Origin of the sequence: Streptomyces sp. NPDC101227 (assembly GCF_044767545.1) — a bacterium.
Taxonomy (GTDB): domain Bacteria; phylum Actinomycetota; class Actinomycetes; order Streptomycetales; family Streptomycetaceae; genus Streptomyces.
The window spans coordinates 112113-168913 of sequence record NZ_JBIWOD010000012.1; the positions used below are offsets into that span (position 1 = coordinate 112113).

47 protein-coding genes and 9 pseudogenes (1 of these 56 only partly in view) are annotated in these 56801 nt (G+C 67.7%); 34 read left to right on the top strand and 22 right to left on the bottom strand.

What is annotated here, in order from left to right; genetic code table 11:
• Window positions 1-274: 274 nt before the first annotated feature.
• On the bottom strand, window positions 275-826 hold the full coding sequence (locus ACIRPT_RS26545; RefSeq protein WP_403831303.1) for an SMI1/KNR4 family protein: 552 nt from the start codon (window positions 824-826) through the stop codon (window positions 275-277).
• A gap of 510 nt (window positions 827-1336) precedes the next feature.
• Between ACIRPT_RS26545 and ACIRPT_RS26550 the strand changes: the two genes are divergently transcribed.
• Both ACIRPT_RS26550 and ACIRPT_RS26555 read left to right on the top strand, forming a co-directional pair.
• On the top strand, window positions 1337-1858 hold the full coding sequence (locus ACIRPT_RS26550) for a DUF4232 domain-containing protein (protein WP_403831306.1): 522 nt from the start codon (window positions 1337-1339) through the stop codon (window positions 1856-1858).
• A 328-nt stretch (window positions 1859-2186) separates the two neighbouring features.
• Window positions 2187-2408, top strand: coding sequence for a hypothetical protein (locus tag ACIRPT_RS26555; RefSeq protein ID WP_403831309.1), 222 nt, complete (start codon window positions 2187-2189; stop codon window positions 2406-2408).
• Window positions 2409-2610: 202 nt separating this feature from the next.
• On the opposite strand, the gene ACIRPT_RS26560 is transcribed toward ACIRPT_RS26555, so the two are convergent.
• Window positions 2611-3045: a winged helix-turn-helix transcriptional regulator gene (locus ACIRPT_RS26560; protein WP_403831311.1), complete on the bottom strand. Its 435-nt coding sequence runs from the start codon at window positions 3043-3045 to the stop codon at window positions 2611-2613.
• A gap of 65 nt (window positions 3046-3110) precedes the next feature.
• On the opposite strand from ACIRPT_RS26560, the gene ACIRPT_RS26565 reads away from it, so the two are divergent.
• Window positions 3111-3806 carry an NAD(P)-binding domain-containing protein gene (locus tag ACIRPT_RS26565; protein WP_403831314.1) on the top strand — a complete coding sequence of 232 codons (696 nt, stop codon included), beginning with the start codon at window positions 3111-3113 and terminating at the stop codon, window positions 3804-3806.
• Window positions 3807-4069: 263 nt separating this feature from the next.
• Here ACIRPT_RS26565 and ACIRPT_RS26570 read toward each other — a convergent pair whose 3' ends face one another.
• Together ACIRPT_RS26570 and ACIRPT_RS26575 are read right to left on the bottom strand one after the other, a co-directional pair.
• Complete coding sequence (locus ACIRPT_RS26570; RefSeq protein ID WP_403831317.1) at window positions 4070-5542, bottom strand: family 43 glycosylhydrolase; 1473 nt, start codon at window positions 5540-5542, stop codon at window positions 4070-4072.
• Window positions 5543-5717: 175 nt separating this feature from the next.
• Window positions 5718-6685: pseudogene (locus tag ACIRPT_RS26575) on the bottom strand (alpha/beta fold hydrolase).
• Window positions 6686-6980: 295 nt separating this feature from the next.
• Here ACIRPT_RS26575 and ACIRPT_RS26580 point away from each other — a divergent pair.
• Both ACIRPT_RS26580 and ACIRPT_RS26585 read left to right on the top strand, forming a co-directional pair.
• Window positions 6981-8021, top strand: a complete 1041-nt coding sequence (locus ACIRPT_RS26580) for a VWA domain-containing protein (RefSeq protein ID WP_403831320.1) — start codon at window positions 6981-6983, stop codon at window positions 8019-8021.
• 521 nt (window positions 8022-8542) lie between these two features.
• On the top strand, window positions 8543-8731 hold the full coding sequence (locus ACIRPT_RS26585) for a transposase (RefSeq protein ID WP_403831323.1): 189 nt from the start codon (window positions 8543-8545) through the stop codon (window positions 8729-8731).
• Between the two features lie 318 nt (window positions 8732-9049).
• On the opposite strand, the gene ACIRPT_RS26590 is transcribed toward ACIRPT_RS26585, so the two are convergent.
• Window positions 9050-10627: an ABC transporter substrate-binding protein gene (locus tag ACIRPT_RS26590; RefSeq protein WP_403831325.1), complete on the bottom strand. Its 1578-nt coding sequence runs from the start codon at window positions 10625-10627 to the stop codon at window positions 9050-9052.
• 236 nt (window positions 10628-10863) lie between these two features.
• Here ACIRPT_RS26590 and ACIRPT_RS26595 point away from each other — a divergent pair, with 236 nt between their 5' ends.
• Window positions 10864-11691 (top strand): M55 family metallopeptidase, encoded by an 828-nt coding sequence (locus ACIRPT_RS26595; RefSeq protein ID WP_403831327.1) that lies wholly within the window; start codon window positions 10864-10866, stop codon window positions 11689-11691.
• 44 nt (window positions 11692-11735) lie between these two features.
• Here ACIRPT_RS26595 and ACIRPT_RS26600 read toward each other — a convergent pair whose 3' ends face one another.
• Entirely contained in the window at window positions 11736-12095 is a 360-nt protein-coding gene (locus tag ACIRPT_RS26600; RefSeq protein ID WP_403831330.1) for a hypothetical protein, read from the bottom strand.
• A 186-nt stretch (window positions 12096-12281) separates the two neighbouring features.
• Here ACIRPT_RS26600 and ACIRPT_RS26605 point away from each other — a divergent pair.
• Window positions 12282-12487: pseudogene (locus tag ACIRPT_RS26605) on the top strand (transposase); the annotation flags it as partial.
• A 91-nt stretch (window positions 12488-12578) separates the two neighbouring features.
• Here the strand turns inward: ACIRPT_RS26605 and ACIRPT_RS26610 are convergent.
• Window positions 12579-13517, bottom strand: coding sequence for a MerR family transcriptional regulator (locus tag ACIRPT_RS26610; RefSeq protein ID WP_403831332.1), 939 nt, complete (start codon window positions 13515-13517; stop codon window positions 12579-12581).
• Window positions 13518-13912: 395 nt separating this feature from the next.
• A complete protein-coding gene (locus tag ACIRPT_RS26615) occupies window positions 13913-14788 on the bottom strand; it encodes a sigma-70 family RNA polymerase sigma factor (RefSeq protein WP_403831334.1) in 876 nt (291 codons plus the stop codon).
• 86 nt (window positions 14789-14874) lie between these two features.
• Between ACIRPT_RS26615 and ACIRPT_RS26620 the strand changes: the two genes are divergently transcribed.
• The 3 genes from ACIRPT_RS26620 (at window position 14875) to ACIRPT_RS26630 (ending at window position 17703) form a co-directional block, all read left to right on the top strand.
• On the top strand, window positions 14875-15333 hold the full coding sequence (locus tag ACIRPT_RS26620; protein ID WP_403831336.1) for a carboxymuconolactone decarboxylase family protein: 459 nt from the start codon (window positions 14875-14877) through the stop codon (window positions 15331-15333).
• Window positions 15334-16231: 898 nt separating this feature from the next.
• Window positions 16232-17428, top strand: coding sequence for an alpha/beta fold hydrolase (locus ACIRPT_RS26625; protein ID WP_403831338.1), 1197 nt, complete (start codon window positions 16232-16234; stop codon window positions 17426-17428).
• On the top strand, window positions 17425-17703 hold the full coding sequence (locus ACIRPT_RS26630; protein WP_403831340.1) for a hypothetical protein: 279 nt from the start codon (window positions 17425-17427) through the stop codon (window positions 17701-17703). Before ACIRPT_RS26625 ends, ACIRPT_RS26630 begins: the two co-directional genes overlap by 4 nt.
• Before the next feature lie 216 nt (window positions 17704-17919).
• On the opposite strand, the gene ACIRPT_RS26635 is transcribed toward ACIRPT_RS26630, so the two are convergent.
• From ACIRPT_RS26635 to ACIRPT_RS26645, 3 genes and pseudogenes are all read right to left on the bottom strand, one after another.
• Window positions 17920-18522, bottom strand: coding sequence for an alpha/beta hydrolase (locus ACIRPT_RS26635; RefSeq protein ID WP_403831669.1), 603 nt, complete (start codon window positions 18520-18522; stop codon window positions 17920-17922).
• Between the two features lie 12 nt (window positions 18523-18534).
• Window positions 18535-18789, bottom strand: a pseudogene (locus ACIRPT_RS26640) (IS5/IS1182 family transposase); the annotation flags it as partial.
• A gap of 383 nt (window positions 18790-19172) precedes the next feature.
• The gene (locus ACIRPT_RS26645) at window positions 19173-19718 is read right to left on the bottom strand and encodes a DinB family protein (RefSeq protein ID WP_403831343.1); all 546 of its coding nucleotides are present in this window, start codon (window positions 19716-19718) and stop codon (window positions 19173-19175) included.
• 121 nt (window positions 19719-19839) lie between these two features.
• Here ACIRPT_RS26645 and ACIRPT_RS26650 point away from each other — a divergent pair.
• Window positions 19840-20388: pseudogene (locus tag ACIRPT_RS26650) on the top strand (transposase); the annotation flags it as partial.
• A gap of 8 nt (window positions 20389-20396) precedes the next feature.
• Here the strand turns inward: ACIRPT_RS26650 and ACIRPT_RS26655 are convergent.
• Entirely contained in the window at window positions 20397-20771 is a 375-nt protein-coding gene (locus ACIRPT_RS26655) for a hypothetical protein (RefSeq protein WP_403831345.1), read from the bottom strand.
• A 101-nt stretch (window positions 20772-20872) separates the two neighbouring features.
• Here ACIRPT_RS26655 and sigJ point away from each other — a divergent pair, with 101 nt between their 5' ends.
• Entirely contained in the window at window positions 20873-21790 is a 918-nt protein-coding gene (gene sigJ / locus ACIRPT_RS26660; protein ID WP_403831348.1) for an RNA polymerase sigma factor SigJ, read from the top strand.
• A gap of 177 nt (window positions 21791-21967) precedes the next feature.
• Here the strand turns inward: sigJ and ACIRPT_RS26665 are convergent.
• Window positions 21968-22242 (bottom strand): annotated as a pseudogene (locus tag ACIRPT_RS26665) (hypothetical protein); the annotation flags it as partial.
• 48 nt (window positions 22243-22290) lie between these two features.
• Entirely contained in the window at window positions 22291-23364 is a 1074-nt protein-coding gene (locus ACIRPT_RS26670; RefSeq protein WP_403831350.1) for a zinc-dependent alcohol dehydrogenase family protein, read from the bottom strand.
• A 580-nt stretch (window positions 23365-23944) separates the two neighbouring features.
• Between ACIRPT_RS26670 and ACIRPT_RS26675 the strand changes: the two genes are divergently transcribed.
• Complete coding sequence (locus ACIRPT_RS26675) at window positions 23945-24874, top strand: immunity 49 family protein (RefSeq protein ID WP_403831352.1); 930 nt, start codon at window positions 23945-23947, stop codon at window positions 24872-24874.
• Window positions 24875-25205: 331 nt separating this feature from the next.
• Window positions 25206-25700: a carboxymuconolactone decarboxylase family protein gene (locus tag ACIRPT_RS26680; RefSeq protein WP_403831354.1), complete on the top strand. Its 495-nt coding sequence runs from the start codon at window positions 25206-25208 to the stop codon at window positions 25698-25700.
• Window positions 25701-25874: 174 nt separating this feature from the next.
• On the opposite strand, the gene ACIRPT_RS26685 is transcribed toward ACIRPT_RS26680, so the two are convergent.
• A complete protein-coding gene (locus ACIRPT_RS26685) occupies window positions 25875-27029 on the bottom strand; it encodes an ABC transporter substrate-binding protein (protein ID WP_403831357.1) in 1155 nt (384 codons plus the stop codon).
• Between the two features lie 267 nt (window positions 27030-27296).
• Here ACIRPT_RS26685 and ACIRPT_RS26690 point away from each other — a divergent pair.
• Both ACIRPT_RS26690 and ACIRPT_RS26695 read left to right on the top strand, forming a co-directional pair.
• Window positions 27297-27530: pseudogene (locus tag ACIRPT_RS26690) on the top strand (GntR family transcriptional regulator); the annotation flags it as partial.
• A gap of 1327 nt (window positions 27531-28857) precedes the next feature.
• Window positions 28858-29379, top strand: coding sequence for a DM13 domain-containing protein (locus ACIRPT_RS26695; RefSeq protein WP_403831360.1), 522 nt, complete (start codon window positions 28858-28860; stop codon window positions 29377-29379).
• A gap of 318 nt (window positions 29380-29697) precedes the next feature.
• Here the strand turns inward: ACIRPT_RS26695 and ACIRPT_RS26700 are convergent, their stop codons facing one another.
• Window positions 29698-30174, bottom strand: a complete 477-nt coding sequence (locus ACIRPT_RS26700; protein ID WP_403831363.1) for an anthrone oxygenase family protein — start codon at window positions 30172-30174, stop codon at window positions 29698-29700.
• Window positions 30175-30500: 326 nt separating this feature from the next.
• Between ACIRPT_RS26700 and ACIRPT_RS26705 the strand changes: the two genes are divergently transcribed.
• The 3 genes and pseudogenes from ACIRPT_RS26705 (at window position 30501) to ACIRPT_RS26715 (ending at window position 31868) form a co-directional block, all read left to right on the top strand.
• Complete coding sequence (locus ACIRPT_RS26705) at window positions 30501-31145, top strand: LysE family translocator (protein WP_403831365.1); 645 nt, start codon at window positions 30501-30503, stop codon at window positions 31143-31145.
• Window positions 31146-31236: 91 nt separating this feature from the next.
• Window positions 31237-31326: pseudogene (locus ACIRPT_RS26710) on the top strand (transposase); the annotation flags it as partial.
• A 146-nt stretch (window positions 31327-31472) separates the two neighbouring features.
• The gene (locus tag ACIRPT_RS26715; protein ID WP_403831368.1) at window positions 31473-31868 is read left to right on the top strand and encodes a hypothetical protein; all 396 of its coding nucleotides are present in this window, start codon (window positions 31473-31475) and stop codon (window positions 31866-31868) included.
• A 458-nt stretch (window positions 31869-32326) separates the two neighbouring features.
• On the opposite strand, the gene ACIRPT_RS26720 is transcribed toward ACIRPT_RS26715, so the two are convergent.
• Complete coding sequence (locus ACIRPT_RS26720) at window positions 32327-33049, bottom strand: DUF4232 domain-containing protein (RefSeq protein WP_403831370.1); 723 nt, start codon at window positions 33047-33049, stop codon at window positions 32327-32329.
• A gap of 179 nt (window positions 33050-33228) precedes the next feature.
• On the opposite strand from ACIRPT_RS26720, the pseudogene ACIRPT_RS26725 reads away from it, so the two are divergent.
• The 3 genes and pseudogenes from ACIRPT_RS26725 to ACIRPT_RS26735 all read left to right on the top strand — a co-directional run bounded on the left by ACIRPT_RS26725 (window position 33229) and on the right by ACIRPT_RS26735 (window position 38420).
• Window positions 33229-33987 (top strand): annotated as a pseudogene (locus ACIRPT_RS26725) (IS5 family transposase).
• A 297-nt stretch (window positions 33988-34284) separates the two neighbouring features.
• On the top strand, window positions 34285-37170 hold the full coding sequence (locus ACIRPT_RS26730; protein ID WP_403831372.1) for a hypothetical protein: 2886 nt from the start codon (window positions 34285-34287) through the stop codon (window positions 37168-37170).
• Window positions 37171-37403: 233 nt separating this feature from the next.
• Entirely contained in the window at window positions 37404-38420 is a 1017-nt protein-coding gene (locus ACIRPT_RS26735) for a hypothetical protein (protein WP_403831375.1), read from the top strand.
• Window positions 38421-39294: 874 nt separating this feature from the next.
• Here ACIRPT_RS26735 and ACIRPT_RS26740 read toward each other — a convergent pair.
• Entirely contained in the window at window positions 39295-40059 is a 765-nt protein-coding gene (locus tag ACIRPT_RS26740) for an alpha/beta fold hydrolase (protein WP_403831378.1), read from the bottom strand.
• A 512-nt stretch (window positions 40060-40571) separates the two neighbouring features.
• On the opposite strand from ACIRPT_RS26740, the gene ACIRPT_RS26745 reads away from it, so the two are divergent.
• Window positions 40572-40883, top strand: coding sequence for a hypothetical protein (locus ACIRPT_RS26745; RefSeq protein ID WP_403831380.1), 312 nt, complete (start codon window positions 40572-40574; stop codon window positions 40881-40883).
• 42 nt (window positions 40884-40925) lie between these two features.
• The gene (locus ACIRPT_RS26750) at window positions 40926-41051 is read left to right on the top strand and encodes a hypothetical protein (RefSeq protein WP_403831382.1); all 126 of its coding nucleotides are present in this window, start codon (window positions 40926-40928) and stop codon (window positions 41049-41051) included.
• A 496-nt stretch (window positions 41052-41547) separates the two neighbouring features.
• Here the strand turns inward: ACIRPT_RS26750 and ACIRPT_RS26755 are convergent.
• Both ACIRPT_RS26755 and ACIRPT_RS26760 read right to left on the bottom strand, forming a co-directional pair.
• Window positions 41548-42189 (bottom strand): annotated as a pseudogene (locus ACIRPT_RS26755) (transposase family protein); the annotation flags it as partial.
• 53 nt (window positions 42190-42242) lie between these two features.
• Window positions 42243-42911, bottom strand: a complete 669-nt coding sequence (locus tag ACIRPT_RS26760) for an HAD family hydrolase (RefSeq protein WP_403831385.1) — start codon at window positions 42909-42911, stop codon at window positions 42243-42245.
• 650 nt (window positions 42912-43561) lie between these two features.
• On the opposite strand from ACIRPT_RS26760, the gene ACIRPT_RS26765 reads away from it, so the two are divergent.
• The 4 genes from ACIRPT_RS26765 to ACIRPT_RS26780 all read left to right on the top strand — a co-directional run bounded on the left by ACIRPT_RS26765 (window position 43562) and on the right by ACIRPT_RS26780 (window position 47236).
• Entirely contained in the window at window positions 43562-44749 is a 1188-nt protein-coding gene (locus ACIRPT_RS26765) for a hypothetical protein (RefSeq protein ID WP_403831388.1), read from the top strand.
• A gap of 334 nt (window positions 44750-45083) precedes the next feature.
• Window positions 45084-45869: a hypothetical protein gene (locus ACIRPT_RS26770; RefSeq protein ID WP_403831391.1), complete on the top strand. Its 786-nt coding sequence runs from the start codon at window positions 45084-45086 to the stop codon at window positions 45867-45869.
• A gap of 527 nt (window positions 45870-46396) precedes the next feature.
• Entirely contained in the window at window positions 46397-46918 is a 522-nt protein-coding gene (locus ACIRPT_RS26775; protein WP_403831394.1) for an SMI1/KNR4 family protein, read from the top strand.
• 105 nt (window positions 46919-47023) lie between these two features.
• Window positions 47024-47236 carry a LexA family protein gene (locus ACIRPT_RS26780; RefSeq protein ID WP_403831396.1) on the top strand — a complete coding sequence of 71 codons (213 nt, stop codon included), beginning with the start codon at window positions 47024-47026 and terminating at the stop codon, window positions 47234-47236.
• Window positions 47237-48237: 1001 nt separating this feature from the next.
• Here ACIRPT_RS26780 and ACIRPT_RS26785 read toward each other — a convergent pair.
• Window positions 48238-49082 (bottom strand): IS5 family transposase gene (locus tag ACIRPT_RS26785; RefSeq protein WP_403831398.1). Its coding sequence is split into 2 segments (ribosomal slippage): window positions 48238-48740 and window positions 48740-49082, totalling 846 coding nucleotides; the frame shifts between segments, so codons are not numbered across the junction.
• A 241-nt stretch (window positions 49083-49323) separates the two neighbouring features.
• Here ACIRPT_RS26785 and ACIRPT_RS26790 point away from each other — a divergent pair.
• Window positions 49324-50184 (top strand): alpha/beta fold hydrolase, encoded by an 861-nt coding sequence (locus ACIRPT_RS26790; protein WP_403831400.1) that lies wholly within the window; start codon window positions 49324-49326, stop codon window positions 50182-50184.
• A gap of 349 nt (window positions 50185-50533) precedes the next feature.
• Here the strand turns inward: ACIRPT_RS26790 and ACIRPT_RS26795 are convergent, their stop codons facing one another.
• A complete protein-coding gene (locus tag ACIRPT_RS26795; protein WP_403831402.1) occupies window positions 50534-51508 on the bottom strand; it encodes a hypothetical protein in 975 nt (324 codons plus the stop codon).
• 1033 nt (window positions 51509-52541) lie between these two features.
• Here ACIRPT_RS26795 and ACIRPT_RS26800 point away from each other — a divergent pair.
• The 5 genes from ACIRPT_RS26800 to ACIRPT_RS26820 all read left to right on the top strand — a co-directional run.
• Window positions 52542-52943: an SgcJ/EcaC family oxidoreductase gene (locus tag ACIRPT_RS26800; protein ID WP_403831404.1), complete on the top strand. Its 402-nt coding sequence runs from the start codon at window positions 52542-52544 to the stop codon at window positions 52941-52943.
• A 680-nt stretch (window positions 52944-53623) separates the two neighbouring features.
• The gene (locus ACIRPT_RS26805; RefSeq protein WP_403831406.1) at window positions 53624-54016 is read left to right on the top strand and encodes a hypothetical protein; all 393 of its coding nucleotides are present in this window, start codon (window positions 53624-53626) and stop codon (window positions 54014-54016) included.
• The gene (locus tag ACIRPT_RS26810) at window positions 54013-55476 is read left to right on the top strand and encodes a PrsW family glutamic-type intramembrane protease (protein WP_403831408.1); all 1464 of its coding nucleotides are present in this window, start codon (window positions 54013-54015) and stop codon (window positions 55474-55476) included. The genes ACIRPT_RS26805 and ACIRPT_RS26810 overlap by 4 nt, the downstream gene beginning before the upstream one ends.
• Entirely contained in the window at window positions 55473-55910 is a 438-nt protein-coding gene (locus tag ACIRPT_RS26815; protein WP_403831410.1) for a hypothetical protein, read from the top strand. The genes ACIRPT_RS26810 and ACIRPT_RS26815 overlap by 4 nt, the downstream gene beginning before the upstream one ends.
• A protein-coding gene (locus ACIRPT_RS26820; RefSeq protein ID WP_403831412.1) for a hypothetical protein crosses the window boundary here: on the top strand, window positions 55891-56801 show its beginning. Its footprint extends 1228 nt past the window's final position; 911 of the gene's 2139 nt are visible here — the first part of the coding sequence; it begins with the start codon at window positions 55891-55893; its stop codon lies off the right edge, out of view. The genes ACIRPT_RS26815 and ACIRPT_RS26820 overlap by 20 nt, the downstream gene beginning before the upstream one ends.

Below are 56801 nucleotides of genomic sequence, written 5' to 3' on the forward strand. Positions count from 1 at the left end.
CGGGATGCCCTTGCGACACGGCGAGCACCTGTTGCGACGTCGGACCGGCCCGCACGTGACGGCACGGGTACGTACCCGTGCCCTATGGGGACAGGAGGAGCATGACGATGTCCGATGCGCGCATACCTGCCTCCCTGAGGAGGGCGGCGAGGAGTGGTCTCGCCTGTTGGTTGTCCCATACTGCGGGAATGGCAGTTGTCAGGCGAGTCCTGCCCTGCGTGGCGCTAACGAATGCCGGAGGCTTGGTTCGGATGTCGTGCGTCGGGCGGTGTCTTCACGGGCACTGCAGCCACTCGGTGTACCAGGCGCGAAAACCGGGGCTCGCCGGGACGAAGCCGCCCCAGTCCGGGTCGATCCGCCAGACCTCGCCTGCTCGCGGACCGTTCAGGACCAGTCGGACGTAGATGCCGCATCCCTCATCGGCCAGCATGAGTGTGCCTCGGGTCAGCTCATCGGCCGGTGCGCCGATCCGGCCGGGCAGGGGTTGGGTAAGGGGGAACGGCTCGGCGAGTCGGCCCGGAAGCCGGTCTGCTGCCCACTCGTCGTCCACCGCCCACTCTTCGACGGCCTCCTTGCGGGCGACGGTCAACGGCATCAGCCCATGACCGGGACCGGCGGGGCCGTTGCCAACCTGCGCGACGAAGGTCCGGTACTCCGTCGGCAGATCGATGTCGTGGGCCTCCTCGAACGTCCGGATCTCCGCCTCCGGGAGCGCGGGGGCCAGCTCGTACCGGTGGGTGTCCGCCCCGAAGCGCGCCAGCTCCGGGTCCCGTGCTGCCAGTTCCCGTATACGCTCGCGTACGCCGCCCTCGTCCCAGCTCGTCATCCCGAGACCGTAACAACGATCTCGGCGCCCGGTCCGCCGCGCCTTCTACAACCCGGACCTCATGGACCTGCGGATCGGCCACTCGAACCTGAGCCCGTCGCCACCTGCTGAGCCACCGGCGTCAGCGACCGACAAGAGGTAACGCGCACTCCTGGGTGGTCGCCGGCCACCACCGGTCTGGAACGCCGCTCCGCCCACACCGAACAGGAGCGGCCTCACCGCAGGACACCCGTCCCGAGAAGAAGCCTCCGCGTCCCGGTACACCGGGTACGTGCGTGGTGGCCTGCTTCTGCCCGCTGGCGGACCCGGGCCCGGATCGCCGCGGGCGCCGGCGCACGGCGCGCCATTGCATCGGGCTGCTCGCGCGGACCTTCTGGCCGGGGGCGGGCGGTTGGTTGGCAGTTGTGACGGTCTTATGACATTTGTCGATACGACTTCTGGGGAGAAACCGGCTTAATCGGGATTCTCGCGGAAGGCCGCGGAACGCCGACGAAGAACGGAGTGTTCGCGATGCGCACCACCCAGAAGATCGCCGTGACGGCTGCCGCCGCTGTACTGGTAGGCGCGGCGGGAGGTGGAGCGGCGGCGTCGCCGTCACCGACCGCCGCGACCACAGCGAAGGGGAATGCGGCGCCCTCCTCATGCCGTCCGGCGAACCACACCGCGAAGGTCACCGCGGGGCCCGCCACCGCGGGGCACCACCACTACCGGGTCACCTTGATCGCGGCGCCTGGATACGCACCGTGCCGGCTGGCCGGATCACCGACCGACGTGCGGTTCTACCACCACGGCGTACCGACCGGCGTCACCGCCCTTCGATACGGCTCGCAGCACACGGTGGTGAACTTCGGTCCAGGTCATCCGGTCCACTTCGACATCCAGGTCCCCCACAGCGCGGCGGGCGCTCCCGCCGACGAGACAGCCTTCACGCTCAATACTCCGGACGGCGTGATCCCCGGTGAGTCCACCGCCTACGGCCGACTCACGGTCGACGCCGGGACGGCAATCGGCCCGGTCCGGCCCGGAGCCTGACCTGCAACGGACCTGGTCCGTCACTCACTCGACGGCTGCGCTCCTTCCGGCACGTATCGGAAGGAGCGTGAGGGCCAGGCCCCGGTCCTCGTGCCCAGGACGCAAGCCGACCGGGCAAACCCCCTACAACGCCGGCCAAGCCGCTGCCGCCCAATGGACGGCAAGAGTGGTAACTCCTCGGCGCATCGACGACGGTCCGGTGCTTCTCGGTGAAGTCCGCTCGGCCGGCCCCGCCGAGGGCTACGGTGCGCCGCCAAACGGTGCTCCACCAGAGGCAACCACGGCGTGCCACGCGCAAGATGCACGCCCATCCGTTACGCCAAGAGCCATGGACCCCACAACCCTGGTGAAGAACACCCACGACATCGACCACAAGCGTCCCGCCGCGGGAGCATCCATGCAGCGCCGTCGCGTATTTCCCTTCATCACGGCCGCCCTGATGGCCATCGCGCTCTCGCTCGGAGCAGCCTCCACCGCATCCGCAGACACCGGCCCCAATGCCGCCGGCGACGAAACAAACCTCGGCGCCCTGGTCGGACTCGGCATCTGAAGGGCCTCTCGCCGGGCCCGGGCGGGCGAACGGTCGACGCCCTGCGGGCCCGCGTCCGTACATGGTCCGCCACGGCCGTCGGGGTGGGGGAGGGGCAGGGGCGGGCGCAGGATGCGTCGCTGTCCGCCTCGGTCCGGCTTTGCCGGTCGAGGAGGCCGAGATCGGTGACCTGCTGGCGCTGCGCGGCTTGCACGGAAGCGCTCTAAGGCGTGTCCGACGGGTCGTCATCCGCCGGTCCGCCCGTTACGCGTTGGCGTCGGTGGAAGCGGTCCTGTGCCGCCAGCACGTCGTCTCCGTAGGCCGCCGCCCAGGCGCCCAGGGCGCGGATCGGGGTGAGCAGGGCGGTGCCGGGCCCGGTCAGGGCGTAGTCGACGCGGGGTGGGGCCTCGGCGTAACGACGGCGCCGCACCAGGCCGTTGTACTCGAGCCGCCGCAGCGCCTCGTTGAGCACCTTGGGGCTGATCCCGCCGATCCGGGCCAGCAGCTCGCGCGGCCGCATCGGGCCCGACTCGCCGAGTACGTAGATGACCACGCTGTCCCAGCGGTTGGCCAGCACCTCGACGGCGATACGTGCCCGGCAGTCCGCCGCGTACGGTTCCCCGCCCAGGTCATCCACGTCCCCATCCACCTGTCCCATGCGCACATCCTGCCCCGGCCGATGCCTACCGGACGGTGTGCATCGACTCGCCTAGCGTCCGGGGCATGACATTCCACGACGCGAACGGGAGCAGGACGATGCGCATCGGCATTATCGGCACGGGTGCCATGGCGGCAGCATTGGGCGGGGCCTGGGTACAGGCCGGACACGAGGTCATGGTGGGCGGACGCAACGCCGCTTCCGCCGCCGCCACGGCCGCCCGCATCGGGGCCGCCGCGCACGGAGGCCCCGCCGAGACGGCGCGGAACAGCGAGGCGATCCTGCTCGCCGTCCCCGCCGACGCCGCACCGCACCTGGCCGGGGAACTGGCAGCGGACCTCGCCGGACGCACCGTCCTCGACTGCACGGTGCCGATGCGGTCCTCCAGCGACCACGGCCCGGTCCTGTCCACTGCTGGAAGTACGGACTCGGTCGCCCTGCGCATCGCCGCGGCCGCGCCCTACGCCCATGTCGCCAAGGTGTTCGGCATCTGCCACGAGAGCATCTGGACCCTGCCGCAACCGGCTTTCGAGGGTGCTCCGCTGGCGGTGCCCTTCTGCACGGACGCTCCGCCGGCCGACGCTGTGACGAGGGAGTTGATCACGTCGATGGGCTGCACCCCGCTGCCGTGCGGCGGTCTGGAGAGGGCGGCGCTACTGGAGGCCGCAGCGGTCTTCGCCGTCGGCGTGTGGTGGTCCGGCAGCGAAGTCCGCCATGCCTTCCCCGCCCCGGCCCTGGCCCCCGGCGCCGTCGATGACTGAGCATGTCCGACGGGTCGCGTGAACGAGTGGTGTAACCACCTCGCTGCGCCAGTCCTGCAGCGTCTGCGCCACCAGAGCCAGCGACGACGTCAGTACGGCCACGGTGCCGGGCGCGGGCAGCGCGCCGATCCGACTCCGTGGACCGTCGGGCGGCGGCTTCCCCAGTCGCCGTGAGGTGTTCTCGGAACCTGGTGCGGGCCCGCAGGGGCATCCGGCGCCCGACCACCGGACACACCACAGCAGTCAGGCCGTCCGGGGCGGTCTCAATCGGTGTACACCTCGGCCCGGTCCACGCTCACGAAGGATGCGGTGGACGGTGCGCTGTGTTCCCCGGTGACCCGAACGCGCAGGGTGTGCCTGCCGGAGGGCAGCCGCGGGCTGAGGTACTGGAGCGCCTCGCCCGTCCGGGGCGACCCGTAGAAGTCGACGCGCTTTTCGGGGCCTCCGTCGACGCTGATGGCCGCGATGCCGTTGCCGGTGTCCTGCACGGACAGCAGCGCGATGCGGGTGCCGGTGAAAGTGAAGGCCGCAGTGGCCCCGGCCCGGTCGCTCCAGTGGTCGTCGCCCCAGAAGCACTGGGTCGCGCACCCCGTCCCCGCGTTCCAGGCACCCTGGTAGGAGACCTGGCCGGCTCCATTGGATCGGCCGTTATCGTTGATCCAGTAATTGCCGTTGCCCGGGTCACCGGCAGGCAGGTCCTGCGTCGCGCCCAGGGCGAACGGTCGGCCCAGGTCAGGGCTGCCGTCCGCGTGCCAGCTGATGGGCTGGGCCCGGGTCGTGCGGTTGCTGTAGGTGTAACCCGCGGTCGTCTTGGCGTGGTAGACGATCCAGTCCTGGGTGCCGTCGGGTGACCGGAAGAAGGCGTGGTGGCCGGGGCCGTAGACGCCCTTGGAGTCGTTGCGGCTGAAGACCGGGCCGGGGTGCTGTTGCCAGTTGCCGGGCGTCAGGGGGTCGGCGTTGTCCGGCAGGGACAGCATCCACAGCTGGTAGTCGGGCTTGCCGGTGTCGCAGGTCGAGTACGTCAGCCATGTATGGCCGTTGCGGTTGAGGAACTCGGGTGCCTCGCGGACCTCCGGGCAGCCCCCGTCGGCCTTGAGAGCCACCGCGTCTCCGGAGACGGTGTAGGGGTTCGACATCGGGGCGATGTTCAGACCGTTGTGCTGGTAGGGGTTGAGCCCCGAATACGCCAGGTAGAGCTTGCCGTCGTGCCGGAAGACGCTGGGGTCGATGGCGAAATCGTTCGCGTGGTTGGGCGGAGTCAGCTTCGCCTTGAAGTGGTACGGCCCGGCGGGGTCATCGGTGTCCGACTCCAGGACGTACAGCCGGTGATGGCCGTCCACACCGTCGTCTGCCGTGTAGTACATGTACCAGCGGTCCCCGAAGCGGTAGAACTCTGCCGCCCAGATGTGCTGGTTGCGTGCGGGGTCGGTGTCCCGCCACACGGTCACCGGGTCCGCGTCGAACAGCGTGCCGAGCGAGGGCGAACTCCACATCTTGATGCTGTCGCCCTGGGTGGTGGTGAGGTGGTAGGCCCCTTTCGCATACGTCATGAAGGGGTCCGGTTCCGTGTTCAGCGGATTCCGGAACGTCCCCGCGGCTTTGACCGCCGATATCTGCCCGTGCCCCGCCCTCGCTCCCGGCTGCGGATTGCCCGCCTGAACCTGTGCGGCACAGAACAGGCCGAGGAGCAGGGCGAGTAGGGCTGCTAACAGGGCGCTTTTCCGCTGACGAGGCATCAGCGACTCTCCTTACCGTGGCGGAATTGTTGGGGCTTCGGGCTCTCATCCGGAAGGATGTCGCCAGACACCCATGCCATCACAGCCCTCCCACCGGGGGGCGCAAACCGGCCCCGCCGCAAGATCGCGCGCCGCGGACCGGTGCTGGTGGACCGGCAATGCCCATGGACCGGCCTCAGTCCCGCAACTCCGTCAGGAACTCGACCAGCGCGATGTTCACCTCCCGCGGCCGCTCCTGCTGGGTCCAGTGTCCGCGGCCCGGCAGCATGACCGGCGCACGGCGGAGAGCGGGCAGCAACGTGGGCAGCTGCGCGATGAGTTCCGGCGTGCCCGGGAACGTCGCGACCAGATCCCGGTCGCCATACACATACAGCGCGGGGGTGGTGATGACGGCGCCCTGCCAGGGGGCGGTCAGCTCCCAGTTGCGGTGCAGGTTGCGGTACCAGTTCAGTGCACCGGTGAAACCCGCGGCGTAGCCGGCGGTGAGCTCGTCCAGGTCCTCCTCGGTCAGCCAGTCCGGCAGCACCTCGGGGTCGGTCATGTCCGCGAGCCAGCCCCGGGCCGGGTCGGACACCAGGCCTGGTCGGGGCGCCCGGCGCCGGGGGCGTCACCGGAGCCGGAGTAGAGCAGCGTGCGCAGGGCGGCGCGGGGATCCCCGGCGAACTCGGCGTCGGCGAGGCCGGGCCGGTTGAAGTAATTCCAGTAGCACCGCCCGTCGAACCGCTCCTGCATCGCCGCGAGCGGCGGGCGCTCCCCGCGGAACGGCGGGGGTACGCTCACCCCGCCACTCCGCGCACCACATCGGGCCGCAGCAACGCGGTGTGCCAGGCCACCGGCGCGCCCCAGTCGTGCCCGACGACGAACGCCTCCCGTTCGCCCAGGGCGTGGATCAGGCCGATCACGTCCCCGACGAGGTGGAGGATGTCGTACGCATCCACGTCCTGCGGGTGGTCGCTGCGGCCGTATCCGCTCTGGTCTGGGGCGACGACCCGGAAGCCGGCGACGGACAGCGGGCCGAACTGGTGGCGCCAGGAGTGCCAGGACTCGGGGAAGCCGTGCCAGCAGCACGACCAGCGGTCCCTCGCCCTCCTCCGCGATGTGCAGCCGGATCCCGTTCACGTCGATCATGCGGTGCTCAACCATGCGGCGAACGTATTCCTGTGCGGAGAGCACATGACCGCGCCATCGATCCCGATCGGGAACCACGGCTCACCCTCCGCTCGTGCGGCGACACGCGTGGTGGTGCTCGAGCGGGACAGCCGGGCGACGTCCTCGTGGCGGATCTCGTGGCCCTCGGCGCGGAGCCGACGGCCGGGCGTCGAGGGAGCGGGTTGTCAGCCGATGGCGGCCTTCGTGTCTGCGTCCAACTCGGCTCCAAGATCGATTGTCAGTGGTGGGTGAGACGGTAGGTGCATCGAATCGACGAGGGGGAGCGGTCATGTCCGGAAGCCAGAACTACATCAACCACGTTGCTCTTGTGCTGGATGCCAGTTCGTCCATGTCACACCTGAGCCGCAAGGTCGTCGAAGTCGCCGATCAGCAGATTGCCTATCTGGCCCGCCGCTCGAAGGAACTGGACCAGGAAACCCGCGTCACGGTGTACGTCTTCGCTGACAAGGTGGAGTGCGTCATCTACGACAAGGACGTGCTGCGGATGCCGTCCCTGAAGCAGTTGTACCGGGTCGGTGGGATGACGGCTCTGCTGGCGGCCACGCTGAAGTCGCAGCAGGAGCTGGCGCAGACCGCTCAGCTTTACGGTGACCACAGCTTCCTGACGTTCGTACTGACCGACGGGCAGGAAAACGCAAGTCACCGATGCCAGGACGCCCCTAGCAGGGATCCGCGTGAACTGGTGCAGGCAGTGGCCAAGCGGATCGAGACGCAGGAGGACAACTGGACGCTGGCCGTGCTTGTGCCGGACCAGATGGGCAAGCGCGAGGCCATGCAGTGCGGCTTCCCGAAGGACAACATCGCCGTCTGGGACGCCACGAGCACACGGGGCCTGGAGGAGGCCGGACAGGTCATCCAGCAGGCAACCGAGAAGTTCATGGTGGGCCGCACCCAGGGCATCCGAGGGTCACGCGCGGTGTTCTCCATGGGTGCCGAGGCTGTCAACAAGGACACAATAAAGGCAGCCGGGCTCACCCCGGTGGATCCGTCCGAGTACCAGCTGATTCCCGTGACTCGCGAAGCGGGGATCCGGGAATGGGTCATCGAATGCGGGCACACGTTCCGTACGGGTTGTGCGTTCTACCAACTGAGTAAGTCGGAGAAGATCCAGGCGCGGAAGCAGATTGCGGTGCTGGAGAAGAAGACGGACCGGGTGTACGCGGGGCCGGAGGCTCGAGCCCTGCTCGGCCTGCCGGACGCCGAAGTTCGCGTCAAGCCGGACCACAACGATGACTTCACGATTTTTGTGCAGAGCACCAGCGTGAACCGGAAGCTGGTACCGAACACCCGGCTACTGTTCAGGGCCTGACACCTTACGAACTCGTGCATGGTGTTTTGACGGTGAGACCTCGGTGAGTTGATCGTTGACCGTGGTCGTGTAGTGGGGGACGCGACAGGTTCAGCGATCATCGGCGACCGAAAGATCACAGGTCTTTCGGCCGGTGGAATCGCTGAACTCGTCACCGAGGTAGGTCTGTTGCGGTATGAACGTCCCCAGCCCAGGTCCGCGTCCCAGCCACGGAAGCAGGCCGTAGGCGCCGGCGCGAAGCACCGCTGGTTGTCGCGCCTGACAACACCGGCCACCGGCCACCGGCCCCCGGCCCAGTCCCGTAGCCGGTGCCAGGCCGTCACCCCACTGCAGCCAACCTGTTCAGCCGGAACATCCTGCCAGCTCACGCTCTTGCACACGACGTACACGATGCCGCGCAATGAACGTCGTTCTGAAACGATCAGTTAGGCGGTCTTACTGGCTCTGGCAACAGCGGTTGATCAGGGGCCTGCTGGCTTGTCTGCTCGTTGGTGTGGTCATGGGGAGCGTTAGCCGTGGTCGTGGATGGGCCCGATGAACCGTGGTCACTGAGCGAGCTGTTGCTGCCTGGACCGGCACTGCAGCTGGTAGGGGGACGGCCGGGAGTGCCGGACCAGCTGGCCCTATGCGGGATCCTGTTCGTGCTGCACAGCGGCATCCAATGGGACTACCTGCCGCAGGAGTTGGGCTTCGGCTCGGGTGTGCCCTGATGGTGTCGGCTGGCCGCCTGGGAATGAGGCGGGTGTGCGGGACCCACTGCATCAGGTGCTGCTCAAGAAGTTGCGGTCCCGGAACGGGTCCGCATGCCGAGCGCACTCGAGCAATGCACTACCGCACCTACGTGGCAATGCGTGAAGGCTGCGCTGCCTCGGGGCGCCGGTCGGGCAGGTACAGGCCGAGGGGATCCGTGGTCACCACCTCGGGCGGCACCTCGCCCACACCAGGCGGCCGGTGGCAGCGTCGACGGTTGCGGGCCCGAGTGTGTCGAAGGCTGCGACGAGACCCGCCGGTATCCGGAACGTCCAGGGTCATCTGCGGCCTCCCGTCATGCGGATCGTGGTCGGCGAGAACATCCCCAAGGAGATCCGGAAGGTAGCGCCGTAGGCGGCCACGGTCTGCGTCTTGTCCACGACCGGGATCATGTCGGCGTTGTCGAACAGGGCAGTCTCGGCCTTGTTCCACAGCGGGCAGCCGGCCGCACCCGGAAGGGTGGCGGCCTTCGCCGTCAGGCGCTTGTAAGCCTTGTTCCTGAGGTGGGCGAAGTTGTTGCCGTCGGGCGTGAAGGGACCGGAGATCAGACCGGTCAGCTGCGAGGGCAGGGTGACCCCGAGCGGGGACCAGTTCAGATCCCAGTCTTGCTCGACGTCCTCGACCTGGAAGTAGGCGGCGTCGGAGACGGCACGCAGCCGCACGTCCACACCGACCTGCTTCCAGGCGTGGGCCAGGTACTCAGCCGCGGCAGCCATCGCCTCGCCCCCGGAGGACGGGTAGATGAAGCGGATCGTCAGCTTCCTTCCGTCCTTGACCCGTATCGCACCCGGCGAGGGCCGGGTCCAGCCGGCTGCGTCGAGCTGTTGGACGGCCGCGCGCGGGGCGTAACCGGGCAGGTGGCCGGTGACGGTGTCGCCGCGGCAGGGCCGGGGTCGGGTGACCAGCCCGGTGGGCGGCCGACCGGTGCCGCTAGTCACCACCGCGCCCAGATCGGTCAGGTTGACCGCTGCGAGTAGGGCCTTGCGCACGGCAGGGTCGCTGCCCGGGTGGCCGGGGCCCTCGTGGAAGAAGAACTCGTGGGTGCCGTCTTGCTGGTCGGTGGCGGTCAGGCCCCGCACGTTCGTGACGCGCGCCCGGTCCGAGCCCGCCAGCCGGGCGCCGTTGAGCTGGTGGGAGAGCAACTCGTTGACCATCGTGCCCTCGTTGGGCAGGACCTGGAGCACGACCTTGCCGGGTCGGTCCGCGGCGGGGGCCCCTGCTACGCCCCAGGTGTAGTTGTTGCGCCGGGTGTAGGTGTAGCTCTGGTTCGGTTTGGCTGAGGTGAGCTGGAACGGCCCGGAGCCGGAGGTGCCCTTGGCGAGGAGCCGCCGGTCCTTCAGGCCCGCTCCGCAGACGATGAAGAGGTACCGGGTGGACTGCAGGATGAATGGGAACGGATGCGGGGTGGAAAGTGTCACGGTTCCCGCCGCATCGTCGGGCGTCGCGGTCATGTCCGGGGGGAGAATGATGCCGTAGGCCGGGGAGTGGTTCTTCGGGTTGGTGACGTAGCGGACGTTCGCGGCGATGGTGTCCGGGGTGACCGCGGTGCCGTCGGCACATGTGGCGCCCTTGTGGAGGGCGAAGGTGACCGAGGACGGCCGGACCTTCCAGGTGTCGGCGAGACCGGGGACGACTCTGCCGCTCGCGTCGATGCTGACCAGTGTGTCGTAGGCCAGGGATACGGCGGTGTAGCTGGTGCTGGTCTGGGCCTGCGCGGGGTCGAGCAGCCCGGGGTCGGTCTTGATTCCAAAAAGGAAGGTGTCTCCACCCTTGGTACCGGCTGAGGTGGTGGCGCAGCCGGAAGCCAGGAGTGTCGATGCCGCGATGCACGCGACGACCACTCTGGTTCTTCTCATCGAGGGCTCCAGGGCTCAGGAAGGTTGCCCCACAGTGGCCCGTAGTCGGCCAGGAACATTCAGCGGGAACGACGAAACGGCGTCCGGTGATTGGTGGCTCGATCCAAAACCCGGGGAACGTTGGCATCCAGCAGCGTCTGTTGCACTGGTTGCGGCGGCACTTGGCGAGAGACGTGCTCGTGGGTGTTCGCGAGCAATAGCTACAGCGGCGGCGTCCTGTGTAAGCTCCGTGACCCATGAAGGTGCTGATCTCCGTCGACATGGAGGGCATCTCGGGGGTCGTGCATCCCACCGAGACGAATCCGGATCGCTACGACTACGAGCGCGCTCGCGCATTGATGACGGCCGAAACGAACAGCGCGATAGCCGGCGTCCTGGACGCCGAACCCACTGCCGCAGTGTGGGTCGCCGACGCGCATGGGCCGTTCCGTAACTTGCTGCCGGAGCAACTTGACCGACGGGCACGCCTGGTCCGTGGCAAGCCGCGCCCACTGGGCATGCTTGGTGGGCTCGACGAGGACACCGACGCGGTTGTGCTCGTCGGCTATCACGCCCGTGCCGGTCGAGGCCCGGCCGTCCTGGCACACACCATGAACGACGGGATCCTCGACGTGCGTGTGGCCGGACGTTCCATGGGTGAGATCGGCCTCAACGCCGCCATGGCCGGACATCTGAACGTGTCGGTCGTGCTGCTCAGCGGCGACGACAGAGCCTGTGCCGAACTGCATGACCTGGTCCCCTCCGCAGTCACCGTCGCGGTCAAGCAAGCCCTCGGTCAGGGTGCTGCGGTCGCCCTGCACCCCGAAGAAGCGCGGGAACGGCTGCGCCGTGCGGCCGCCGAAGCGATCACGCGGCGTGCTCAGGTTGCGCCGCTGGCCCTTGCCGGACCGCTTGAGGTCGAGGTCGACCTTTCTGCGCCCTTCATGGTTGACCTGGCGGTACTTGTACCAGGTGTCTCTCGCGCTGAAGGTGGACGGACAGTCGCCTTCAGCGCGACCGACTTCGCCGAGGCCTACCGGCTGGTCCTGCTGCTCGCACAGCTCGCGACCATCAAACCCGGCTAACTGATCGTTTCGGAATGAGAGTCGGGGAGGTTCGTCAGGCGGAGTCAGTCGTCGAGCCGGTTGAGGACCTGGGTGAACTCGCCGTTGTCGACCAGACCCGCGAGTATCTCGACCATGTTGCTGATTCCGGCATCACGGATGATGAGGCCGTCCGGGCACCAGTAGTAACGCCCTCCGAGAGCCTCCCCGCTCGTCGCCCACCGCTCCATCAGCGTCTCAACGCGGCCAACCGTGCAGATGGTTGCGCTCCACCGAGAGCCGTCCCGGAGTCGTACCTCGACGTCAATGTCGTTCACAGCGTCCAGGTCCTCGTCAGCGTCAAGCAAGAACATCGCCTCGAACTGTTCTGTGTGGACTCGGTACCAGGGGCCGTCCCAACCGCTTGGCTGTGCGCTCTGGCTCATCGGCCGAGTGTGCCGGTTCGGAAACGCCCACATCAACCGCGTTGTTCCGGCACGCTGCCACGGGTGAACGGCGATCTTGTGCCCGACGATCTGTGGATGCGAGTGGCTCCCCTACTTCCGTCCTGTCCAGTGCGAAGACACCGGTGCACGGGACGGCGCCGGATACCGGATTGCGTCGCGCTGGAGGGCATCCCCCCGAAGATCGCCCGCCGAGGTGCTCCGCATGGCTCCGGCCTGGGCAAGACCCGCTGGGTGGTAGAGCGAAGTTTCGCCTGGCTCCACCATTCAAGCGACTGCGCATCCGCTACGAGATACGCACCGACCTTCACCGAGACCTCCTCGAACTCGCCTGCAGCATCATCTGCTTGAGACGACTACGTACCGCATTCTGAAACGGTCAGTAAGACGCTCAGTCACCCCCGTGTGGGCAACCCGCCCCGCGATCCCACCGGCGGCCGCGCGTGAGGACACCCGCTGCGGTAACTATGCGTCATGGTCGTTTCGCAGGGCCTGGATGAGCCAGGGGTAGACCGGAATCAGGTTCGGTACTACCTGCCAGCCGTTCACGATCCACACCAGCTGCCAGTACCGGTCCACCCTGGGATCGTGCCCCTCGTCGAACTGCCGGGCCATCCAGTCGCGGAATTCGGTGTCAGGGGTGCGCGCGAACACCTCGGCGAAGCGGTGCACAAGGTCGTCGATGACGGGTACGGCCCCGTTGCTGAGCGGGTCGATGCCCGACTCCATGGCCTCGGTCACCTTCTGGCGGGTGAATTCCATCAGTTCCTCGCCGGCCTCGCTCTCGATGTGGAGCGTGTGCCCGGCGGCCTGGCGCATGGCCATCCGGCGCATCCGGGCCCGGAAGTCCTCGTCGCCGACCAGCTCGGCGAGCTCCACCCACGCGGCGACCTGCTCGCTGGACGGATCATCGGGGAGGTCGGGAGTGGCGGCGCGAACCATTGCCACCGCGGCCGGGTCGGCATCCACGGTGCCGAAGGTGCCATCGATGAAGTCGTCGATGAAGCGTCGGCGTTCCTCGCCGGACAACTGCGTGAGCCTGTGCATGAGCTTGATCTCCTCGGGATCGGACCCGCCTCTGGCCACTACTCGCAGAACGCTCCGACGCAGTTGCAGCACCCGGATCTGAACGTCCATGGCGTCGGCGTGCGCCGCGGCGACTTCCGCCACCGAGAGCTCGCGGTCCAGTACCCGTTGGATCGTGGCCAGGTCCATGCCCAGCTCGCGCAGTGTGCGCAGGAGTTCCAGACGAAGCAGTGCGTCGAGGTCGTAGAGCCGATAGCCGGCGGGACTTCTGGTGGTCGGCGCTACCAACCCCGCATCGGAGTAGAACCGGATGGTCCTCACGGGCAATCCGGTCCGCCGGGAAAGCTCCCCGATCGAGCAGAGGGTTGTCGCGTCCATGTCCCCCACTCTGCTGTCTCCAGTCACTGGAGACTCAAGGCTATCCTCCAGCTCGGCCCCGACGGAGACGTCCTCCGAGTTGCTGACCATGCGTCATGTGGTTTCCACTGACCGCCAGGACGACGGACACGCCGTGCACGCGCCGGGCGAGCGAGGGCAGCGACATGTGTGCCACCACTCGCCGGCGGCCTATGGCTACGCGCCCCCTGCACGGCACCGTCCCATGACTGCTGCTGCTGTGCGGCCCACACCCTAATTTCTCAGGTGGCGGGCCTGGTGTGAGGGTGTGAGGCGAGTCCTGCGGCGACGTATCGTCGCATCCGAGGGCAACGTGCACGAATTCTCCACCGAGGCTGCGGGCGACGGGATCCACCGTGTCCACCTGCTCAACGGAGTCACACCGGGTCCGGCAGGTCCATGAGCGCGAGTTTGGCCGGGTCGATCACGGCGGTGATCTCGGTGATGTGGCCGTCGGCGACGGTGAAGGTGAGGAGGGAGAGTGGGGTGCCGTCTGCGCTCCAGGAGATGACGCCGGGGTGGCCGTTGACGGACGCCGCATGTCCTCGTGCCGCGCCGCCGGCCACTCGCGCGCGGGTGGCGACTTCGGTGGCTCCGAGCGTGACGAACGTGCCGTTCGGGGTGTGGACGGTGAACTTCACTTCGGGGTGAAGGACTTGCAGCAGCTGCTCGAACTGACCGTCGCGGGCTGCGGCCAGGAAGGCTTGGACCACCTCGCGTTGTTGTCGTCCGGCGCTCGCCGGATGCTGGGCGGCTCGTACTTTCCTGCGGGCGCGGCTGGCGAGCATTTTGGTCGCGTCGGCGGACTTGCCGAGAATGGTGCCGATCTCCGCGAAGGGCACGGCGAACACGTCGTGCAGCACGAACGCCAGTCGCTCGTCCGGACGCAGCGAGTCGAGGACCGTGAGAAGCGCGAGGCCGACGGAGTCCCCGAGTGCCACAAGCTCTTCCGGAGCAGGAGCGTCGTCGAGCCTCACGGCGAACGCCGATGGCTCGTCGTCGAAGGAGACTTCCGGGCGCGTCCGGCCCGAGCGCAGGACATCGAGGCTGATGCGGCCGACCACGGTGGTCAGCCAGCCACCGAGGTTGTCGATGGTGGCAGTGTCCTGGCGGGAGAGGCGCAGCCACGCCTCTTGGACCACGTCTTCCGCGTCGGCGTGGGATCCGAGTATGCGGTAGGCGACGGCTCGGAGCCGGTCACGGTGGGACTCGAAGGCATCGACGATCGGGTCCGTGGGATGGGTGCCGGGCATGTTGTTACCTCCCTGGAAGCTGCTCCGTCATAGGGGTGACGGGCGAAAGCCCCGCAACGTAACCCGATGAAGGAGAGCACTCGCACATGGAAAACCGGCTCAAGAACAAGAACACGAACAACCCCGATGTGTGGACCGCGGTCAAGCACCTCCACAAGGCGATCGCGGCCGGGGGCGTCGACCCGAAACTGCTCGCGCTGGTCCACCTGCGCGCCAGTCAGATCAACAGCTGCTCGGCGTGTGTCTACGCCGGTGTCGCCGTGGGGAAGAAGGCCGGTGACACCGACGAGCGGCTGCACAACGTAGCGGCGTGGCGTGAGGCGCCCTTCTACACCGATGCGGAGCGTGCGGCACTGGCGCTGGCCGAGGCCGCCACCCGGTTGCAGGATGGCGCGCAGGGCGTCACCGACGAGATCTGGGAAGAGGCCAACGCCCATTTCACCGAGGAGCAGATCGGCGCGATCAACCTGGAGATCGCGCTGACCAACTTCTTCAACCGAATCAACCGCACCATCAAGGAACCGGCCGGCCAGACCTGGGGCTGAGCCCAGCGTGGCTCTCACCCGCTGACCGCGCAGTGGTGACTGAGCTGATCAACTGAGGCTCGATCGGCTCGAGTGCCTCTACCTCCCACTGCACCGGCTGGCCGAGGGCGAGCCCGCGTTGGTCGGCGAACGCGGGCCAACGCGGGCCGCCGGCCTTCCCCACAGCCGCGGGTAACTCGTGCTCGTGCACCTGGCCGTGGGGGAGCACGACGCGTTCCACATGCCCCCAGCAGTCCGTACGGACGACCCAGTCGGGTTCTATGCCGGCGCCGGAAGCGTCGAAGTCGCCCACGTTTCTCCGGGGCGCCGCGAGGGTGCGGTACGACTTCCCGCAGCTCAGTGTCTCCGGCCAGGCGGCTGGGGTGCGCTGGTAGTGGAGGTGGTGTGTCGAGTCTCCCGTCGGTCGGTGTGGCTGCGGGTTTGACGATGTCGCGCGGTTGGGCAGGTGCGGAAGAAGGCGCAGTGGGGTTCAAGGCAGCGGGTTGGCGGCGGAGCGACTGTGGGGGATGCAAGCTCGTGCCTCAGGATGTGGTATTTGCCCTTCCGTGGCCGCTCATGGCCAGTCCGCACGTCAGCCTGGCCCCGCGAGCATTCGCTAGGGTGGCTGAAGGCGTACGGGCTGCTGGACGCCCAGGGGGCAGTCAGCCCCATTGCCCAACAGGTAGATACCGATGAGTAGCGCTACGGTCGAGAAGAGGGACGCCGATGGGGGAGTGACCACCATGAAGCGTGCTGTAGTCACGATCGGGGTCAGCCGATCCGGAAGCCTTCCCCGCTGCAGGTCACTGTCCATGCGCCCCGCCGCCCCGGCTCCCCCTACCGCCCGGCTGCGGAGGTGCTGACCACCCCTGGGAACAACGTCCTCAGGGAACAGCCATTGGAGGCGACCATGTCGCAGATGAATCCCGTTGACCACCGGGTCAAGCACACATCGACCATCCCGGCGAATGCCGGCGAGGAGATCGAGCTCTTCGTACGGGAATACAAGAGCACCGGATCCGGCGGCACCCCCAAGCCGGTCCTCATGCTCCACGGCAGGAGCGTTCCGGCCCTCCCCGGCTTCGACCTCGTGCGCCCTCCGCAAGGCAGCTCCCCGCACCCGGACACCAGCTACAGCTGGGCGCAGGACCTGGCCGGCCAGCACTACGACGTGTACATCATGGACCTCCAGGGATCCGGGCGTTCCCCCCGCCCGAAGATGGATGACCCGTGCAACACCAACCTGGCCCAGCGGGACCTCCTGAAGACCAATCCCGGTACGGGGAACTGCCCTCCGACGGCGGCCAACTACCCGCACCAACTGGGCAACTCCAAGAGCGAATGGGACGAGCTGAGCACGGTCGTCAAGTTCATCAGGGCGCGGTGCAACAACGAGAAGGTCGCCTTCATCGGCTGGTCCGCGGCCGCGTTCGTCATGGGTCCCTACACGCTGCAGAATCCCGGGGACGTGGCGAGCTTGTTCCTCCTCGCGCCCATCTTTCCCCCGAACGGCCGCTGGTCGACGAACACCACCGCACCCTTCGCTCCGCCTCCCGGAACGCCTCTGCCCACGCAGCCCGAGTCCAAGCCACCCGCGGCCTTCGGCTTCCCGATGAACCTGACCAGCAAGGCGGGACTCCAAGCCACCATCAGTGACAAGAAGCTGGCCGACGACGTGTGGCAGGCCATCATGGACAGCGACAGCACCGGCCAGAAGTGGGGCGGCCCGACCGCGGGGGCGCCCGAGGGCGTCATGCGGTGGCGCAACTCCTACTGGTGGGGCTGGAACACGAGCACCGCGCCGCACGGCTCCACGCTCGGCAACGCCGTGCCGGTGTGCATCGTCTACGGGGACCAGGACAGAACGGCCAACACGCCGGAGGAGATGGGGCCGGTGCTGCACTTCTCCGTACCGAAGCTCTACAAGGCGATCCAGGGCGCCAACAAGCTGATGTTCCGTGTCGAGGGCTGGGACCACAACCCGGTCTGGGAAGGGAAGGCCGCCAAGGACCTGCAGCACATGTCCTGGAAGTGGCTCAAAGATAAGAAGGTGTACGGCGCCGAGACCGGAAGCTGGGTCATGGACACGGACGGCGTGCTGACGGAAGTGGAGTGAGGCCTCGGGCCGCGGGCGACACGCGGACGAGCTGGGGGCCGTCCGACACCGGGCCCCACTTCTTCATCGCCGCGAACCGGGCGGCCGCCACCAAGGTCCTGATCACCGAGGTCATCCGAACCACCGAGGCCACCGAGCCTCGCTACGACCCCCGCGGGATGCTGAACGCGGCGATGCGTACCTACTGCCGGCTGCTGGCCACCAGCGCCCGGCCCGGCCCGGGCGCTGGTGGTCGATTCCGTCGCCTGCTTGGCGATCCGTTAGGTACGGGCTGAGTGCCTCACGGCGTGTGCCCAGCTGATGGCGGGGCTGGTGGCCGAGCGCCGCCCCGACCGGCCGGTACCGCCGCTGGCCGGGACCGTCGCGATCGGGGCGGTTGTGCATCTGTCGGCCGCCGCCATCGAGGAGGGCCGGAAGCTGTCCTCGATGTGCGGTGTCCTAGCCAGCACCGCCTATCGTCTACCGGTTGCTGCCGGCCTGACGGCCTGGCCTCACTTCAGGTGCCGGCCAAAGAACCGGTCACCGTCCGCCACCTCGAACCACGGGGTGTCGGTGTGCCCGCCCAGCTTGGCGTGCAGCGTCTTCTCCTTGCTGCCGAAGGCGTCGAACAGGTCCAGGGCCCGTTGCCGGGGGTTGCCTTCGTCGTCCCACTGCGGCAGGAACAGCAGCGGAACGGTGACCTGCCGGGCCTCCTCGCGCTGGGCACGGGGCACGTAACCCCCGGCGAAGAACCCGGCGGCCGCGATGCGCGGCTCGACCACCGCAAGGCGAATGCCGACGGCGGTCCACCCTGAGTACGCGACCGGGCCGCCGATCTCGGGCAGCGAGAGGAGGGCGTCGAGGGTGGTCCGCCATTCCGGAACCGCGTTTTCGACCAGCGGGGCGATGAAGGACTCGAAGATCTCGTCGACCGGCTCGCCGGCTTGCATCGCCCGGCGGAGGTCGGCGCGGGCCTGCTCGTCGGCGGCGGAATGGGGCCGCTCACCGCATCCGGCGGCGTCGATGGTGGCCACCGCGTAGCCTTGCGCCGCGGAGTACCGGGCCCGGGCCACCAGCCGGGGTTGCGCCTTGGGCAGACCGTTGTTGTGGGCCATCAGGATCAGCGACGTTTTGCGTTGCCTCAAGCAGATGATGTTGCAGGCGAGTTGGAGGAGGCCGAGGTGGAGGTCGGCGCGTATCTCGTGGCGGATGCGGAGTCGTGTGAACTGGTGGAGCCAGGCGAAGGTGCCCTAGACCACCCATCGTGTCTTGCCCAGGCCGGAACCATGTGAGGCTCCGTGGCGGGCGATCTTGGGTGTGATGCCGCGAGTCCGGGTGAGGCGGCGGTACTTGCCGAGGTCGGCGAACAGCCGCCGGGCCCGGTAGACCGATGACGGTCCGGATGACTCGGGGCCCGGTGTCGCGGGCTGTTTCGGCCAGCTGCTTGAGAGCTTGGAGAACTACGTCGGGGGCGATGCCCTGCTGGTAGGCCCTGTCCAGCAGGAGCAGGAGCAGGAGCAGGAGCAGGAGCAGGAGCAGGAGCAGGAGCAGGACAGGGAAAGCCCACTTCTCGTCGAGGTCTCTTCGAGGAAGAGGGTGGCGTAGCTGAGCCGCAGCCGGACGACGAAGCCGCCTGGCCGGCCGCATTCGATGGCGCCACCCTTCCGTGGTCTAGGGCTTGTACGGAGTCGTGATCATTGAGCGGGTCGGCGGCTGCGGATCCAGTGATCGAGCCATAGAGCCGGGCCGGCGCAGCCGCTCTCGATCACACCCCGACCGCTCCGTCGATCTGTTCGCGGATCAAGTCGGCGTGTCCGTTGTGACGGGCGTACTCCTCGATCATGTGGATGAGCACCCAGCGCAGGGAGACCGTGCCCCGCCAGGAGTCGTGGCCCTCGACGTCGAGATGTGAAGCCTCGGCGACGAATGTTTCCGCGAAGGCGACTTCGGAATGCCAGGCTGCCCAGGATGCGGCGATGGCCTCGGGGGCGGCGCCGTCGAAGTCACCCTCGGGGACGTCCTTAGAAGAGAAGCGCAGCTCGACGTCGTGTCCGGCGAGTACGGCTCGGAACCAGCGGCGTTCCACGTCGGCGAGGTGCCGGACGAGGCCGAGCAGGGAAAGCGAGGACGGGGCCACGGACCGCAGGGCCAACTCCGGTCCAAGGCCCGAGCACTTCAGCTTCAGGGTGGCGCGCTGGGCATCCAGCATGGACGCAAGCATGCTTCGCTCGTCACCGGTCGCGGGGCCGCTGAATCGGTGCTCGCTGCCGGTGCCGGTGAACAGTTCGATCCGTCGGTCGGGAATCTTCATGCCTGCATCATGGGCTCCGGGTGGCCGTTCCCGGAACCCATGGTGGGGTTCGGGGACTTGTGCGCGGGCCGGCATGACTGGACCTGCGCGGAGTCGCGATCATCCGCATGCCCGCCGCGACGAGCGGCGGAGCCTGCGCCGCAGGCGCCGCGCACGGCTGAAGGCGGCCTGCCTGGGCCGCTCGCGCGGCGGGCTGACCAGCACAAGGTCCACGCGGCCGCCGATCGACGCCGCCGGCCACTGGCCTTCACTCGCACGCCCGGACAAGCCGCCGATAGCCACCGGTTCGTCCCCGTCCTGGCCAAGGTCCGGGTGCGCGACCCGGAGGGCCGACCGCGCACCCGCCCCGACGCGGTCGCTGGAGACAAGGCGTACTCCTGGCGGGCGCCAACCGGGCCCACCTGCGTAAACGCGGTATCAATGCCGTCACCCCCGAGAAGAAGGGCCAAGCCGCGAACCGTCGGGAGAAGGGCCGCAGAGGCGGGCGGCCCGCCAGCCACGATGCCGAGCTGCACAAGGACCGCAACACCGTGTAACGCCTAATCAACACGCTCACGCTCAGGCTCAGGCTCAAAGCGTGGCGCGGCGTAGCCAGCCGCTACGACAAGACACCCGAAGCTACCTCGCCACACTCCACCTGCGCGGCACCGTCATCTGGCTCCGAACCCTAGGACAGGCTCAGCGCCGGGCCAGCGCCAGCACGCTCAGACCGAACATCAGCACCCCCAGAGGGAGATGGACCGACGGAACGTGAGCGATACCGAGCACGACCTGGACCGAGGCGAGTACGAGGAAGCCGGATGCGTACCAGACAGGCCGGGGCGAGCCGCCGCCCCGCCTCCACGCCAGCACCGTCGCGACCACGTACAGCATGGACGCCCCGTACATCACACGGGCTCCGGCACTGTGCAGCGTCTCACCGTAGGACGAGGTCAGCAGCAGTCCGGCCGAGACCGCCTGAAGGAAGATGGTCACGGTCTGCAGGGCGATCGCGATCTGCAGGAACGAGGAGCTGCGCTGTGCGTTCGCCGTCGCCGTCATCTGAGTGGCCATGTCACGGTCCCCTTTTCCGCCCTCGGGCAGTGGCTCGATAAGGTCTCACCGGCCCGACGACGCGGGCCTGCGAAAGGTAAGGCGAGGGGGCTGCCGGAAGCATGGGGACTGTCGGGACCAGCACGGATGGGATAGCCGGCGAGCGGCGCCAACTGATCAATATCGCTTACCGGTTGCTCGGTTCGGTGACCGAGGCTGAGGACGCCGTACAGGATGCCTACGCACGCTGGTTCAGCCTGCCGCGAAGCCGGCAGGAGGAGATCGCGTCCCCCGGCGCCTGGCTGACGACGGTGACCAGCCGCATTTGCCTGGACCTGCTTGGTTCGGCGCGGGCCCGCCGTGAACGCTATGTCGGGGCGTGGCTGCCCGAGCCGCTGCCCGACCGCACCGAGTGGGGCCACGCGGGCGGCGCCGGTCCCGCCGGCGTTGCGGACCCCGCCGACCAGATCGTCCTGGACGAGTCGGTGGCCATGGCCTTCCTCGTCGTCCTGGAGTCGATGACGCCGGCAGAGCGGGTGGCGTTCGTCCTGCACGACGTCTTCCGATACCCCTTCGCCGAGATCGCCGACGTTCTCGGTCGCACGCCCGCGGCCAGCAAGCAGCTGGCGGCCTCCGCCCGGCGGCGGGTGAGCGTCGCGCGCGCTCCTGTGACGGCGACCGGTCAGGCTGACGTGGTGAGACACGTCAAAGAGGCATGGGAGGCCAAGGACATCGCGGCCCTCGTCGGCCTCCTCAACCCGGCCGCCGTGATGACCGCCGACGGCGGCGGCATGGTCGGCACCGTCCTGCGTCCGGTCGCGGGCGGTGCGCGCATCGCCCAGTACATGGCCGCCATTGCCGATAAGGCTCCGGGGCTCGAAATCCTGGGGCGGTCGGTCAATGGTGGGCCGGGCCTGGTGGCCCAGCGTGCCGGCGTCGTCGTGACCGTAGCCTCGTTCGACGTCTCCGACGGGCGCGTCACCCGGATCTGGGCTGTCCGCAACCCGGAGAAGTTGCGGCCGTGGGCGCGGGAGGGCTAGCTCGGGCCTGTCTCCCCGGTCATGACAGACGAGCGGGTGCGCGTCAGCGCTGGCGGGAAGCCCCGACCGCTCTCGGCGAAGCCGAGGAGGAACGCGACGAGTTGACGGCCCGGCAGCGGCGGTGCGTGCAGAAGCGGTAGCCGCGGCGCAGTCAAGGAAGCGCCGCATGCCCTCGAGTTACTCGCGGGTCCTGAAGCGGCGGAAGAGGTTTTGGGCCGCGTACACCCCCCGGCCACCGAAGCCGACGAGGTCGACGCGCCCGTCACCGGTGATGTCGGCGACGAAGCGGGGGTGGCGGTCGACCCGCCAGGCGCCCGCGTCGTCGTTGTACCCGATCCCGCGGCACACCAGCCGGGCCCGCTCGAACTGGCCGCCGCCGCGCGCCCGCGTGACACGACGACGCCCTGCGGGCCGAACCCGACCACGTCCACTGCTTCGCCATCGGCGGTGATCGGCATCGTCCGACTCTGCGCCACAGACTGCACCGGCAGGGCCGCTCGCTACCTGTCGTCTCCGTCCCGGCCGTCGTCGAAGACGAACAGCGGTTTGGTGCCATGTGCGGGTGTTTCGGCGAGCGAGATGGCTTGAGTGAAGCGTTCGAGCGGGAATGGCTGGCCTTGGGGGATGGTCAGCACTTCATCAACGACGAGACTGCGAACCTGAGATAGCGCGCGCAGCGCATCCTCAGGTGAGGTAGTGCCGAACCAGCGGTTCAGCCAGAAACCACGGACTGCTTTGGTCTCGTAGATAACCGAGCGTGCCTGCAGCGGGATCGTCAGCGCTGCCGGGTCGGTCTGCCGATGCGTGGAGAGCGCGCCGTAGACCACGACCTCGCCTCCCGGAGCCAATGCCTGGGACACCTGTGCGCCTACGTGGCCCGCGACACAGTCGACGGCCTTCCGGACGCCGGCCGGTCCTGCTGTCTCTGCCACACGCTGCAACAGGTCCTCGTCTTCAGTGCAAATGACCTCGTCGCCACCAAGAGCTTTGATCTCCTCAACGGCATTGCGTCGCCGCACGACATTGATCGTGCGTATACCGAGATGTCTGGACAGCTGAATGACGAGCCGGCCGACGGTGGAGCCAGCGGCCGTTTGCAACAACCATTCACCCGGCTGCACGTCGAGTTCGTGAGTCACGAGTAGCAGCGCGGTCAATGGGTTGACGGCGAGCTGACAGGCGCTGGAGTCGCTCATGTCGCCGGGGACCGGCAGGAGCCTTCGTGTATCGGAAACAAGGTATTCCTGCCAAGTGCCGTCCACCCTGGGCGGCCCGGGTACCGCCGGGACTGTAATGGCCACCACGCGCTGGCCGACTTCTAGTCCCTCGGTATCCGGGCCCAGGGTCTCAATATGGCCCACGCATTCCATGTGGCCCCCAACAGTGGGAAACGCGGGGGAGAATCCGTAGCGGCCGCGCAGTACGTGCAGATCACTGGCGTGAATCGGAGTCGCCTTCACACGGATCAACGCCTGACCGGCTTTTGGCGTGGGAACAGGACGGGATTCCAGCCGCAGGACATCGGCAGGCTCGCCGACCTTTCCGGCTACGAGCGCGCGCATGGAATGAGGCATGAGTGACCTTTCGTCTCCCAGCGCCCGGCAAACTCGGCGGGCATTCTGGACGAGAACGATGCTGGTGCCGACATCCTCGTGGGCGCCCGAGCTCCGGACCTTTCCTACTCAAGGGAACCGGGCCGTGCACAGAGTGTTATCGGCGTCGGGCCCTCTGGGCCTTGACCGACTCGCTCAGTATGATCATGTAAGTGTGCTGGGTTCGCGGTTTCCTGGGGCCCGTGATCAGGACCGCTCGCCGCGGGCACTAATCTGAGTTCAGATGATGAAGCAGACGCTGTCATTTCACGCTACGCCCGGCCCTGGAAAGATTCCCGGCGGCGGATAATGCCGCGTGGCGCGAATGCCCGCTGCGCTGGTCCAGGGCTCAAGAGAATGCCGACCGGTATACGCGGAGGCCGTCGGTCGAGTCGCGGTGCCTTTTCCCGCCCCCGCCGCCCCTCGCGTGCCCGCCGGCCCCGTTCGTACGCCGCACCGAGGCGTCCGGCCCCGTAGAGCTGCTCGTTGCGACTACGAGCCCGCTCGGGGTAGTCACGGCTGGGTACCTGCGGTGTCAGTGGCGGCTGCCAAGATAAGGCTCATGACGATCATCAAGGATGTCGCCCGGCACGATGTGAGTGAGCAGCGGATCGAGCGGGCGCTGGAGGGCATCGAGAGGCGGGCCTTCCACCGCTGGCACACGATGGAATACGACTGCTACTCCGACGAGCGGCTGCGGGGGATGCGCGACGAACTCCTCGACCACGTAGCCGCCCGCACGGCGGCAGGCGCCCAGCCCGGCACCGCCTCGACACGCGTCGTTCTGCGCACAGCGGCCGAGTGCGCCCTGGGACTGTTGAGCCTGGGCTGCTGCCCCAACGGCGACCAAGAGATCTCCTTCACCCTCGTCAACGAGAAGCTCAGCAGCGAAAACACGGACTTCGGCTCCGTGGTGCAGCAGGCGGCCACCGCGGCGATATGGCTGGACACATTCGCTCTGTCCGTGATCAGCGGCATCGTCTGGGAACGGGACCTGGTCATCGGGCTGCTGCTGCGCAGCGACTATGCGCCCGACATCCATAAGGGATTGCCGCACTCGAAGCTGGAATCGAAGTCGGACCCGGGTGAACTGGCGGAGATGGACGCCTTGTGCGCCTATCTCACCCAGGCCGAAGGGCATCTGCCCCGGCATTGGCCGTCGGTAACGCTGTGCAAGCCGACGGCCGACGAACGCGCTGAGGCAGCGCGGCAGCTGGATGCCCTCGATGCGCCGACGCCAGATCAGCGCCTGCTGCGTGTGCTCTTGGAGGACGACCAGTCGGCTTTTGAACAGGCCCTGGAGCATCACCTCGTGCAGTACCGGGAGAGCGCACCCTCCGATGCCGCGCCGCGCAGCCTCTTGCCTCAGAAGACCATCGCATTGGCCGCGCTGGCAGTCCAAGTACACGGCTGGGAGTTGCGTATCCAATCTGCCTACCTGCCACAGGCCTTGCTGAGTGCCCCGGAAGGTGCGCCGTCGGTCAGTGGCTGAGCGGAACCGATCACCGGTGCCCTCACCACATGGGAACGGTCGCTGAGCCGGCATTGGCGACCTGGCACCCGAAGTCATCGGCAAGCGGCCTGCACGAGCGACGTGCCCGAGCGCGGTGTTGACAGCCTTCGTCTTCGTCTTCGTCTCCGTCTTCGGCTTGGGCCCGCGCCCGGGCCTCGACCGGCTTCTTCCCGGCGTTTTCATGAGGTGGGGAGGGCGACTCAGGTTGGCAGTGCGACGGGAAGTGATTTCCGGGCTCCGGTCACATCTTGGTGGCGCGGTCCGTCAGTGCTGTGGAAGCGCCGACAGGCCGATGTGAAGGAGTGCACTCATGACGAACACGGTCACCTCGATCTCCCGGATGCCGAACCCGGGCGAGTTCGTACCCGAGTTGAGCGACATCAGCGCCGCCCTGTTCAAGGCCACGGGCAATCGCTCGGTGCCGCGCGTCACGATGAACTTGGTCCACCTGCGCGCCGGGCAGATCGTCGGCAACACCTACCTGACGATCCTGAACACCGGCTTCCTGCGGAAGGCCGGGGTGGCCGAGGAGCGCATCACCGCCGTGTCCTCCTGGCAGGACGCCCCGTACTTCAGCGACGCCGAGCGCGCCGCGCTGGCCTTGGTGGAGGCCACGCTCCAGCCCGCTCCGCACGGCAAGGAGCGGGTCAGTGACGACCTGTACGCGGAGGTGGCGAAGCACTACGACGAAAAGGCGCTGGCCACTCTCACCATCGCGATCGGCCAGATCGGCTTCTTCATCGCCCTGGCCGTCATCGGCAAGCCCCAGCCGGTCAGCTCTCTTGCCGACGAGCAGTGGGACTGACCTGACCTGACCTGACCCGTCCCACCCCGGGTGCATCTCCGGGGTGGGCTCCGTCGCCGTGGTGGTGTCAGGCCACCGCCCATTCAAGTCCGAGGCCGGCGAGTCAGCCGACGGCGCGGTGCCGCCGCTGGGAGGAAGCGGCGGGCACCACGTCGGCCCTGGAACGGGTCGCGGTCATCCGGAGACGTCATCGCCCCAGTACTGGGTGATGACATCCTTGGCACCGGTCTGCTGGGACTCGCTCGGGAAGCTCGGCGTGCCGGAGACCTTGGGCAGCTTCGCCGCTGCGGTCTTGTCAAGCGTGCCGGCCTTCTTCATGGCGGTCATCAGAGCCGGGCGGGCGTAGCCTTTGAGTCTGAGGTTCTGGCCCTCGGCGCTGTAAAGGTACTCCTGCCACAGGCGCGCGGCTGCGGGGTGCGGCGCATAGTTGTTGATGGCCTGCGAGTAGTACTGGGAGAACTTGCCGTCCGAGGGGATCACGACCGTCCAGTCGAGGCCCTTGGACTTGAACTTGTCGGTGTACCCGGCGTTGAGGTAGTCCCAGTCGATGCTGATCGGAGTCTCGCCCTTCTCGATGGTGGCCGGGGTGGATTCGACGGCCGTGAAGTTGCCGTTCTTCTTCAGCTTGGCGAAGAAGTCCAGGCCGGGCCGGATGTCGTCGAAGGAGCCGCCGTTGGCGAGAGCGGCCGCGTACACGGCGCCGAAGGCCGAACCCGACTTGGTGGGGCTGCCGTTGAGCGCGACCTGCCCCTTGTACTGCGGCTTGAGCAGATCCTTGAAACTGGTCGGGCACGTCTGCACACGCTTGGCATCGCAGCCGAAGGATATGTAGCCGCCGTAATCGTTTGCCCAGCGGGCGATCGAGTCCTTCTGGGTATTGGGGATGTCAGCGAAACCGGCCACCATGTACGGCGCGAACAGCCCCTGCTGGGCGGCGCTCTGCGCGAAGGAACTGCCGAGGTCCAGGACGTCGAGCGCGCGGTCCTGGTCCTTGCGCGAGGTAAGGGCGTTGATCTCGTCCTGGCTGGCGCCGTTCGGGTTCTCCACCTTGACCTTGATGCCGTACTTCTTCTCGAAGCCGTCGATCAGGGCGCCGTAGTTGGCCCAGTCGCGGGGCAGCGCCATCGCATGCAGCGTGCCCTCCTTCTTGGCCGCCTCGGCCAGGGCGCCGATGCCGCCGACGGCCTCGGCCGTGGTCGCGGTGGCCGCGCTCTTGCCGTTCGGGCTGTTCGACGCGTCGGAGGACGCGCCACAGGCGCTGAGGGCGAGGGCGGCGGCGCCGGTGAGGACGCCGGTGAGGACGGCGGTCCTCGGCGGGAACACGGTCACGGTCTCTCCAGGGGGACGCACAGAGGGGTTGAGGGGATACATGCGGGGCCACACAGGGGATGCACGTGGGGGGTGAGCACTTGTCCGGCGACTTGTCTGAACAAGTTGGGCCTCAGTAGGCCCACTGATGGTGTCCATTAGGTGAACACTGAATAAACGAGTGACTCCGATTCCCTCACAATCGCAGCTCGCAGGGGTTATCGCGGCGCCTCGTACAGGCCGGCCGCGCTGCACACTTTGCGCACAACTCCGCGCGAGAGAGGAAGCATGGCGGCACGACACGAGGAGATCGCCGAAGAGCTGAGGCGGGCGATCGACCGTGAGGACTGCACCGTGGGCAGTCCGCTTCCCGCGGAGACCGAACCCGCGGGCTACAGCGGCGTCGCGCGTGGCACGGTCCGCCAGGCCGTCGCGGCCCTGACCGCCGAGGGACTCATCGGGTCACGCCAGGGCGCCCGCCGTGTGGTCCTGGCCGGCCGCCACAGCCAGAGCTCCGCCGAGCGGAAGCTGGATGCTCGGTGTCGGTTGTCGGCCAAGTGTCCGGGGCCGGGCCTTGTGGTCAGGGTTTGGTGCGCTGAGCTGGCCTGTGCTGACATGGGTTGATCATTTTGGTGCACGCTCGCAGTCTTGGGTACTTGGTTGGGGGAGAAGGGTCGCTTCTCCGCGCGGTCAGCGCTGTGAGCTGCAGGTTTGCCGCTTCTCGGGTGGGCTGATCAGTCCTGGTCGCCTGCGGCGCGCGTGGTCATCTTTGGTGGTTGCCTGCGGCTGCTGCCCTCATGCCGGCAGGGCCCGCTCGACGCGGTACCCGACCGATGAGCGCCTCGGAAACGACAGCGTCGTCTCGACGCTGAACGGCACCATACGGATGGCCCCGGCCTGCTGCCTGCCCGCGCTCGTGTATCCGCGGACAGGAAGTAAACCAGCGGACAATCCGCTGGGCGCCTGCATAGCACTCTCGGCACGTCCTACCAAAACCCCACATACCAGCACGTCGCGCCGCCCATGGGATTCCGAGGCCGGCGAGGGCCTGGTGGCCAGACGTGTCAGTTACTGGCGGAGCGTTGCGGGCGGCGCGGACCGCGGGCTCTCGCCATGTGCCGAACTGCGGGCAGCCGGCCACGCACACCCCTGGACCACGGAGCAGGCACACAACGCAGCGCCCCTGCGTTCGGCTTGCATGAGACGGCCGGACTCGATTCAACGAACGCAGTCGCCGCGAAACAGGCAAGCCCGAATGGGCTCGTCGGCCTGGCCGACCAGGTCGTACATCGCACCCGGGCAGTCCGGTTCCAGTAGCCAGAGCACCCCCGCGAAGAGCCCACCGCCGTACGTCTGAACGTGTCGCGTGTAGTCGCTGTGTACGGTGCCTTCGTCCCCGGCCGACGGTGGCCAGCGCTCTCTCCTCCGGTGAAAAGGCCAGGGTGCTCACCGATCGGCCGTTCTCGGGGGTAATTTCAGCGAACGGAGAGAGTTGGCCCAGACGCCGGCGGCCTTCTGCGTCCCCAAGCTGATCCGATCGGGGACAGCCGCTCCACGCGATCCGGCTGCAGGCGGCCGTCCCGGCTCCTGCGGGCCACGTGCATCTGGTCCCTCTCGTCCATCTGGTCGGTGATGGCTGGGCCCGGGTGCGGTCGCTCGCCCCCGGCTTGCTCGGCCCGTCCGATGGTCCGGTCGGGCCGGTAGGGCTGGGTCGGGCCGTGGTGGGCTGGTTACCGGTGTCTTACAGGAGGCCAGCACCGGCACCCGGCGGGGCGGGGCGCGTGTTTGCTGGATCCATGACGGTTGGCCGATCGCAGCCACCGCCCCTTCCCCTTTTCAGGAGGTCTTGGTGTCCCGCGTGTCCCGCCGTACGGTCGTGCCCGTTCTTGTGGTGCTGGTGGCCGCCGCCGGCATCGGGCTCTATCTCTTCCAACCCTGGAAGGCGTTCACCGACACCACGGTGAACGAAGCCCTGCCGACCGCCTCCAGGTCCGCGGCCGGGCCGGCGACGAAGGACCCCAAGCCGAAAGACCTCGCCGAGGGCCGCTTCGTCACCCACGAACACGACACCAGCGGCACAGCCCGCACCGTCCGGCTCGCGGGCGGCGGCCAGGTGCTGCGGCTGGAGGACCTCATGACAAGCGAAGGGCCGGACGTACGGGTCTACCTTTCCCCCAGAAACGCCCACGCGGTGAAGGCCGGACTCGGAGACGGTGCGGTCGAGCTCGGGAAGCTCAAAGGCAACCTGGGCAACCAGAACTACGCCGTCCCGGCCGGGACAGACCTGTCCACGTTCCATAGCGCCGTGATCTGGTGCAAGCGATTCTCCGTCTCCTTCGGCGCCGCCGACCTGGCCCAGGTGAAGGGCTGACCCGTTGATCCCCGCCCGGCCTCCGGCTACGACCCCGCCGGCCCTGCCGCACCTCGAGGACATCCGCGCCGCACGTCGGGACGTCCCGTCCGCCCGTCGAGGACATCACCGGTCACACCGTCCGGGGTGATACTCGGCCCGGCCGAAGCAGACGCTGCGGTGGAGGTCTTACGGATCAGGCCGGACCGGGGTGTCGAGCCCGGGACCTCAGCGTCGTGGAGGCGGCGATGCCAGCCAGCGAGGCTCGCGCCGACCGGGCCTGCAACCCGGCCCGGGAGACGTCGTACAGGGCCATCTAGGACCTGTACGCCCGATCATCTACGGAACGGCCGGTCGCCCCTCCCGTCCGCCCACGGCAAGCACGATCAGCAGAACGAAGGCGACGAAGGCGGTGAGCGTCCGCATGTTGTTGAACAGCTCCCAGCGCTGCAGGATCTCCGCGTGATCGGCCGGGGCCGAGGTGAGCGCCCACTGTTTGATCCGTCCATTGATCGGCACATTGCCGAACCGGGTTATCAGGAAGGACGCCAGGGTCAGCAGACCTGCCGCACCCGCGAGCAGCCGGGTGCGGCCCGCTGCCAGGACGGCGAGCGTCAGGGAACTCAGGATCGACGCGCCCATCGCCGCCTGCATGGTGATGCCGTTCATCTTCATCAGCTCGGCGTGGAAGGACAGCCGCATCTCCAGCGGTACGGCGTTGAAGGTGGGCACGAGATTCGCCGCGCCGTAGCCGAACGCGCCGGCGAGGAGGCCGGTGGAAAGCAGGGCGAATCCGTGGACAAGTCTGATGCGCACGTTCGTCGGCTCCGGTGTATTGATTTGGGGTGGTTGAGTGGCTCGTGAGGTCGGCCCCGACAGGCGATGACCCGGGAGCCGGGGCCGGCTATCAAGCCTGGCCGGGCATCCGCCAGAAGTCCAAGATCCTCTACTTCTGGCACTCAGAACCACCTGTTCTCAACCATCGGCGGCTGTGCCGCAACACGCCACACCTCCAGCCGGCGGGCGGCAGGCTCTCTGTGCATTCGCCGCCGATCTTCGCACCAGCCACCGCATGGGGTGGTTCGGATGCGCGGCCATCTGCTTGTATGCCCCTGGGCAACGTTCCAGGAGGTGACGGGCACATGGTGTCCACGGAGAGCATCCTCGCGTTCGCGGCGATGTCGCTACTGGTGATCGTGATTCCGGGGCCGAGTGTGCTGTTCGTGATCGGCAGGGCCCTCGCGCACGGCCGTCGCACAGCGCTCGCAACGGTCCTCGGTAACCTGATCGGCTCGTACGCCCTGGTGATCGCGGTGGCGTGGGGACTCGGGGCGCTGGTGGAGACCTCGGCGGCGGTCTTCATGGGCGTGAAGCTGGCGGGAGCGGCGTATCTCGTCTACCTCGGCGTGCAGGCGTTCCGGCACCGCAAGGAGATGCGCGCGGCGGACATGCAGGCACCGGCGGGTGAGCCGCGCGGCGATCTGCGGACGATCCTGGACGGTGCTTTCGTAGGCGTCACCAACCCGAAGGGCATTGTCTTCTTCGCGGCGGTGCTACCGCAGTTCGTGAACCACTCCGCGGGCCATGTTCCCCTCCAGATGATGGCGTTGGGCCTGGTCCCGGTCACCATCGGCATGATCACCGACACCCTGTGGGGCCTGGGCGCCTCGGCGGCCCGTTCCTGGTTTGCCCGCTCGGACCGTCGCCTTTCGATGGTCGGCGGGGCGGGCGGCTTCGCGATGATCGGCCTGGGCGTGACGGTGGCGGCGACGGGCCGCGCCGACTAGGAGTTGTCCGGACGATCACGTGACCCCCCTGTGGCCGGGTCGTTGGCGCGGGCGCGGGACGGGGTGATCTGACGGCCGCGGGGTGGGAACGGCCGTGGCCGATGCCGCAGGCGGGATCGACTCGGACGTCGCGGTGGATTCCACGATCGTGCGCGCGCATCAGCACGCCGCCGGCGCCCGCACCGACCCGCCGCCGGCTCGTGCGCCAAAGGGGGGACGAAGCCGCGGAACTCCAGGGCGAAACGCGACACCGTCACCGTGGCAGCCCTGGTCATCTGGTTCCGCACATGATCTTCCGGACAAGCCTTAGGGTGCGATCCTGCACGTATGAACCATCTCGGCGACGCGCGTCTGCGCACCTGGACGCTGCGATTTATGGCCCTCCTCGCAGCCGACACCCAGGATCAGCTTGCCTGGCTGGGCGAGCGTGAGTTGGAGACGGACTCCGTCATTGAAGAGGCGGAGCTCCTCTGCCGCATCTCCGAAGGACTCACGGAGCGCGGAGCCTTCGAACCCAAGAATCTGCGCGATCTTCAGGCCATCGGCCGTCGCCTCGGCGAGATCGATGCCGCCTGCCGCACCAGCCTCTGGGCCAACGCCCTGGCCACAGATCCCGCGTGGGACGAAATACGTTCTCTCGCCCGCCAGTTTCTCCTCCCGGTGCTGGGCGACTGGCGTCAGCCACTGCCACGCCCCGTGCGCCTGCACACCGGCGACCACTGAGCACGTCCAGGCCGCCTGTGCGAATCGAAGGGGTCGCCGGAGCCGGGCTTGAACGTCGTGCCGAGGTGGTACTGCGCGATGCCGAAAGGTTGAAAATCGGCATCAACAAGGACCCGGTAGAGGAACTCCGAGGTGGACATGTCGTACCGGTGCCATCCGCCGCCGTGATCGGACCGTGCAAGGAGGGGTGCTCGCCCGGCCGCTCGGCATCGATCAACTGTTGGTCAACTCCTCGTCGCTCACGCCAAGATCAGCAGCTGTCACACTCAGCCGACATGGAGGGTTCCTCAGCCTGGGGCTTGACGATGAGCTTGCCGGGCGCGAGGTACTGCAGCTTGCCGACGGGCCTGAGCTCGTTGCCTGCCTGGGCGGATCCGCCCCCTCCGGTGGCGGCGTTCAGATGGAGCAGCTGCGCCGCGTCCCACGCCCGCGGCGAGCTCCGCTCCTCGACTGCGGGCTCAGTTGGCGATGCCGACCGGGTGGACCTGGATCTTGTCGTCGTACGGGCCGGCCAGTTTCAGTGCCTCCGCGGGCCACTTCAGGGAGACGCTGTGGGTCTCGTTCGGCGGCGTCACGATGATGTGGGTCGGGGAGGCGATGCTGTCGCCGCTGAAGTCGACCTTGTACGAGATGCTGAAGGTGGCGGTGTCACCGGGCTTCAGGTCGGTGATGCGGGGCACCTCACGGCCGCGGTGGACAGGGGCGGAGGTGCCGTCGATGTCCTTCAGGTCAGCGCCCGCGAAACCCGCCGCCGAGCAGGTCCTTGCGCCCTTGTTCGTCATCCGAACGGTGACGTCGCCCGTCTTCGAGTCGGGCGAGCTGTCCACGGCCTTCATGATCAGTTCGTTCGTGCGGCAGAACTTGCTCTTGCCTCCGCCCTTCGCCGCACCGTCCCCGGAGCCGGCACGGGACGAAGCGCTGCCGGAGCCCGACTTCGTGTGGTCTGGCTGGGCATCGGCGCCCTGCGCCCGGGTAGAGGAGCCCGCGCTGCTGGGCTCGGGGGAGCCCACGCCGCCGGTCTCGGGGGCGGCGCCCGTGTCCGACTGGTCCGCGGGCTTGGAGGTGGCGGTGTCCGAGCCGGAGCAGGCGGTCAGGGACAACGCGGCGGCCGCGGTCAGGGCCGCGGCCGCAACGCGCAGGCTGCGGTGGCGAACAGTGCGGGCAGTGGTGCTGGAGCTCATTTCGGGTCCCCCGGGGAGTCGGCGTCGGTCTCTCTTCCGTACGTCACCCACCCTGACCGGGGCCACTAGCGCTGCGCTGCCGCGCCACTAACACCTGGCTAAGACCGGGTCCTATGTGGTGATGCGGACGTTGGACCAGTCATGGGCGGGGTAAGTGGAGTTGGACTCTTCCGGACGGGCTGTGGGAGATCGCGAAGTCGTAGATTCCGCCGTCGATGGTGCGGCCGCAGGGCGGTGGCGGAAAGCAGGACGCGCCTGATGAGACGCTGTTCGCGGTGATTATCTACGTGTTGGTCAGGGGGTGTGCCTAACGAGCGTTACCGCCGTGCTTCGGGATATCGAAGTCGACCGCGCATCGTCGGTTCGTCATCTGGTCGCGTGCCGGGGTATGGGGCTGGCTGCACGAGGAGATCCTGCACCGCCTCGAGGACGCCAGCTTGCTCGACTCTGCCCGCGTGAGGGCAAAGAGGGGCGAATAAACAGGTCCGAGCCCCGTGGACCGAGGCAAGCCGGGTTCCAAGATGCACGTCCTGTCGGACGCGAACGGACTACCCCTCGTCGTCGGCGTCTCCGCGGCCAACGTCCACGACAGCGAAAGGCTGAAGCCGATGGTGGCCGGTCACCAAACGAGACACGACGCGCACCGCGGCTGGTATTTCAAGCCTCAGCGGCTGCACGCCGACAACGCGTATGACCGGGCCGACCTGCGGAAATGGCTACGCGGCAAGCGCATCGGCGTCCGCAACGCCCGCAAGGGAATCGAGTCCAGCGAACGGCTGGGCCGCCGGTGATGGGTGATCGAGCGCATCATTACGTGGCTGTCCAACTACCGCCGCCTGAGCCCACGTTACGAGCGTCATTCCAGCAACTACCTGGCATTTCTCGGCCTCGCCGCCGCCCTGCACTGCTACAAGCGACTCATCTGCCTCGCCACATAGGAAACGGTCCAAGGAATCTCGGCCGGTGGCCCTGCTGCCTCGGGTTACGGGCACGAGAGGAGGTTCGCGACGTTCCCTCTGCCGCCGGCAGGGGACGCGAAGCAGACGGCCTCGGCTGGGCCAAACGGCGCCTCCGGCCCCGTTCCTCGCAATGGCTGAAGATGCTGATGGCATACCTGCGTGGCAGACTGACAACTGGAGTATCGCGCAGGGTGCGAATTCGCGAGACGTAGGTGGGTCAGGCCCTGCGTCGTCCCACAGCATTTCACGCTCAGCGCCACGGGAGGGCGGTTTACGATGCCCACCGAGTACATCACCTCCGAGAACGTATACCGCGACCGGGATGCGCATGACGCAGTACGGGCACTGGCGCACTTCGGTGCACCATTCATCTCCACCGCCCGTACCCCGCAGCTGGTCGCGGCTGAGTACCTGCAGCGGTACGCCGATCTGTTGGAGGTTCCGGCGTCTTCCCTTGAGCACCTGTCATTAAGGGCAGATCCTGAACCAACCGACGCTTCAATGGAATTCCGTTTTCTCGGCGAAAAGCACCAGGACGACTCGGCGACCGTCGCGTTCCAGCAGACGGTTCTCGGGTTGCCAGTGTGGCAGGCCGGACTCGCTGTGCAGATGGGGACGGATCCGCCACGTGTGCTGTCCTCGCAGTCGACCGCGCATCACAGGATCGAGGTCGTCACGCCGGACGCCGACGTGCTCGCCAGGGCGAAGGAGATCGGCGAGGCCGAATTGGCCAGGTCGCTCGGTCTTACCGGGGGCGCGGAGGAACGAGGTAGTGAACGCGAGTCCCTGAAGATCGAGCGCAGAGAGCTGGTGGTCTTTCGGTTTGAACGCGGCAGTGTCCAACGAGACGATTCAAGCGCTGAGAGTGAGGGCGCTCCGGGCGAGGCCCAGGTTAGCGATGGACAGAACACGCTACCGCGGCTACCGCTTCCCCCGGTACCCGAGGCGATCGCCGATGGTCGACATTTTGTTTGCCTCAAGGTCGATTTCAGGTTGCAGACACCGGGGTTCGGCCCGTTGAACTGGGTGGCGGTGCTAGAAGTCGCCAGCCTTGCTGTGCTCTACCTGCGGCCGTTCGTGGACACTGTGACGGGTCTGGTTTTCGAGGTCGATCCGGTTACCACCAATGGCGGGCCACTACCCAGCGGCACCAACGTCCAGCTCAACGCTGTTGCGGTGGCTGAGCTGCTGGAGGGTCTGAGCGGTCCGGTCAGCGGCAAGCAGTCGCTGGCAGGCGACAACGTGGCGCTGAGCGATTTCGATCAACCGCCCACAGTCGCCCCGCCGACCAAACCGTCCGGGACCAACTTCGACTTCGACGCTCGCACCGATAACTTCGCGGCGGTCAACGCCTATGAGCATTGCGACCGGTTCTTGCGACTGACTACCGGCATGGGTTTCACCAAGGCGGGATACTTCGGCGGCACTGCCTTTCCGACCCCAGTCGACCACCGCGGCAGGTTCTACACGGCAAATGGCATCGAGGTGAACGCCTACTGCGCTGGCACCAGTAGTGGTTCCGGTATCGACCGCACTTCCTTCATGCTGGCGGACATCGGAGACACCAGTAACCCGATCGGCATTGCCTGCGACTACCGGGTCGTACTGCACGAATTGGCCGGGCACGGGGTTCTCTACAACCACGTAAGCAGCGCGAATTTCCGTTTCTCGCACAGTGCGGGTGACAGTGTCGGAGCGATCCTGAGCGATCCGGGAACACAGGCCGCTGACCGGTTCCTCACCTTCCCATGGGTCAGCGGAGTGATCGACCGGCGCCACGACCGGCTGCCCAGCGGGGGCTGGGGATACGGCGGCTCGATAGCACTGAACCCGTTCAGCTCGTTGGATGGAGGTGGCTACAACAACGAGCAGATCCTGTCCTCCACGATGTTCCGGATCTACCGTTCGCTTGGTGGAGACTCGTGGGACCTGAACACCCAGCGCTTCGCCGCGCGCATGACCGTGTACCTGATATTGAAGGCGATCGGCACTCTCTCTCCTGCGACCAACCCGGCGAGCGGTGAGGCGTTCGCTGCCGCGCTGCAGACGGCCGACGCCAGCAAATGGGTGAGTGAGAACCTCGCCGGAGGCGCCTACCGCAAGGTGATTCGCTGGGCGTTCGAAAAGCAGGGAGCCTATCAGCCGGCCGGCGCCTCGACCCCGAACAACAACATCGGCGCTCCGCCGGCTGTTGACGTCTACATCGACGACGGCCGAGCGGGCGAGTACCAATACCAGCCGAACTTTTGGGAAACCCAGGCGATATGGAACCGCCTTGCGGCCGACGGCAGCACGGCGCATCAGGTGCCAGAGGTCAACACGACGAACTATGCCTACGTAAAAATCAAGAACCGGGGCACGCAGGTCGCAAAGAAGGTTGTGGTCAAGGCCTACCACGGAGATCCCAATGCCGGTCTGTCCTACCCGAGCGACTGGTCTGCGATGACCACCGCATCAATCAACGCACCTAACGTTCCAGCGAACAACACCGCTGAGGTCGTGGTCGGACCGTTCGCCTGGGTGCCACAGCATATCGGCCACGAATGCATGTTGATGGTTGTGTCCGCTACCGGTGACGAAAGCAACGTCGACCACATCACGCCCGGCGATTCGATGTCGAATTGGCGACTCATCCCGCACGACAACAACATCGCCCAGCGCAACGTGGTACCGGTCACGGGCAACGGTGCGAAGGGTTTGATGGAGGCCTTCGAGAAGCGGTCCTTCCAGCTGAAGAACCCGATGGCGGCCGCAAGCCGGATGAAGGTGAGCGCGGCGCTGCCCGAGATGCTCGCCTCTCGTGGTTGGCGACTGGAGTTCGCAAACCCTGGCGGAGCAGCGTTCAGCCTGGGGGCGGGAGAGGCCAGGGACATCATGCTGCAGCTGGTCCCCGGTGCCGACTTCACCGCGGAGGAGGTGTACGCCTCTCAGAACCGCACCATAGTCGTCACCGGGTACGCCGACGGGATCCTCGTGGGCGGCATGTCTTATCAACTCGACCCCGACCTGGCGTCCGAGCCGGGACACAGAGATCGGAGAGCCGAATTCGAACGCCGAGCCGAGACCTTGGTTGAACGCTTGGACTTCAGTCAGCAGAGGGTGCGACGGGTGGCGGTGCGACGGGTGACCCTGGACCTTGAGCTCGAGGACCCTGATGACTGAGAAGCCGCGTTCATGCCGGTCGTCGAGCTTGGAGAGCAGCCAGTTCCCTATCGTCGATTTTCCGCACGCGGACGTGGGCGCGTGACTTCGGCATCCGCGGATGCTGACACGACCTGGACCGCGCATCTGCCGCCGCTCGGCCCAAGGACGCCTCCGGGTTCGCCCTGCTGGCCCGCTGCTGGCCGCAGGCCCATATCGGTTTCCCGACAACTCCGCGAGAAGAGGGGCTTCACATGACTGTGGGACAGATGCGATTCGGCACGACCAACGACGCCGGTGCGGACCTGACCACCCTGACGTCTAGTGCTGGAGGGCACGGGACATTGGAGGTCACCTGCACCGGCAACTTCGGAACGGCCATGTACGCTACCGGGGATTATTTGGGTATCTCGGCCAGTGGCTCCAATGAGGGAGTACACGCCGATGGCGGGCAGCAGGGTACAGGCCTCTATGGAACATCGGTCGCCGGAAACGGGGTAGCCGGAGTCAGCAATACAAAAGACGGCGTGGTGGGGCAATCCTCTATCGGCAATGGTGTGAGAGGGCTCGTTCTACTCGCCAGCACCGTCGCCGCAGGCGTGCTGGGAGAGGCCCAGGGGCTGAACAGCAACGGGGTGATCGGCGAGGCGAACAACGGTTCCGTCGCCTACGGCATCTGGGGCAAGAGCACCAGTGGCTACGCCGGGTACTTCCAAGGCAAAGTCAACGTCACCGGCACCCTGACCAAGGGGGCCGGCGGGTTTCTTATCGACCATCCGCTCGATCCGGAGAACCGCTATCTGCTGCACTCGTTCATCGAGTCCCCCGAGCGGCTGAACGTGTACAGCGGCACGGTGGTGACGGACGCCGCCGGCGCTGCGAACATCGAACTGCCGGAGTACTTCGAGGCCCTGAACGAGGACTTTCGTTACCAGCTCACGACCATCGGCGCCTTCGCCCAGGCGATCGTGACGGAGGAGGTACGGGACAACCGCTTCGCTATCGCCACTGACCGCCCCGAGGTGAAGGTCTCGTGGCAGGTGAGCGGAGTCCGGCGGGACGCTTTCGCACGCGCGAACCCGTTGGTGGCGGACGAGGAGAAGCCCGCTGAGGAACGAGGCACCTATGTGCACCCCGACGCCTGGGGCAAGCCGGCGGAGGCGGGGAGGGACTTCGCGCGGGCGGCAGCGCTGGAGGAGCAGCAGATGGAGCCGCTCAAGCCCGCCGACTACCGCATGCCGCCCAGTGTCAGTGGCGAGAACCAGGCCTGAGCACGAAGGGGTAACCGGTGGGTCCCTCATGCGGACCGGGCATCATCCCGTGAGCCGAGCCCGCGGCGTCACGGCCGGGGGGATGTCACGCCGCGCAAAAGCCAATGGACAGGCAACTGACGCACTGCTTGCGCTTTACCGTCACCGCGCAGCGACGCATTTCGTCGGCGGCCCACGTCCCCCGATCGTGTCCCGTCCCTAGACGGTGTCCTATGGAAGCTCCCAGGCAGGCACCTGCTCCCAGTCCCAGCTGCCGCTGCCCGACGCAGCATGCCGGCCCGGCGCCTTCGACCCCGACGTCGCCCAGTCCACGGTCCAGTCGACGATCTGCGTGCCCGGCCGGACCAAGACCGTCCGCCGGCCTGTTTCCTACACCACCCTCTCAAGATTAAGCAGAACGGCGAGTACGCCTACCCCGACACCAACGCCGACTACGAGGAAGACCACCTCGTCCCCCTTGAACTGGGTGGTCCACCCCGCCATCCGAAGGACCTGTAGCCCGAGCCCCGCTACGGAAACCAGCCGGCCGTCAGCAAGGACTCCGTGGAGCGCAAGCTGAACGCCGCACACAGCGCCATCGTCTGGACGGACCACTGCCCTGTCCAAGGTCGGAATCAGCTGACCGGCCGGGGCTTATGAGACTTGCGCCGGGCGCTTACGGTTGCCTTCGACTGCTGTAGGCGCCGGGCGTTGAGTTCTGTGGGCAGGTCCTGGGGTGCCGTCGGCGCCTCGCACGGACGGTGGGGAGCGGAAGGCGCCGGCCCCTTCCCAGGCCGCTGGGAGCGAGAGGCCAAGGACCAGCGGGTGGGGACGCTGTACGCCAGGGTAGTTGGGGTGCCGGTAAGAACCGTGTCGCCAGTCGTAAACGACCGGTCTACGTGAGCGCTGCCGCGGTGGCTTTCACGAAGGCTTCCGGGTTGTCCAGCATGATGTTGTGTCCGCAATCCGGGACGGCGACGACGGACACCCCGGCTTCGCTAAGGGCCTCAGCGCCCGGGAGCGGCCCATCGGCCGCGGGCAGCAGATAGGTGCGGGGAATCTTCAGGCCCAGCAAGAGGTCACGCATGGTGGGGACGGTGCCGCGGGTGAGGTGGACCGCGCTGCGATGCAGGGCCTCACGGCCGGCCAGGCGCATCGTGGACCACCAATGCGCACCGGCCCGGTCGCGGACCTCTTCCCATCCGCCCGCCAGGAACTCCTGCTCGGAGTAGGAGGCGATGCCGCTGCTGCCTGCCGAGGCGGACGTGGGCGGGATGGGGTCGAGGTTGGCGTCGACCAGGACCAGCTGTGAGACCAGGTGGGGGTGGTGGGCAGCCAGAACGATGGCCACGGACCCGCCCATGCTGTGCGCGATCAGCTCGGCACCCGCGACATCCGCGCTGGTCAGGACAGTAGCCAGCGCATCGGCATGGGATTCCAGCGTGTAGTCGAAGCACGTCGGCCGGTCACTGATGCCATGACCCAACAGGTCGATCAACAGTGACCGACGGCCGGCCAGCAGGGGATGAACCGCAACCTCCGTGAAGTAGGCAGGCGATGAAGCGCCCAACCCATGCACGTAGACACGCGCCGGCTCCTGTCCCGGCAGCTCAACCCAGCGGATTTGAGCGCCTTTGGGCGTTACGGCGACGCTGCGCACAGTCTGCTCTCCTGCGGTCAAGATCGATGGAAAGATGAGATTAGCTACCGAAGCCGGGTGCGTCACCACCGGTCCCGGCGCGGGCCTTGCAGAGCCGTGGAGCCGGATCCCGAACAGCAATTGCCCGCCGACGCCCTCGGCGCCGGGGTGGAGACCTGCCTGTGGGACGGCTGGGTCGCCACCGACTTGGTCGGGATCGAGGATGGGAAGGCGTGATGGAGGGCACCGACGCCGACCGGCCTGAACGACGAGGGACGGGCCGGTCACGGAAGTCGGGAGCGCCCCGGTGATGTTGCTGTGCCCTCGGCTGTCGCCGGTCCCGTGCACTTCTCTGCCCGACGGAGGCACCGTTCACCGTAGGGGGCCTGCAACGGCGGACGCCGACGGGTGGGAGCACACCACCCGGCACGGCGTCATCCGACCTGGAGCTGCAACCTCCTGATCGACGGCGGCGGCGCCGTGGATGATCGAGAAATGCGAGACGAACAGCATCCCCGTGCACCACATGCCGGATGATCCTGGTGCTGACCGGGGGCGAGTCGGGCCAGGAATCGGATCTTGACGCGTTTCCTGAACGGCTGGTGGCTGAGCAGCACCGCGTGCACGAGGAGGGCCACGGTGCGAAGAACTGGGAGGGCATGCAGCTGCCAGGGAAAGAGAAGGCGGCAGAGAGGGAAGTCAGCCCCCACACCGGAGCGGAGTACGACTACACAGCCACGCCCAGCGCTGATGCCCGACGTGACGCCCTCCCCGACATCGAAAGGGCGGTGGACGAAGGCAAACCGGTGCCCATCGGGATCGAGGGTTATGACGAAAAGGGGTAGCGCAGCGGGCACGCGATGATGATCGTGGGCCAGGAGGGCGACATGCTTGAGACCTACAACCCTTGGGGTCAGACCATGTGGGTCAGTGAAGACGATTTCGTCAACGGTCATATGGACAAGGTCGCGGATGGCATGCCCGACGCCTACGGCGTCCACATCCCCCAATAGGCAGGGCAGCATGATTCACAGAACCAGAAAGGCCGCTCTCGCCGCGGCAGCAGTGCTGTGCGCCCCTACCACTGCCTCCGTAATGCGTGTTCTGGCAGCCGGACGACTCTCCCCCCTCACTTCCCGAAGCCCGAACGCATCACCTACACGGTCACCGTCAAATGACCTTCAACGCCATCGGAACCAGCGAGGCGATCATGACTACCCAGCGGCCGGGAAAGACCGACAGTGAACTGCTGGAGACAACCGACGTTCCCACCCTCCTGCGGTACGGCCTGAGCGATAGCAGCCCCCGCCGCGCCGCCCTGTTCGGTGATGGGGCGGTGACCGCCGCCATCATCCTCGACCGGCAGGGCGCTCTGCCCCGCTCGGTCGCGTTCCTCGCCAAGGTCGTACGCAGTGGGGGCACCCGTTACGCCGCCGACCTCGACGAGCCCCTCCCCGGCGAGGCCGCCGCCCGTACCGTCCGCGGATGGCTGACCGACGCAGCCGACGTTGCGCGAACTCGCTTGTGGGAGCGATTGTGCTCCTCTTTCCGGACCGGGAGTTCGGCCTGACAGGCGGCCCGTCGGTGCGGGATGACCAGCCCGGTGCCCTGGTAGCCCCCGTCAGCGATGGTCATGGTGTTGCCAACGGTGTCCTTGGCGCCTGACTCCTCCCAGCCCCGGCAGTCATTGCGATTGCGGGGCAGAGGGCGACCGACCACCACGACCAGGCGGGTGTCGGCATCGATGACGACCTGATGGGCGGTGGAATAGCGATAGTTCTTGGACTGCTCGGCAATCGAATGGTCACGGGTGGGCACCAGGGTGCCGTCCACGATCAGCACACTGTCCTTGCGGAAGCGTCGGCGAGGCTGGAGTGCGAGGAGCGGGCCGAGGTGGCCAATGATGCGGGCGGCCGTGGATTTCGAGATTCCGAACAGCGGCGCGAGCTGGCGCATCGTCAAGTTCGTGCGCCAATACGCCGTCACCAGCAAGATGCGGTCTTCGAGTGAGAGACTCCACGGGCGTCCCCGCCGTACTGCACCGGCATCTTGGCGGCGTACGACGGTCACCAACTTGCCGAAGCAGTGCGGGCTCAGCCCAGCAAACGGCACTATCCAAGACGGCTCCGACGCCGTGATCACACCAGCCATCTCAAGATCGTTTCACTGTGACCGTGCCCGGCGGGCCACCATGAGCAGGACGCTCAGACTGTGGAGTCCTGGTGCGAGCCAGTTGTGAAGGCGAGGATGTCGGGTACTGCCTCGCGCAGGCTGGCGAAGTGGCGGTGTACGCCGTCTACGGGCGCCGGGGTGTTGACTCCCCACACCGTCATGCCGGCCCGCAGCCCGGATTCGACTCCTGACGGCGCGTCCTCGATGACCAGGCAATCGTCCGGTTTGGCGCCGAGTCGTTCGGCGGCCAGCAGGTAGGGAACCGGTGATGGCTTGCCTTCCGCGACCGCGGCGGCATCAACGAGCACGCCCGGAACCGGTAGCCCGGTCCGGGCGAACCGCCCGCGCACCCGGTGCTCGTAGTTCGAGGTCACCAGTGCCCAGCAGCCCGAGGGAAGGCCGGACAGCAACTCTGATGCGCCGTCGAAAGCGTCATACACACCGGACCGGACATCCTCATCCTCCAGCTCATGCAGCGCGGCCAGGCACTCGCGCGGGTCCCGCTTCGGCGCTACCGCCGCGAAGGTCTCCATAGGCCGCGTTCGCAGCGCCACTTGATAGACCGCGGCGGGGTCGAGTCCGTAGCGCGCCGCCCACATCTCCCAGACCCGACGCTGGTTGGCCACCGCGTCGATCAACGTTCCGTCGACATCAAAGAGGACATACTTCGCGGAACCTGGCGGCGTAAGTTCGGTGGTCACGCCGAGATCATGCCATCAGCCCATCAGGCTGGCCGTTGCGGGACAGTCCTTAGCTCGGGGCGGGCGAGCAGACCACCGGATACACCCTGCAGGCGACCAGGCCGCCGATGAGCATCAGTCGGGCCCGGCGTACGGCCCCAATGCAATTCCCACCCGTCCTCGGAGAGGGACGGTCTCGGCATGCTTGCGGGGGCACGTTCAAGTGCCCCCGCTCGTAGAACTGGGTGGCGCCGGCGAGGTTGGTGGCCCGTTTGTCGGCCTGCGTGCGATCTCTCGGTTTGGTGTCGGTGGTGGTGAGAGTCGGTGGTGACGTTCTGGGCGGGATGGTGCGGGGCTGGTCAGTGGTTGTTTGGGGGAATCACGAGGTAAGGGCCGGCCGGGGGGCTGGGCTTCCCAGGGCGTTGGTGGTGTGGCGCTGGCTGGAGCAGGCCAAGGCGACCGGGCAAATGGACGCTTCAGCCCGCCCGGGGTACGCGGAGTCGGACGGGGTGTCGGGGGTGCCTGGGACGTTGCGCCCACACCTGGTGGCGAGGGGTTGGTGCGCAGCTAGGGGTGAGTCCGGAGGGATCACTGTGTTCGCTCGTAGTGCTGTTGGGTGATGTAGCGGGCATGAATCATGTTGCTTGCGTCTGTCCAGGCGCTGCCGACCCGTGGCATCAGTGATGCCCGGCGTAGTCGGACAGGCGCCAGTAGATCAGGTGGATGGTCGCGCCTCATCCGTGATGAGCGTGCGCGCCGACAACCTCACATCGCAGCAGCCTTGGGAGAGCAGAACGTTGACCCGCACGACACCGCCACGGCCCATTGACGTCACCGCCGTACTGCCCGAACTGGCAGCCCACGACAGGGAGACGACCCGGCTCCACCCGAGACCCGGCGCTCCGGGCGCCGCGGAAAGCTCGATCGGCGGTCCGCTGCTCTGGCCTGCCAGCGAGCCGTGGCCCACTTGTTCCGCGCCTCGTATGGTGCAGCGAAGTGAACCGATAGCCCCCGCGCTCGTCATCGCGTTGCAGCAGGCCCAGGCCAAGCGGGAGGCGCAGCAGGGGGCGGGGCGCGGCGGTCGGCGCAGCCCGGAAGAGTTCGCTCTGCTCGACCAAGCATCCAGCCGCCACGGCGCGACCTTCGATCTCACCGACTACACCACCCAGTGGTACGAGTCCGAGGCGCATCGAGAGCCGAACCCCCTGGTGGCCGTCGGCCAGATGCACGCCCGAGATATCCCGACCGTTCGCTTCCCCTCAGGCACCGACCTCCTCCAGGTGCTGTGGTGCCCCACCGATCACCAGGATCTGCCGGGCCAGCCACGGTTTTACTGGGGCCCGTCAGTACACCTCGTCTGGCGGCGCGCGTCCGAGGTGTCCTCCGCGCCCGGCAGTGTGCCGCCGCAGCCCCGGGATACACACGACGCTTACTTGCCCACTTCATGCGTGCTGCACCCTGAGCAGGTGACCGAGTATCAGTACGCGGACCTGCTACCCGATGCGCTCTGCGAGCGCCTCGACGCGCACGACGAGCGGTGGCTGGAAGAGACCGGTTTCTCTTACCAGTACGACCTGTCCATCGCCCCCGGCTGCAAGGCCGGCGGCTGGGCATCCTGGCACCTGACCGATCCGGCGCCTGTCAACTGTCGGTGCGGAGCGTCGATGGACCTACTGCTCAGCTTCGACAGCAGCGAATGGGACGGTGGCTCCAAGAGCTGGCGCCCTGTCGAGGATTCTGAGGCCAACCAAGTGGGCGCCTGCGGGCCAACCGGTTTGACTCCTGGTCGGTGGGGCGCATTGCGGATCTTCATTTGCCCCATCGACCCGATGCACCCTCACCTGCTGAACATCCAGTAGAGGAGAGGGCAGCGTTTGTCGATGAGTCTGGACGGCAGTTGGCGATCATCTGGCCTGCGGAATGTTCACCAGCTTTGATGGTGCCGCCATGCGTGCCTGCTTGGGGACAACTGGGCCAGGTCATGTGAGGGCTGATCGTGCAACTGTGTGGACTTCCACCGCGATGAGCGGAAGTGGGCAGCTCAAGGTCGACTCCATCTTCTGCGGTCGCGACCCCCACAGCGAGCTGCGCCGGCAACTGGGGGGGGGCCGCAGCCGCGGCTGACCGCGGCGCAGGTCCGGGAGGGGACGGCCACGGCTGCGCGAGGCGCTGCACGACGTCCAGTGCTCCGTGGTGGTGCTCGCCTCCCGGGTCCGGGACGTGCATGCCGCCTGGGTCTGGCTCCCGCTCGGTCACGCCAGCTGGGCGTCGCACTGCGAGGTGGAGTTCGGCATCTTCCGTGCGCAGGCGTGCAGGCTCCTGGACGTCGCCCGCGCCCTGGCCGCGATCCACGGCGCCCTCGCCGCCGGCACCGATCTGTCTCGCACGCGAGACACCGGCCCGGCCGCCGCAGCCGCGCTCGACTACGGCCGGTACCAGCGCGCCTTGATCGCCGTCTCCGGCCGTACGGACGACATCGCGCGGCTGATCACAGGCCGCCTCGCCACGCTCGCCGATTGTGGCCCGGATGCCCTCTCCGAGCCGACGGTGCGCGTGGTGGTCCGCCAAGCGGCCCGCGACGTCCGCAGCGCGCCGCCCGCCGATCCGCCGGCGGATCCCACGCTCGCCGCGCTGCGCCGCTTCGTCGACGACCTCGCCGTCAGCACGCACGTGATCGGGGAGCTGATGCTCGGCGTCGCCCCGCGTACCTGTCCGACACCGCTGCGGCCAACGTCCTCGCCCCGCTGTACGAGGAGTTCTCCGATTTGCCTGTGGATTCTGCGAGTTCGGCCAGTAACCTGCGCGGCTTTGCGGGATTCAGGAAGTCGCCGCAGTCTGATGTTGCTCACCGGCCGGTGGCGTCAGACGCGTTCCCGTTCGTTGCTCTCCTCGATGGCTGCGGCCCGGGTGCGACGGCGGCCCAGCAAGGTGCATCCCACAGTCACCAGTCCGATGGCGATGATCTTAGAGGCCCCGTAATAGCCGGACGCCGACACCTCTGGGGTGCCGGGCAGCCGGAAAAAGACCCATGCCGCCGCGAGGCCCCCGAAGACGATCAGTGCGACAGCCCCCCCACGTCCCGAGGTCCGCCCACCAGGGCCCCAGGATGTAACCCCGCTCGTCGGGCTGCTCAACGTCCTTGTCGGCCACGATCTGTTCTCCTGGGCATGTGAGGGCGGTCGTGGGGGAAGACGCGGGCCCGGCGCGGAAGGTTGACCGGGCCAAACGTTCCCTGCTGGAGCCGACATCGCTGGCAGCCAGCGAAATCTCCTCGGCTTTCCCCTCGCGGAGCCACAGCCACCCGCGGGCTCGGCACACACCAGCGTTCAGATTCCGCGAATCCGCTCTCGCCAGCACCCGAGCCCGGGCTGAGGAACCGGCCATGGTCGGGTGAGTGGCACAGCTGCCGATCTTGACGTGGGTGACGAGGGGGTCGAGGGGGAGGGGGGTGAGAAGCATCGGGACGAAAACCGGTGCTGAATAATTGTTGTATGTGGGTTCAGCGAGTGATCGAACTGACCGGGTGGGAGCCGCTCGGGATCTGCGTCGACTGGGCGGCGATCGAGGGAGAGCTGGGGGTTCCGCTGCCGGCGGACTACAAGGAGCTCTATGAGGTGTTCGGCGGCGGCGTCTTCAGTGATTCCGTCTACTTTCTGGGGCGCGACGAGGGCGTCTCGTTCGACTTCCTGACACAGTGGCGGGTCTCCTTGTCGGTCGACCAGGACAGCAAGCTCGGAGGCGTCTCCGCCGTCGATCCGTATGCGGTCTATGCGCCGGGCGGCAAGGGGCTGGTTGAGTGGGGCTCCACCGAATGGGCCGACGAGTACTGCTGGTTGATCGATGCCGAGCGGCCGGGCGAGTGCCCCGTCCTTGCGCGATCCAATGACGTCGGCGGATGGCATCGGTACGACATGTCCACCTCGGAGTTCCTCTACCGCGTCCTTGCCGATGCCGACTTTCAACCTTTCGGCATCGCGCAGTACCACCTCGGCACGACGTTCAAGCCCGGCTCCGGCGAAGATGAGTGACGGTGTACCGCATCTGGAGCCGAGCTGGGAGGCGGCGCCCTGATAGCTACAGCTATCGGGCGCTCAAGCAGGCGACCTGGCGCCGGATGCCGAAGAGGCCCGGCGATGCGCGTTCATGTCACCGACGGCCGGTGCCGGATCGTGCAGGCTTTGCGGGAGCTGATCGACGAGGCCGGCTACCCGCTCCCGATACCGGAGATCGTCGAGGCGGTCGCCCTGTCCGCCTCGACGGTCGCCTACCACCTTCAGGCCCTGGAACGCCGCGGGCTTGTTACCCACGCCCCGCATCGCAGCCAGTCGTACCAGGTGCGGGGCTAGTCGTCCGGGGCCCGCGCGTGCGCTGTGGTCGGCCCGCGTTGTCTTCCTGATGGGTGGGGGACGAGCGAGATCTCCGCAGCCTTCATTGCGCGGGTGCGAATGCGCTCTGGCCGCTTATCGAGGGCAACCGAGGGACGGACGGTGACTCCGTGCGGCGGGTGCGAGCCAACCTCGGTCGCCCGCGCACTAGGTGAACTCGTGCGGCAGCCGTTCCCCGGAAGCCAACCAGTCGCGTACCTGAGTCGTCCGCCTTCTCCATGGGGAATGGCCGCCGCTCCACGGGAGGCGTCGTAGAGGACCTCCTAGAGGACCCCCTACAGGACCTCCTAGAGGACTCATTAATGAACCCGTTAGTGGACCCGTTAGTGGACCCGTTAGTGGACCCGTTACGGAGAGTAAATTGCTGCCGTGACCAGGAATGGTGAGCTCGGGCGGATTGCGACAACCCTCCTTCCCCTGTTCTTGTGAGTGGTTGGTGTTACTGAGTTGGGGGCGGCGTCGGATCCGGGCCGGGCTCGTGGCCGCAGGGCCGAGCGGACGCTGCAGGTCAGCATGCCCGACCAATGAGCAGCCCCATGCGTGCCTCGGGGGCACCGTAGGAGGCGGAGACACAGGGAAATATGCGGTCCGAGGACGGGACCGGCCGAAGACAACAGGTTCGCGACCCTCCTGGCATCCCGCTGCTGCGGCCGTCCACCAAACGGGAAGCTGCCCGGCCCGGCGAGCCGATACTCAAGAAGGATCCGCCAGTTCATCCGCGTCGCCCGGTGCATCCTGGCGCGGTCGATTGATCAACGCTCACGTCACCGTGAATCCGGACCACCAGGCTGTGCACGAGCCGGTCCGCTGGCGGCGGCGGTTCGTGGGGCTGGACGAGACGTCGCCGGGCTGCTCCGGGGACTTGCCTCAGCGCCTCCGCGCAGGCGGGGCAAGGGCGGCGGGAAGCGCCCGGCTTCGCACGCTCCGCAGCCAGCGCAGCCAGTTAGGGGCTTTCGTTTGGATCATCGGGCGGACCAGAGGAAGATGCCTGCCACGTGGAGTCCGGCCAGGTAGATGGTTGCGGTCTTCTCATAGCGGGTGGCGATGCCTCGCCACTGCTTGAGGCGATTGATGGACCTCTCGGCGGTGTTGCGCTGCTTGTAGACCTCGCGGTCGAAGGCGAATGGCCTGCCGCCGCGACTGCCCCGACGCACACGGTGTCCCCACTGATCAGCGGGGACGGGGATGACGGCTCGAATACCGCGCCTGCGTAGGTGCTCGCGGATCGCGCGTGAGGAGTACGCCTTGTCGGCCAGGACGATGTCCGGCCTGGTGCGAGGACGTCCGCGGCGGCGGGGAACGCGCACATGCGCCATCACGTCCGCGAAAGCGGGGGCGTCCCCGGCCTGTCCGGCGGTCAGGACGAAGGCCAGCGGCCGGCAGCCACCGTCGGCTGCGAGATGGATCTTCGTGGTCAGTCCGCCGCGGGACCGGCCGATGGCGTGGTCGTCCGGCTCGCCGACCGGGCCCCCTCTGTGCGCGCCCCGGCGGCGTGCTGGTGAGCTCGCACGATCGTGGAGTCCACCGATACAACCCACTTCAGATCCTCGTCGGCGTCGGCCTGGGCCATCAGCGCGGTGAAAACCCGCTCCCATGTGCCGTCGGCGGCCCACATCCGCAGCCGGTTGTAGACACCCCTCCAGTTGCCATACTCCTCGGGCAAGTGCACCCACTGTGATCCGGTCTGGAACTTCCAGACGATCGCATCGATCACCTCCCGGTGGTCACGCCACCGGCCACCCCGCTTCAGTCTTCGGTCCGGAAGTAACGGCTCGATCCGCGCCCACTGCGCATCAGTCAACGGCACACCCGGCCCAACGACTGGCCGATCGAATCGAATCCGCCCGGCTCATTGCGCCAATAATGAGCGTATGCAAGTATTGTGCACGCTTGCAAAGCGCGTACGCAATCAATTGCTCCCGTCCACGCTCGGCGCCAGGAGCCTGGTGACCGGCCGGTTTGCTCTGCACCCCGGCTGGCCGAGCCTGAATCGCCGACACCTGGGCCTTCAGCGTCTCGACCGCCCGCGACTGAAAGGCGCAACCGCCATGACGTACACGACCGTTCATGTCCCAATCTCCGGTGGCGACAGCGCCGTCAACTGTCTGGTCACCGGCTCGGGCCCGGCCCTTGTGCTGGTGCACGGGACCGGCGCCACACCCGAGGGCAACTGGGGCCCGGTGATCGACGCTCTCAAGAACCGCTACACCATCGTTGCCCCGACCCTGTCCGGCTCGGGCGCCACCACCGACACCGGCTCACCGCTGACCGTCGACGATCTGGTCGCCCAAGTGCTGGGCACCGTGGATGCGGCGGGCCTGGACACCTTCCACCTGGCCGGGCACTCCCTGGGGGCGACGGTCGCAGCCGCTGTCGCCGGAGAACGCCCCCAGCGGGTGCGTTCCCTCTTCCTACATGCGGGCTGGGCAGTGACCGACCCGTGGCAGCAGTTCCAGTTCGACCTGTGGCAGCGGCTGCTACGCGCGGACAAGGACCTGCTCTCGCGGGTGCTGCAGGTCACCGCGATCGGCGCCGGGACGCTCACCATGCGCCGGATCGAGGACTTCGAGCAGGGCGTAGCCGGCTTCAACGAACTGTTCGACGCAGAAGGCATGGCCCGCCAATCCGAGCTGAACACACGGGTGGACATCACCGCGGCACTGGCCCGGATCACCGCGCCCACCCTGGTCGTGTCCGGGTCCCAGGACCTGATCGTCCCACCGCACCACCAAAAGGAGTTGGCTAGCTCCATCGCCGGTGCCCGCTACCTGGCGCTGGACAGCGGGCATGCGCTGCCTTTCGAACTGCCCGAAGTGTTCACCCGTACTCTGACCGAGTTCGTGGACCGGCAGCAGGCGGACACCGCTGGTGCTCGGGCCGCCTGGGACTCAGCCCTCCCGCCCGCGTGACGCATCATCGCGCCGAGGCACCAGCAACGAGCGTGACCGCAAGCACCCTCCTGTGGTTTGCCCAGTGATCCAAACGAAGCGTCCTAGTTCTGTCTGTATGAGGACATTGACTGGATCGGGGGCTCGGGCCGCACCGTCGGTGAGTGGAGCGCGATTCCGAACGGCCGCTTCCGCAAGACGGGAAACGGCAATTGCGCGAGCCGGTATCAACAGGTCGAGCCGAAGTGTGCATCGCAGTCAGCTTCCCTTTCCCCGGCCGTGGTCCGCGGTCATCGCCCCGCGTCGGGCCGCCTTCGCCTGCGGAGCCTTGTCGCCCGGCGGCCATCGCCGCCCACCCTGATCCGGGGCCTCACCGGTCCTGGGTGCCGGGGAAGAGCTCGACGCGCAGATCGCCGCCGTCCTGGATGACGTACGTGGGGCCGGTCGCGTGGGTCCAGCCGAGGGGGAGGAGGTAGTAGCGGCCGTTGCGTTCGATGAGGCGGCGGAGGCCGGTGTAGCGGTACCGGTAGTGGGTCTTGGCGCCCAGGTCCGTCACCTTCAGGCCGGGCCCGGCCAGGCTGAGACGGTCCGTGCTCAGGAGGACGACGGAGGGACGGCGGACGATGCTGGCGGCGGCCTCCCGGGCCTCCTCCTCCCCGAGTGAGCCGGTGGCCAGGCTGAGTCCCCAGGTCACCAGCAGGCCGGCCGTGAAGACCGGCACTGCCCGGCTCCACGTGGGGGAGGGCGCTGTCTCTGGTGCGGCGTGCGGGGTGGGGGAGTCGCCGTCAGTGCCCCGCCCGTCCGTGGTCCGGCGTGTGGCCCATGGGCTCTGGCCGAGGAGTATGCCAACTCCCAGCAGAATCGGGGCCGACCATCTGAACACGTCGAGCCAGGGCCACAGGAGCAGCAGGGTGAAACCGGCTCCGATGACATAGAGATGTGCGCGGGCGAGGGCTCGCAGTGCTCGTTCCGCTGTGCGTATGAGGCGTTCCCGGGCTGTTTCCCCGTCGATGTCCGAGGACGTGGTGGGGGTGGGCGCGGAGGCAAGGTGGCGGGCCGTCAGCACAGCGAGGACGCAGACGATCGCCATCGGGGCGCTGACGATGTTCAGGCTCTGGATCGCCGTCTCCGCGAAGCCGAAGCCCAGGCTGAAGGAGTCCAGGCGGAAGTAGCTGTAGTAGGCCCTCAGGTAGACCGCGCCGAGGAAGTACATGATGGCCACGAGGAAGGAGGCCTGGGCGATGACGAGGCCGAGGAGGCCCGCTGCCGTACGTTGCCCAGGGCCGGACGCGCCCTCCACCGGTGGCGTGGAGGGCGCGGGCGGGGGCGCCGGGGTGGCGCTCATGTGCCGGTCGGGGAGGGGCAGGTACCGGTCGGCGACGGGGCGGCATCCGGGGAGGCCGAAGGCGTGTCGTCGGGGGACTCGGACGGGGACGGCGAGCCTTCAGAGGGCGGGCAGGTCTCACTGCCCGGCGCGCCGTCGGTGTCACCGTTGCCGCCCCCCACGTCTCCGCCGCCGCCATCGCCGCCACCGGTCGGATCCACGCCGCCGCCCGCCGGCGGTCGACCGTGATCCTTGGGTGGCGGCTCGACCGGCGGCACCGGATCCCCGCCGTAACTGGGACCGCCGTCACCGACGCTGCCGCCGCCCGTGCCGCCGTTGGCGGAGCCGCCCCCGTGCGCGCTGCCCCCGGAGGGATCTTCGCCCGAGGTACCTCCCAGAGCCCCGCCGGACCCCGCGCCACTCTCTGCCCCACCCGCTGTCGAGGAGGAACTGGACGTCGGTGACGGCCGCACCGATCCGGCTTCGCCGGGACTTCCGTGCGCGCAGCCTGCGGCGACGACGAGCACTCCGGCGACGGCGACGATGCGTAGGGGACATCTCTTCACGTCTGTCTCTCGGCGCCCCATGCCCTATCAGCCCCCGCTCTTCTCATAGGGTGCATAGATAACGACGCCCGGCGCCCGGTCTTAGTTCCGTTGGCACCGGATGGGACCTTGCGCCACTTGGCCAACACCCTCGTATTTCAACGGTAGTTGGTGGGACTGACAGGCCCCGGTCGCACGACGGTCGAATCCGGCTTGATGCCGGTCGATCAAGATGTGGGATGGAGATGTGGGCCGCTCCTCTTGTGCCCTCCGTCCGGTGCTGCCCGCGTGCGCTCACCCGCACTGCTGTACTCGCCCCCTGAAGCCGCCCGGCGGATGCGTGGACACGGGGGATGCAGGCGTTTGCCGCGTCCGGAAGCGAGCCCGAGGTGCGTAAGAGCCGGTGTCAGTGGAGTGCCGTGACCGGAGCGCCAAAGTGCTGGTACAGGACTTGCCCCTGCGACTGATCCGGCCACGGCCTTGACCTCGAGTTCACTTGAGGTATCAGGATGAGCCGCATGAATACCGAAACCGCAGATATCAAGGCCATTGAACAGGTCGTTACCACGGTCGAGCGCACCCAGCGTGCCAAGGATGTGGAGGGATTCCTCGCGCTGTTCCATCCCGATGCCCTGTGGACGACTGGGCACGGCAAGGTGCTCATCGGCTTCGACGCGATCGCCGAGTTCACCCGCACCGTGCTGCCCACCGCGAGCTGGGACGGCGAAGTCACCTACGAGGCGGTGTACACGCAGTTCCTGCGGCCCGATGTGGCGGTGGTCAAGGTCCGCCAGATCTACCACTCGGCGGAGGGTGACACGGAGGGCGCTCCGCTCTACGTCATGACCAGGCAGGCCGACGGGAGATGGCTGCTGCAGGCGTGCCAGAACACTGAAGTGCGGGTCGGTTAGGGCTTACGTGAGGGGTCATGTGGCTGGTCCCGTCTCGGCCTCCGGTCGTATGGCTCCTCACGTGATCCACGGGAGGTCAGAGACAGGCAGGTGCCGGGACGGCGGTCGGAAGCGAGCGCCCACGGGGCGGAGGACGCGTACGAGGCCTCTCTGGCGACCGCGCGACGGGCCCGGCTCCGCCCGGGCCGCCGCCTGCGTCATCGCTATTTCATCGGGATTTCAGTGCCTCCCACGACAGTGGACCGGACAGCGTCGGAACCGACGCGCGATCCGCTGAGCAGCAGTCCCGCGAGGAAGCATGGGAAACAGCGGGAACGTCCCGATGGGGAGGCCACGTTGAGCGAGCACCGTGCCACCGGCAGGGGTGTCCTGAAGGCCGTCGGCGGAATCTCCACGGCGATGGCCTTCGGCGGTGCCGGTGTCCTCGCGGCGGCGTCGACGGCGAGCGCCGCCGGCGACAATCCTCCGCGACCTGGACGGCACCATCGGCCGGCTCCGTAAGGCGTAGCTGGGGCCGACGGCGGGCCCGGTACGGAGTCGGGGGCGGTGTTCGCCCCTGGCCGTGCGTTCCGCCGGATCCGCGTGGAGTGTGTGGGGTTCCGATGAGTGATGGCCAATCAGGGGGAGCGTGCGAAATGGGTATGGCGGACACGTCCGGCGCGTCACCGCCGGAGTCGGCGGTGAGCGACACCGAAGGCGGGGAGGGGGGCCCCGGCCGGGCACCGGTCCGGCTGGTCCTGGCGGGCGGGCTGGTCGGTGCGGCGCTGCTGACGGCGTCCCTGGTCGTCGGCCTCACGAGTTCTCCGACCATGAGCGTCCCACGGCTGCCGAAGATGCCGTCGTTGCCGACGGATCCCGGCTCCATGCCGACGGGATTTCCCACGGACCTGCCCACCGACCTGCCCACGGGCCTGCCGAGCCTGCCCCCGATGCCGACGTCCCTACCGGCGGGTCCCGGCTCGATGCCCACGGACCTGCCCACGGACTTTCCCACGGGCCTGCCCACCGATCTGCCCACGAACCTGCCGAGCCTGCCTCCCCTGCCGACCGATCTGACGGGAGGTGGCTCGTGAAGAGCCTCGCTTCCTTGCCGCTGCGGGACGACCGACTGGCGCACACCAGGGCGCTGATGATCGCTCGGCTCGCGATCGTCCTGTACCTGGTCGAGTTGCTGTTGAACATGACCCGCCCGCGGGTGCTGCCCGACGAACCGGCCTTGTCGATCTTCTACGAACTGCCCGCGGGCCTCGGCAAGATGCCCGGCTTCGCGGGCTCGCTCGACCGGCTGCTGTCCATGCCGCGCGCCGTCTTCTGGTGCACGCTGGCGGGCATCGTGGCGGGGGTGGTCATCCAGATCGCGGCGGCCGTCCTGCGCCGATCCGACCGGGGCTCGGTGGCGCTGACCTGGCTGACGCTGGGGTGCCTGCTGTTGCCGTTCGGTCTGCTGTCGCTGGTGGTCGTCGTCGAGTACTTCCCGCTGGTGCTCGCCTGTGTGCCCAGTACGGCCCTCGTCCTGCTCCTGCTGCGCGGCGGGGTGCGGTTCGCCCGGGTCCCGCTGGCCGCACTGCTGGCCGCGTTCGCCTGGGGCGCGTTGATCGTGTTCGGACTGGGCCGTGCCTATAGCGGGCTCGCGTTCGGCACCCTCTTCGGCTACCTGGGAAAGTCCTCCCTCACCGACATCAGCCGACTCGCGGAGAACCAGTTCCGCACCATCGACCTGCTGATCGTGCACCTCAGCGTCGTTGACGCGCTGGCCGTCGCGGGCGGCGTCGCGTTGCTCTTCCTGTTGTTCCGCCACCGCGTCACCGATGCCGTGAGCGGCCTGGTCCTCGGCGCCGCCGTGGGGCTCGGCTTCAACTTCGTGGAGAGCGCCATGTACATGCAGATCTACGGCTCGCTCGGCGGCATGCTCGGGTCGACCGGCGGCTTCGAGTACTGGATCCGGCAGTCGATCGGCCTGCTCGGCGGGCAGGTGGCCTACGGCGCGCTGCTGGGAGCCGGGCTCGGCGTCGCGGCCCGGGCACGGCGGCGCGGGCTCATCGCGACGGCAGCCGTGGTGGGGGCGATCGGCGGGGCCACGGCCTCCGAGCTCGTGTCGGGGTGGCTGTCCGGGCTCGTCCGGGGCCACGTCGAGGTCGGCAGTGCGCTCGACGTCCTGGTGGTCTCCCCGTTCCTGTGGCTGCTTCCCCAACTGCCCCTGATCGCTCTGGCCGTCGCGCTGCTGGTCCGTGGTCTACGGGCGCGCGCACCCGCGCTGAGGGCGGCCGTGGCGGAGGAGGTCGCAGCGGGCCCGGCCATCACCCAGGCGGAGGTGCCGGTCCTGACCTCGCCCGCGCTGCGGCTGTGGGCGGTGGTGGGCGCCTGGCGCTGGCGTGGCTGGCGTGCGGCCCGTGAGCTGCACCGCCTGCACTCCGTCCAGTTGGACCTGGCCGGCCACCACGTGCAGAACGATCCCACAAACACAGCTCACGCCGACGAGTTGCGCGCACGGATCGCGCGGCTCAAGGGCGTGCCCCCGGAGGTAACCCCATGAACGGTCTCAGAACTGCCTGGCGGACGGCCGTCAGCGCCACCGCCCTCGCCGGCACAATGCTGCTCCTGACCCCGCAGCAGGCCTCGGCCTGCTCGGTCGGGATCGGCTACAAGCCGTCGTTCGACATCCGCGATCTGAGCCACCCGAAGACGTGCTCGACGGTCGCCTCGCTCGGCGGCGCCGGCGCGGTCGCCGTTCTGATTCCCGGCGCCCTCATCGCGGCGAGCTGGTGCGCCCATCGGAAGGCCGAGAAGGGCTTCGGCGCGCCCGCGGAGAGCGGCAGCACCGGCCCGAGCCGGGCCCTGATCGGCTACCTGGACGCCGCGGGCGTCGCGGTGGGCCGCCGGCAGGACGGCGCGACGGAGCCGGTCGCCGGATCCCCGCGCCGTACCGAACAGGAAACGGGTGGGTACGGTGCGGACCGATCGCTCTAGCCGCGCCGTGCGAGGGGGCCGGTGGGGCGCCGCCCTCCTGGCCGTCAGCATCCTGCTCGCGGGCCAGCCGGCCTCTTCGGCGGTGGCGTCCGACACCCCCGGGACCAGCCAGTCCGCGGCGCCCGACGCGGGAGGCGAGTTCGCGGACATCGTTCGCGAACTCCTGGCCGACCCGATCGGCCGGGCCGGATACGAAGCGCACCGCACACTCAATATGCATGACGGCAACCGCAATCTGGCCGTCATCTGGTTCGACGTGAGCAATTTTCAGGCCACACATCTGGAATCGATCACACGGCAATTCGACGAAAACCCCTCTCGCTCGGACTATTACATCGGGTACGGCAAGCTGCTGAAGCGCGAGGGGAACGAGGCGCTCTTCGACCGGATAGGCATTCAGGGAGACGGCCCACTCCTGGAGTTCGCCGCAGTCAACGACCCGCGCAAGGATCATTCCGAAGCCATCATCTACGACAAATTTCTGTACCCCGTCCTCCGAAGCCTCGGCCTGGGCCATAAGGCGACCGAAAGGCTGATGAAGCGGGCGAAGGCCGGCTTCTCGGACCGCGGCCGGTGTGCGGAATGCCTCAAACTCACCAGCGCCATCGAAGAGAACAACAAGGGCAATGACAAGAGTAACTTCGTTTCCGGAACGGACTACGCGACCAAGCAGGAGAAGGCGGAGTCCGCGAACCGGGTGAACGCCCTCAACAGCCAGGCCAATTCCATACTCAACCGGGAGCAAGAACAGGCGGGGCAGCAGGCCGAGACAGCCCTACCGGTATCGGGCGACGCGCAAACCCCCTGCGTCTCGATGGGAAACGGCAACAAACGTCCCGTCATGGCGATGATCGCACCTCTTGCCGCCGGCCCATGTGGCGACGACGACGA

Coding starts and splice junctions, on each gene's coding strand:
- ACIRPT_RS26715 (WP_403831368.1), top strand. CDS start 31,473: ATGAACCATCTCGGCGACGCGCGTCTGCGCACCTGGACGCTGCGATTT.
- ACIRPT_RS26620 (WP_403831336.1), top strand. CDS start 14,875: ATGGAAAACCGGCTCAAGAACAAGAACACGAACAACCCCGATGTGTGG.
- ACIRPT_RS26670 (WP_403831350.1), bottom strand. CDS start 23,364: ATGCCTCATTCCATGCGCGCGCTCGTAGCCGGAAAGGTCGGCGAGCCT.
- ACIRPT_RS26745 (WP_403831380.1), top strand. CDS start 40,572: ATGATCCTGGTGCTGACCGGGGGCGAGTCGGGCCAGGAATCGGATCTT.
- ACIRPT_RS26680 (WP_403831354.1), top strand. CDS start 25,206: ATGACGAACACGGTCACCTCGATCTCCCGGATGCCGAACCCGGGCGAG.
- ACIRPT_RS26800 (WP_403831404.1), top strand. CDS start 52,542: ATGAGCCGCATGAATACCGAAACCGCAGATATCAAGGCCATTGAACAG.
- ACIRPT_RS26655 (WP_403831345.1), bottom strand. CDS start 20,771: ATGGCCACTCAGATGACGGCGACGGCGAACGCACAGCGCAGCTCCTCG.
- ACIRPT_RS26720 (WP_403831370.1), bottom strand. CDS start 33,049: ATGAGCTCCAGCACCACTGCCCGCACTGTTCGCCACCGCAGCCTGCGC.
- ACIRPT_RS26595 (WP_403831327.1), top strand. CDS start 10,864: ATGAAGGTGCTGATCTCCGTCGACATGGAGGGCATCTCGGGGGTCGTG.
- ACIRPT_RS26555 (WP_403831309.1), top strand. CDS start 2,187: ATGGACCCCACAACCCTGGTGAAGAACACCCACGACATCGACCACAAG.
- ACIRPT_RS26675 (WP_403831352.1), top strand. CDS start 23,945: ATGACGATCATCAAGGATGTCGCCCGGCACGATGTGAGTGAGCAGCGG.
- ACIRPT_RS26790 (WP_403831400.1), top strand. CDS start 49,324: ATGACGTACACGACCGTTCATGTCCCAATCTCCGGTGGCGACAGCGCC.
- ACIRPT_RS26635 (WP_403831669.1), bottom strand. CDS start 18,522: ATGGCCCACAACAACGGTCTGCCCAAGGCGCAACCCCGGCTGGTGGCC.
- ACIRPT_RS26730 (WP_403831372.1), top strand. CDS start 34,285: ATGCCCACCGAGTACATCACCTCCGAGAACGTATACCGCGACCGGGAT.
- ACIRPT_RS26570 (WP_403831317.1), bottom strand. CDS start 5,542: ATGCCTCGTCAGCGGAAAAGCGCCCTGTTAGCAGCCCTACTCGCCCTG.
- ACIRPT_RS26550 (WP_403831306.1), top strand. CDS start 1,337: ATGCGCACCACCCAGAAGATCGCCGTGACGGCTGCCGCCGCTGTACTG.
- ACIRPT_RS26625 (WP_403831338.1), top strand. CDS start 16,232: ATGAATCCCGTTGACCACCGGGTCAAGCACACATCGACCATCCCGGCG.
- ACIRPT_RS26545 (WP_403831303.1), bottom strand. CDS start 826: ATGACGAGCTGGGACGAGGGCGGCGTACGCGAGCGTATACGGGAACTG.
- ACIRPT_RS26615 (WP_403831334.1), bottom strand. CDS start 14,788: ATGCCCGGCACCCATCCCACGGACCCGATCGTCGATGCCTTCGAGTCC.
- ACIRPT_RS26580 (WP_403831320.1), top strand. CDS start 6,981: ATGTCCGGAAGCCAGAACTACATCAACCACGTTGCTCTTGTGCTGGAT.
- ACIRPT_RS26560 (WP_403831311.1), bottom strand. CDS start 3,045: ATGGGACAGGTGGATGGGGACGTGGATGACCTGGGCGGGGAACCGTAC.
- ACIRPT_RS26565 (WP_403831314.1), top strand. CDS start 3,111: ATGACATTCCACGACGCGAACGGGAGCAGGACGATGCGCATCGGCATT.
- ACIRPT_RS26815 (WP_403831410.1), top strand. CDS start 55,473: ATGAACGGTCTCAGAACTGCCTGGCGGACGGCCGTCAGCGCCACCGCC.
- ACIRPT_RS26705 (WP_403831365.1), top strand. CDS start 30,501: ATGGTGTCCACGGAGAGCATCCTCGCGTTCGCGGCGATGTCGCTACTG.
- ACIRPT_RS26735 (WP_403831375.1), top strand. CDS start 37,404: ATGACTGTGGGACAGATGCGATTCGGCACGACCAACGACGCCGGTGCG.
- ACIRPT_RS26750 (WP_403831382.1), top strand. CDS start 40,926: ATGCTTGAGACCTACAACCCTTGGGGTCAGACCATGTGGGTCAGTGAA.
- ACIRPT_RS26590 (WP_403831325.1), bottom strand. CDS start 10,627: ATGAGAAGAACCAGAGTGGTCGTCGCGTGCATCGCGGCATCGACACTC.
- ACIRPT_RS26645 (WP_403831343.1), bottom strand. CDS start 19,718: ATGAAGATTCCCGACCGACGGATCGAACTGTTCACCGGCACCGGCAGC.
- ACIRPT_RS26610 (WP_403831332.1), bottom strand. CDS start 13,517: ATGGACGCGACAACCCTCTGCTCGATCGGGGAGCTTTCCCGGCGGACC.
- sigJ (WP_403831348.1), top strand. CDS start 20,873: ATGGGGACTGTCGGGACCAGCACGGATGGGATAGCCGGCGAGCGGCGC.
- ACIRPT_RS26795 (WP_403831402.1), bottom strand. CDS start 51,508: ATGAGCGCCACCCCGGCGCCCCCGCCCGCGCCCTCCACGCCACCGGTG.
- ACIRPT_RS26600 (WP_403831330.1), bottom strand. CDS start 12,095: ATGAGCCAGAGCGCACAGCCAAGCGGTTGGGACGGCCCCTGGTACCGA.
- ACIRPT_RS26780 (WP_403831396.1), top strand. CDS start 47,024: ATGCGCGTTCATGTCACCGACGGCCGGTGCCGGATCGTGCAGGCTTTG.